At 69.9% G+C, this 57,383-nt stretch carries 47 protein-coding genes and 2 pseudogenes (1 of these 49 running past the window's edge); 23 read left to right on the top strand and 26 right to left on the bottom strand.

Annotation, left to right across the window (positions count from 1 at the left end; genetic code table 11):
* From MKK50_RS00740 to otsB, 4 genes are all read right to left on the bottom strand, one after another.
* A protein-coding gene (locus tag MKK50_RS00740) for a hypothetical protein (protein ID WP_499019711.1) crosses the window boundary here: on the bottom strand, positions 1 to 79 show its beginning. The gene continues 266 nt to the left of window position 1, outside the view; the window shows 79 of its 345 coding nt (coding positions 1-79); it begins with the start codon at positions 77 to 79; its stop codon lies off the left edge, out of view.
* Positions 80 to 227: 148 nt separating this feature from the next.
* Positions 228 to 1,124: a DUF3108 domain-containing protein gene (locus tag MKK50_RS00735; protein ID WP_499019710.1), complete on the bottom strand. Its 897-nt coding sequence runs from the start codon at positions 1,122 to 1,124 to the stop codon at positions 228 to 230.
* 137 nt (positions 1,125 to 1,261) lie between these two features.
* Positions 1,262 to 2,263 carry a glucokinase gene (locus MKK50_RS00730; RefSeq protein ID WP_499019709.1) on the bottom strand — a complete coding sequence of 334 codons (1,002 nt, stop codon included), beginning with the start codon at positions 2,261 to 2,263 and terminating at the stop codon, positions 1,262 to 1,264.
* 100 nt (positions 2,264 to 2,363) lie between these two features.
* Positions 2,364 to 3,131 carry a trehalose-phosphatase gene (gene otsB / locus MKK50_RS00725; RefSeq protein WP_499019706.1) on the bottom strand — a complete coding sequence of 256 codons (768 nt, stop codon included), beginning with the start codon at positions 3,129 to 3,131 and terminating at the stop codon, positions 2,364 to 2,366.
* 86 nt (positions 3,132 to 3,217) lie between these two features.
* Here otsB and MKK50_RS00720 point away from each other — a divergent pair, with 86 nt between their 5' ends.
* The 9 genes from MKK50_RS00720 (at position 3,218) to MKK50_RS00680 (ending at position 15,992) form a co-directional block, all read left to right on the top strand.
* Positions 3,218 to 3,712, top strand: coding sequence for a DUF427 domain-containing protein (locus MKK50_RS00720; protein ID WP_499019703.1), 495 nt, complete (start codon positions 3,218 to 3,220; stop codon positions 3,710 to 3,712).
* Between the two features lie 73 nt (positions 3,713 to 3,785).
* Complete coding sequence (locus MKK50_RS00715) at positions 3,786 to 5,003, top strand: serine hydrolase domain-containing protein (RefSeq protein WP_499019702.1); 1,218 nt, start codon at positions 3,786 to 3,788, stop codon at positions 5,001 to 5,003.
* Positions 5,004 to 5,220: 217 nt separating this feature from the next.
* Entirely contained in the window at positions 5,221 to 7,149 is a 1,929-nt protein-coding gene (locus MKK50_RS00710) for a BCCT family transporter (protein WP_499019725.1), read from the top strand.
* 445 nt (positions 7,150 to 7,594) lie between these two features.
* Entirely contained in the window at positions 7,595 to 8,068 is a 474-nt protein-coding gene (locus MKK50_RS00705) for a formate dehydrogenase subunit gamma (protein ID WP_499019700.1), read from the top strand.
* Complete coding sequence (locus tag MKK50_RS00700; RefSeq protein ID WP_499019698.1) at positions 8,065 to 9,624, top strand: formate dehydrogenase beta subunit; 1,560 nt, start codon at positions 8,065 to 8,067, stop codon at positions 9,622 to 9,624. Before MKK50_RS00705 ends, MKK50_RS00700 begins: the two co-directional genes overlap by 4 nt.
* Positions 9,625 to 9,636: 12 nt before the next feature.
* Positions 9,637 to 12,489: a formate dehydrogenase subunit alpha gene (gene fdhF / locus MKK50_RS00695; RefSeq protein WP_253369150.1), complete on the top strand. Its 2,853-nt coding sequence runs from the start codon at positions 9,637 to 9,639 to the stop codon at positions 12,487 to 12,489.
* Positions 12,490 to 12,693: 204 nt separating this feature from the next.
* Positions 12,694 to 12,984: a formate dehydrogenase subunit delta gene (locus tag MKK50_RS00690; protein ID WP_499019695.1), complete on the top strand. Its 291-nt coding sequence runs from the start codon at positions 12,694 to 12,696 to the stop codon at positions 12,982 to 12,984.
* A 301-nt stretch (positions 12,985 to 13,285) separates the two neighbouring features.
* On the top strand, positions 13,286 to 14,965 hold the full coding sequence (locus MKK50_RS00685; protein ID WP_499019692.1) for an OFA family MFS transporter: 1,680 nt from the start codon (positions 13,286 to 13,288) through the stop codon (positions 14,963 to 14,965).
* Between the two features lie 91 nt (positions 14,966 to 15,056).
* Positions 15,057 to 15,992, top strand: a complete 936-nt coding sequence (locus MKK50_RS00680) for a LysR family transcriptional regulator (RefSeq protein ID WP_499019690.1) — start codon at positions 15,057 to 15,059, stop codon at positions 15,990 to 15,992.
* A gap of 71 nt (positions 15,993 to 16,063) precedes the next feature.
* Here MKK50_RS00680 and MKK50_RS00675 read toward each other — a convergent pair whose 3' ends face one another.
* The 7 genes and pseudogenes from MKK50_RS00675 to MKK50_RS00645 form a co-directional block, all read right to left on the bottom strand.
* Positions 16,064 to 16,498 carry a hypothetical protein gene (locus MKK50_RS00675; protein WP_499019688.1) on the bottom strand — a complete coding sequence of 145 codons (435 nt, stop codon included), beginning with the start codon at positions 16,496 to 16,498 and terminating at the stop codon, positions 16,064 to 16,066.
* Positions 16,499 to 16,589: 91 nt separating this feature from the next.
* Positions 16,590 to 17,624 carry a GTPase ObgE gene (gene obgE / locus MKK50_RS00670; RefSeq protein ID WP_499019686.1) on the bottom strand — a complete coding sequence of 345 codons (1,035 nt, stop codon included), beginning with the start codon at positions 17,622 to 17,624 and terminating at the stop codon, positions 16,590 to 16,592.
* Between the two features lie 36 nt (positions 17,625 to 17,660).
* Positions 17,661 to 18,140, bottom strand: a complete 480-nt coding sequence (locus MKK50_RS00665) for a hypothetical protein (RefSeq protein WP_499019684.1) — start codon at positions 18,138 to 18,140, stop codon at positions 17,661 to 17,663.
* Positions 18,137 to 18,736: a GNAT family N-acetyltransferase gene (locus MKK50_RS00660; RefSeq protein ID WP_499019681.1), complete on the bottom strand. Its 600-nt coding sequence runs from the start codon at positions 18,734 to 18,736 to the stop codon at positions 18,137 to 18,139. The genes MKK50_RS00665 and MKK50_RS00660 overlap by 4 nt, the downstream gene beginning before the upstream one ends.
* A gap of 189 nt (positions 18,737 to 18,925) precedes the next feature.
* The gene (gene rpmA, locus MKK50_RS00655) at positions 18,926 to 19,192 is read right to left on the bottom strand and encodes a 50S ribosomal protein L27 (RefSeq protein WP_003603089.1); all 267 of its coding nucleotides are present in this window, start codon (positions 19,190 to 19,192) and stop codon (positions 18,926 to 18,928) included.
* Positions 19,193 to 19,324: 132 nt separating this feature from the next.
* A pseudogene (rplU, locus tag MKK50_RS00650) lies at positions 19,325 to 19,633 on the bottom strand (50S ribosomal protein L21); the annotation flags it as partial.
* Positions 19,634 to 19,827: 194 nt separating this feature from the next.
* Positions 19,828 to 21,402 (bottom strand): helicase HerA-like domain-containing protein, encoded by a 1,575-nt coding sequence (locus MKK50_RS00645; RefSeq protein WP_499019679.1) that lies wholly within the window; start codon positions 21,400 to 21,402, stop codon positions 19,828 to 19,830.
* A 144-nt stretch (positions 21,403 to 21,546) separates the two neighbouring features.
* Between MKK50_RS00645 and MKK50_RS00640 the strand changes: the two genes are divergently transcribed.
* The 5 genes from MKK50_RS00640 (at position 21,547) to MKK50_RS00620 (ending at position 25,092) form a co-directional block, all read left to right on the top strand.
* Complete coding sequence (locus MKK50_RS00640) at positions 21,547 to 21,933, top strand: DUF2267 domain-containing protein (RefSeq protein WP_499019676.1); 387 nt, start codon at positions 21,547 to 21,549, stop codon at positions 21,931 to 21,933.
* A 212-nt stretch (positions 21,934 to 22,145) separates the two neighbouring features.
* A complete protein-coding gene (olsB, locus tag MKK50_RS00635) occupies positions 22,146 to 23,144 on the top strand; it encodes a l-ornithine N(alpha)-acyltransferase (RefSeq protein WP_499019723.1) in 999 nt (332 codons plus the stop codon).
* Positions 23,145 to 23,219: 75 nt separating this feature from the next.
* Positions 23,220 to 24,389 carry an MFS transporter gene (locus MKK50_RS00630; protein ID WP_499019674.1) on the top strand — a complete coding sequence of 390 codons (1,170 nt, stop codon included), beginning with the start codon at positions 23,220 to 23,222 and terminating at the stop codon, positions 24,387 to 24,389.
* A 102-nt stretch (positions 24,390 to 24,491) separates the two neighbouring features.
* The gene (locus MKK50_RS00625; protein WP_253369126.1) at positions 24,492 to 24,620 is read left to right on the top strand and encodes a TFIIS helical bundle-like domain containing protein; all 129 of its coding nucleotides are present in this window, start codon (positions 24,492 to 24,494) and stop codon (positions 24,618 to 24,620) included.
* Between the two features lie 223 nt (positions 24,621 to 24,843).
* A complete protein-coding gene (locus MKK50_RS00620) occupies positions 24,844 to 25,092 on the top strand; it encodes a hypothetical protein (RefSeq protein ID WP_499019671.1) in 249 nt (82 codons plus the stop codon).
* 16 nt (positions 25,093 to 25,108) lie between these two features.
* Here MKK50_RS00620 and MKK50_RS00615 read toward each other — a convergent pair whose 3' ends face one another.
* On the bottom strand, positions 25,109 to 26,302 hold the full coding sequence (locus MKK50_RS00615; RefSeq protein ID WP_253369122.1) for a patatin-like phospholipase family protein: 1,194 nt from the start codon (positions 26,300 to 26,302) through the stop codon (positions 25,109 to 25,111).
* Between the two features lie 341 nt (positions 26,303 to 26,643).
* On the opposite strand from MKK50_RS00615, the gene MKK50_RS00610 reads away from it, so the two are divergent.
* From MKK50_RS00610 to MKK50_RS00595, 4 genes are all read left to right on the top strand, one after another.
* Entirely contained in the window at positions 26,644 to 27,201 is a 558-nt protein-coding gene (locus MKK50_RS00610) for a ComEA family DNA-binding protein (protein WP_499019668.1), read from the top strand.
* A gap of 214 nt (positions 27,202 to 27,415) precedes the next feature.
* On the top strand, positions 27,416 to 27,631 hold the full coding sequence (locus MKK50_RS00605) for a hypothetical protein (RefSeq protein ID WP_056197498.1): 216 nt from the start codon (positions 27,416 to 27,418) through the stop codon (positions 27,629 to 27,631).
* Positions 27,628 to 28,146 (top strand): DUF3016 domain-containing protein, encoded by a 519-nt coding sequence (locus tag MKK50_RS00600; protein WP_499019667.1) that lies wholly within the window; start codon positions 27,628 to 27,630, stop codon positions 28,144 to 28,146. The genes MKK50_RS00605 and MKK50_RS00600 overlap by 4 nt, the downstream gene beginning before the upstream one ends.
* A 446-nt stretch (positions 28,147 to 28,592) precedes the next feature.
* Positions 28,593 to 29,459: a metallophosphoesterase family protein gene (locus tag MKK50_RS00595; RefSeq protein WP_499019666.1), complete on the top strand. Its 867-nt coding sequence runs from the start codon at positions 28,593 to 28,595 to the stop codon at positions 29,457 to 29,459.
* 21 nt (positions 29,460 to 29,480) lie between these two features.
* On the opposite strand, the gene MKK50_RS00590 is transcribed toward MKK50_RS00595, so the two are convergent.
* The 10 genes from MKK50_RS00590 to MKK50_RS00545 all read right to left on the bottom strand — a co-directional run bounded on the left by MKK50_RS00590 (position 29,481) and on the right by MKK50_RS00545 (position 43,693).
* Complete coding sequence (locus MKK50_RS00590) at positions 29,481 to 30,941, bottom strand: sodium:solute symporter family protein (protein ID WP_499019663.1); 1,461 nt, start codon at positions 30,939 to 30,941, stop codon at positions 29,481 to 29,483.
* Positions 30,938 to 31,141, bottom strand: a complete 204-nt coding sequence (locus MKK50_RS00585; RefSeq protein ID WP_253369112.1) for a DUF3311 domain-containing protein — start codon at positions 31,139 to 31,141, stop codon at positions 30,938 to 30,940. The genes MKK50_RS00590 and MKK50_RS00585 overlap by 4 nt, the downstream gene beginning before the upstream one ends.
* A gap of 153 nt (positions 31,142 to 31,294) precedes the next feature.
* Positions 31,295 to 33,376, bottom strand: a complete 2,082-nt coding sequence (locus MKK50_RS00580; protein ID WP_499019720.1) for an ATP-binding protein — start codon at positions 33,374 to 33,376, stop codon at positions 31,295 to 31,297.
* A gap of 243 nt (positions 33,377 to 33,619) precedes the next feature.
* Positions 33,620 to 34,069, bottom strand: a complete 450-nt coding sequence (locus tag MKK50_RS00575; protein ID WP_003606025.1) for a tellurite resistance TerB family protein — start codon at positions 34,067 to 34,069, stop codon at positions 33,620 to 33,622.
* A gap of 62 nt (positions 34,070 to 34,131) precedes the next feature.
* Positions 34,132 to 34,878 (bottom strand): nucleotidyltransferase family protein, encoded by a 747-nt coding sequence (locus tag MKK50_RS00570; RefSeq protein WP_499019661.1) that lies wholly within the window; start codon positions 34,876 to 34,878, stop codon positions 34,132 to 34,134.
* Between the two features lie 32 nt (positions 34,879 to 34,910).
* A complete protein-coding gene (gene tsaE, locus MKK50_RS00565; protein ID WP_499019660.1) occupies positions 34,911 to 36,539 on the bottom strand; it encodes a tRNA (adenosine(37)-N6)-threonylcarbamoyltransferase complex ATPase subunit type 1 TsaE in 1,629 nt (542 codons plus the stop codon).
* 154 nt (positions 36,540 to 36,693) lie between these two features.
* The gene (locus MKK50_RS00560) at positions 36,694 to 39,237 is read right to left on the bottom strand and encodes a sensor histidine kinase (protein ID WP_499019658.1); all 2,544 of its coding nucleotides are present in this window, start codon (positions 39,235 to 39,237) and stop codon (positions 36,694 to 36,696) included.
* A 489-nt stretch (positions 39,238 to 39,726) separates the two neighbouring features.
* Positions 39,727 to 41,133 (bottom strand): adenosylhomocysteinase, encoded by a 1,407-nt coding sequence (ahcY, locus tag MKK50_RS00555; RefSeq protein ID WP_003606448.1) that lies wholly within the window; start codon positions 41,131 to 41,133, stop codon positions 39,727 to 39,729.
* 182 nt (positions 41,134 to 41,315) lie between these two features.
* A complete protein-coding gene (locus MKK50_RS00550) occupies positions 41,316 to 42,956 on the bottom strand; it encodes an AMP-binding protein (RefSeq protein WP_499019656.1) in 1,641 nt (546 codons plus the stop codon).
* 125 nt (positions 42,957 to 43,081) lie between these two features.
* Positions 43,082 to 43,693 carry a nitroreductase family protein gene (locus MKK50_RS00545; protein ID WP_253369104.1) on the bottom strand — a complete coding sequence of 204 codons (612 nt, stop codon included), beginning with the start codon at positions 43,691 to 43,693 and terminating at the stop codon, positions 43,082 to 43,084.
* 141 nt (positions 43,694 to 43,834) lie between these two features.
* Between MKK50_RS00545 and MKK50_RS00540 the strand changes: the two genes are divergently transcribed.
* Together MKK50_RS00540 and MKK50_RS00535 are read left to right on the top strand one after the other, a co-directional pair.
* Positions 43,835 to 44,662: an enoyl-CoA hydratase gene (locus MKK50_RS00540; RefSeq protein ID WP_499019654.1), complete on the top strand. Its 828-nt coding sequence runs from the start codon at positions 43,835 to 43,837 to the stop codon at positions 44,660 to 44,662.
* Between the two features lie 79 nt (positions 44,663 to 44,741).
* Positions 44,742 to 45,521, top strand: a complete 780-nt coding sequence (locus MKK50_RS00535) for an endonuclease/exonuclease/phosphatase family protein (protein WP_253369099.1) — start codon at positions 44,742 to 44,744, stop codon at positions 45,519 to 45,521.
* On the opposite strand, the gene MKK50_RS00530 is transcribed toward MKK50_RS00535, so the two are convergent.
* Positions 45,412 to 46,848: a phospholipase D-like domain-containing protein gene (locus tag MKK50_RS00530; RefSeq protein ID WP_499019653.1), complete on the bottom strand. Its 1,437-nt coding sequence runs from the start codon at positions 46,846 to 46,848 to the stop codon at positions 45,412 to 45,414. The genes MKK50_RS00535 and MKK50_RS00530 overlap by 110 nt on opposite strands.
* A gap of 225 nt (positions 46,849 to 47,073) precedes the next feature.
* On the opposite strand from MKK50_RS00530, the gene addB reads away from it, so the two are divergent.
* On the top strand, positions 47,074 to 50,217 hold the full coding sequence (gene addB, locus MKK50_RS00525) for a double-strand break repair protein AddB (RefSeq protein WP_499019651.1): 3,144 nt from the start codon (positions 47,074 to 47,076) through the stop codon (positions 50,215 to 50,217).
* The gene (gene addA, locus MKK50_RS00520; RefSeq protein WP_499019649.1) at positions 50,214 to 53,657 is read left to right on the top strand and encodes a double-strand break repair helicase AddA; all 3,444 of its coding nucleotides are present in this window, start codon (positions 50,214 to 50,216) and stop codon (positions 53,655 to 53,657) included. Before addB ends, addA begins: the two co-directional genes overlap by 4 nt.
* Positions 53,658 to 53,743: 86 nt before the next feature.
* Here the strand turns inward: addA and MKK50_RS00515 are convergent, their stop codons facing one another.
* Complete coding sequence (locus tag MKK50_RS00515) at positions 53,744 to 55,030, bottom strand: PQQ-dependent sugar dehydrogenase (protein WP_499019646.1); 1,287 nt, start codon at positions 55,028 to 55,030, stop codon at positions 53,744 to 53,746.
* A 352-nt stretch (positions 55,031 to 55,382) separates the two neighbouring features.
* Between MKK50_RS00515 and trxA the strand changes: the two genes are divergently transcribed.
* Complete coding sequence (gene trxA, locus MKK50_RS00510) at positions 55,383 to 55,703, top strand: thioredoxin (RefSeq protein WP_183437853.1); 321 nt, start codon at positions 55,383 to 55,385, stop codon at positions 55,701 to 55,703.
* 154 nt (positions 55,704 to 55,857) lie between these two features.
* Here the strand turns inward: trxA and MKK50_RS00505 are convergent, their stop codons facing one another.
* On the bottom strand, positions 55,858 to 56,745 hold the full coding sequence (locus MKK50_RS00505; protein WP_253369090.1) for an outer membrane protein: 888 nt from the start codon (positions 56,743 to 56,745) through the stop codon (positions 55,858 to 55,860).
* 528 nt (positions 56,746 to 57,273) lie between these two features.
* A pseudogene (locus tag MKK50_RS00500) lies at positions 57,274 to 57,383 on the bottom strand (IS110 family transposase); the annotation flags it as partial.

Below are 57,383 nucleotides of genomic sequence, written 5' to 3'. Positions count from 1 at the left end.
ATGGGACGAGGAGGGCTAGGATGAGGCAGACGCGCCGCAGAGTGTTCCTGCGGGGCGAAGCGTTTGCGAACCGACGCATGGTTGCACCTCCTAACCGCATCGGCGCTCATTCGATCGTCGCTCGGTCCCGCTCGGCCCCTCATCCCTCGAGGCCCGCTGACGCGGACACTTCAGGATGAGGGCGCGTCGCGGATGACCGGGTCGATCTGGATTGCGATCCGCAAAACCTACTGCTGCGACAGGCTCGCGTCGGCGATGGCGGCCGGCTGGGCTTCGCCGCCGCTGGCGGTCGCGGTGCCGGTCCGCGTCCAGCGGGTCGCCTCGATGATGTTGGTGCCGAGCGTGGTGCGCACGGCGATCCGCAGCGGCACCAGCACCCGCGTTCCCTCGACGGGCGCGAGCCAGACCGACATGTCGCGGTTGTCTTCCATGAACTTCACCCCCGGCCGGTCGGGCCGGTGGCCGGCGATGGCGACGTAGCGGGCGTTGCAGACCAGCACCGGCCCGCTGTAGCCGGGCTTTTCCACCTGCCGGGTCTCGCCGTAGCTCAGGACCACGTTGAAGCGGGTCGCGCCGTCGAAGACGGGAAGCGTGCGGTTGCAGTTCTCGGGATCGGTGAGTTCGGCGCGGGCGCGGGCCGGCATCATCAGCGCGCTCGCGGGATCGATCACGCCGCGCTTGGCCGCCGCCGTGACCGGCACCCGGTCGCCGGTATCGAGCAGCGGCGGGGTCACCTCGGCCTGGGTGACGTTGCCGCCCGCCAGCGCCATGCGCACGGCGATGCCCGAACTGCTGGTGCGGGTGGCGATCGAGAAGGCGCTCGGCAGCGGCGCCGCGGCGATGCTGCCCGAGGACCGGGCCGAGCCCTGGCCGCCGGTGACCGCGCCGACGAGGCCCGTCAGCACCGCCGAGACGTCCATACGGTAGCGCGCGCCCTCGAAGGCGCCGGTGAGCTGGGCATTGCCGATTGGGATACCGGCGAGATTGACGCTGTAATCGACGGCGACGCCCGCGGGGGCCGCCTTGGCCCTGTGGGCCCGCGGCGCCGCCTGTGTCCCGGCCGGAAGGGCGAGCGCCCCGGCGAGAAACAGGAGGTGGGCGCGAAGGATGGGCTTGGCGCGCATGGTCTGGACTCTGGGCGGCTCCACGCTCCCGCGCCGCTCGGGACGAGACGGCGGGGACGACGAAGCTTAGCGCCTGCCATGGTTAACAGACCGTTCGGCCGACGCCAGGGGGCATAGGGGGCGGCGGCCTCCTGGCGTCACGGATCCGGCGTCCAACCCTGCCCGTGATAGACGAAGCGCCCGCTTTGGCTCGCCAAGGCCGCGAGGCCGCTGAAGGCGGGGTCCTTCACGGTGATGACGCTGGTGGGGATCGCGCGCATCTGCTCGGCGAAGGGCGCCTTGCGCTCGAAGGCCTCGCGGAACCCGCCCTCCCGCAGGACGGAGACGATCCGCGGGGCGATGCCGCCGCCGATATAGACCCCGCCGGTGGCGAGGAAGGTGAGCGCCAGATCCCCGCACACCCGCCCGAGCAGCTTGCCGAACAGCGCGAGCGCGGCCTGCGCGTGCGGATCCTCGCCCGACAGGCCGGCGCTGGTGATCTCGGCTGGATCGCCCAGGGAGCCGTCGCCGGCCGCCCGCACCGCGCGGATCGCCGCGCAGAGCCGGGCGAGACCGGAGCCCGAGAGCAGCGTCTCCACCGTGACCCGCCCCTCGACGTGCTCGACCGCCGGCCAGATCTCTGCCTCTTCCGCGTCGGTCGGCCCCAGGTCGGTGTGGCCGGCCTCCGTCGAGACGATGGCGAGGCGCTCCCCGTAGGGAATCACGGCCGCGGCGCCGAAGCCGGTGCCCGGGCCCAGTACGAGCCGGGGCCCGGGCGCGTCCTCCCGCGCCGGTCCGATCGGCGTGAGTTCGTCGGGCTCGATGCTGGCCGCGCCCGCGGCGACCGGAACATAGTCGTTGACCAAGGCGACCCGCGCCAGCCCGAAGTCCCGGCCGATGGCGGCGGCGTCCACCCGCCAAGCCGCGTTGGTGAGCTGGACGGCGGGCGCATCTACCCGGCCCGCGATCGCCAGGATCGCCGAGCGCGGCGCGGGCGCGCCGGCCCGCGCCAGGGACGACCGGATCGCCGCGCTCGGATCGGGATGGCCGTCGGTCGCCTCGCGGGAGAGGAGGCGGGGCGCCCCGCCCCTCGTTTCGATCAGCCCGAAGCGGGCATTCGTCCCGCCGATGTCACCGATCAGCACCGGGAATTCGAACATCCGCCTCTCGCTTCTCGCCGTGCTTTGCCGCGACCTTAACAGAGGGTGCGCCGGCCGTTCGGCAAGCGTTGCGGCGGACGGTTCTGCCCCGCAAGTGCCTTCAGGCAGCGGGCAGCGCGTCGAGGTCGATCGGTGCGCCCTCGGCCCAGGCGGTGATCAGCGCGCGCACGTCGGCGGGGCTGGCGAGGCGGCGGCCGGCCACGGTCTCTCCGTCGCCGATGCGCACGCTGATGCCGCCATCCTCGTTGACGGAGGCGAACGCGATCTCGTCGGTGCGGTCGTCGCCGAGGAAGATCGCGCGCCGGCCGGCATAGGGGGCCGCCTCCGCGAAGGCGCGGATCGCGTGGCCCTTGGTGGCGTCGGCCGGCACGATCTCGCCGACCGCCTTGCCGAGTTGGAGCCGGTAGGCGGAGCCGAGATCGGCCGCTACCGCCTTGACGATGGTCTCGGCCGCCTGCGCATCGCCCGGCGTGGCCAGCCGCCAATGCACGGCGACCGAGGCGCCCTTGTCCTCGATCAGCACGGATTCGTAGCGGGCCGTCTCCGCGTGCAGCCGCTCGACGCCCGCGCGCAGGTCCGGATGATCCTCCGGCCGTCCGCCGCTCAAATGGCCGTCCACCCGGCGCTCGACGCCGTGCAGCCCGGCCACGTCGAACCGGGCGGGGCTCAGGAAGTCGTCGATCACCGTGACCGGCCGTCCGGTGACGATGGCGAGCGCCCCCCCGAGCCGCTCGCGCAGGCGCTCCAGCGCGGGCACCAGGCCGGGATCGACCTGCACCGCGTCGGGGCGCGGGGCGATCTCGACCAGGGTGCCGTCGAAATCGAGGAACAGCGCATAGTCTGCGGTTTGGCGTGCGGCTTCGCTCACGGCGGCGTCCTTCTCTCGGGCTCTCGATGCGCTAGCATGAGGGCCGGTTGCGACAAACCAGTGATGCGACATCAACGGAGGCGCCCGTGCGGCCCATCCCCGTCCGCCCCGGTCCGGGGCAGGAAAGCGTCTGGGACTATCCCCGCCCGCCCCGGCTGGAGCCGGTGCCGGAGCGGCTGACCGTCATCCTCGGCGGCCGGACCATCGCCGCGACCACGGAAGGCTTCCGGGTGCTGGAGACGAGCCACCCGCCGACCTACTACATCCCGCCCCAGCATATCGCCGAGGGCGTACTCGGGCCCCCACGCCGCGCCGGAATTTGTGAATGGAAAGGCAGGGCCGTGCTGTTCGATGTGACGGGCGGCGGAGAACGGGCGTCGGGGGCGGCCTGGGCCTATCCCGATCCGACGCCGGGCTTCCGGCCCATCGCCGGCTACGTCGCCTTCTATGCCGGGCCGATGGACACCTGCCTCATCGGCGACGTGCGGGCCGAGCCCCAGCCCGGCGGCTTCTATGGTGGCTGGATCACGCCGGGGCTCGTCGGGCCGTTCAAGGGCGGGCCCGGCACCATGGGCTGGTGACGGCTTTCGGGCTGGCGCCGCTCGGGCCGAGGCCGCTACACCGGCCTTACGACACGAACACGAGGAGCCGCGCATGCAGGTTGAGACCGATCCCCGAGACGTCGGCCTCTGTCCCGACCGTCTGGAGCGGATCGACGCCTGGATGCGAGGCTACGTCGAATCCGGGCGCCTCGCCGGCCTCTCGGTGAGCGTGCTGCGGGGTGGCAAGACCGCCTTCTTCCGCGCCCACGGCCACGCGGACCTTGCGCGGGAAAAGCCGTTTGCCGCCGACACCATCACTCGCATCTATTCGATGACGAAGCCGCTGACCTCCCTCGCGGTGCTGATGCTCTACGAGGAGGGGCGGTTCCAGCTCGACGATCCGATCGCGCGCTTCCTGCCGGACTTCGCCGAGATGCGGGTGATGACCGGCGGCAACCGGGCCAAGATCGAGACCGAGCCGGCGCTGCGCCCGATCACGATCCGCGACCTCCTCACCCACACCAGCGGCCTGACCTACGGCTTCATGGAGGCGACCCTCGTCGACGCGCTCTACCGCCAGAACGAGATCGACTTCCAGACCTCGACCCTGCCGCTCGGCGAGCTCGTGGCGCGGCTCGCGCAGCAGCCGCTGCTGGCTCAGCCGGGGGCGGAATGGAACTACTCGGTCGCCACCGATGTGCTCGGCCACTTCGTCGCGGTGGTGTCGGGCCAGGATTTTGCGGATTTCATGCGTGCGCGCATCCTCCGGCCGCTCGGCATGAACGACACCGATTTCTTCGTGCCGGAAGAGAAGCAGGCGCGCTTTGCGGCGAACTACGCCTTCGATCGCGCCGGAAAGCTCCGGCTCTACGACGACAGCGTCGGCAGCCGGTTCCTGGCGCCGCCGCCGCTCGCCTCGGGCGGGGGCGGCCTCGTCTCGACGGCGGCAGACTACCTGCGCTTCTGCCGGATGATCCTCAATCTCGGCGAATGCGACGGCGTGCGGCTGCTCGGGCGCAAGACCGTCGAACTGATGCTGATGAACCACCTGCCCGGCGATCTCGCCTCGATGGGCCAGCCGCGCTTCGCCGAATCGTCTTACGCCGGCATCGGCTTCGGGCTCGGGTTTTCGGTGATGCTCGACCCCGCTCGCGCCCAGATCCTCGGCACGCCGGGCGAGGTGTCCTGGGGCGGGGTGGCGAGCACCTCGTTTTGGATCGACCCCGACGAGGACATGGTGGTGGTGCTGATGACCCAGTTGATCCCCTCCTCCGCCCTGCCCCTGCGCCGGGAATTGCGGGTGCTGACCTACGCCGCCCTCGAAATCTGAGGACGCCTCACCGTCCCGGATGCGGCTCGGGAACGGAAGCGCGGCTATTCACATATGTCGATGAGCTTTCTCCCGGCATCGGAGCGGATCGCCGTCTCCGAAGCCGCGAGCCCGCCTGCATCCGACGCGACCGGATCGTTCGAAGACACCAAGGGAAGCCCGAGCGGACATGAGCGATCTCACCGAGCAGAACCCTCTCGGTCGAAGGGGCCCGAGGATGCAGGTCAACCCGCCGGTCTTCTTCACCTCGGCCGGGCTGACGCTCGCCTTCGCCGGCCTCAGCGCGCTGTTCCCCACACAGGCCAAGTCGCTGTTCGACACCCTGCAAGCCGCGATCGTGCATGAATTCGGCTGGTTCTACATCGCCGTCGTCGCCGGCTTTCTCGGCTTCGCGATCTTCCTGATGCTGAGCCGCTACGGCGACGTGAAGCTGGGGCCGGACGACAGCGAGCCCGACTACAGCTACCTGTCGTGGTTCGCGATGCTGTTCAGCGCCGGCATGGGCATCGGCCTGATCTTCTTCGGCGTGGCCGAGCCGCTTCAGCATTACGCCACGCCCCCCACGGGCGAGGGCAAGACCATCGAGGCCGCCCAGCGGGCGATGGTGCTGACCTTCTTCCATTGGGGCGTGCATGCCTGGGCGATCTACATCGTCGTGGGACTGGCCCTGGCCTACTTCTCGTTCCGCCGCGGCTTGCCGCTCACGGTGCGCTCGGCCCTCCACCCGCTCATCGGCGACCGGATCAACGGCCCGATCGGGCACGCGATCGACATCTTCGCGGTGCTCGGCACGATCTTCGGCGTCGCGACCTCGCTGGGGCTCGGCGTGCTGCAGGTGAACGCCGGCTTCACCCACCTGTTCGGCTTGCCGAACAACACGCTCGTGCAGATCGTCCTGATCGCCGTCATCACCGGTTGCGCCACGCTGTCGGTCGCCTCGGGGCTCGACCGAGGCGTGAAGGTCCTGTCCGAACTCAACATCATCCTTGCCGTCGTTCTGCTGCTCTTCGTGCTGGTCACCGGCTCGACGGTGTTCCTGCTCCAGGCCTTCGTCCAGAACGTCGGCGCCTATCTCGGCGCCGTGGTCGAGCGCACGCTCCAGACCTACGCCTACAAGCCCAATGAGTGGCTGGGGAGCTGGACGCTCTTCTACTGGGGCTGGTGGATCGCGTGGTCGCCCTTCGTCGGCATGTTCATCGCCCGGATCTCGCGTGGGCGAACCATCCGCGAATTCGTGACCGGCGTCCTGCTGGTGCCGGTGCTGTTCACCTTCTTCTGGATGACGGTGTTCGGCAATACGGCGATCGAGATGGACCGGTCCGGCGCCGTGGCGCTGACGGACATCGTCAAGGACAACATGCCCGTCACCCTGTTCGAGATGCTCGGGCACCTGCCGTTCGGCACCATCGCTTCGGGGCTGGCGACGCTGCTCGTGATCTTCTTCTTCGTCACCTCGGCGGATTCCGGTGCGCTGGTGATCGACATGATCACCTCCGGCGCGGCCGACAACCCGCCGCTCTGGCAGCGGGTGTTCTGGGCGATCAGCGGGGGCACCGTCGCCGCCGTCCTGCTGGTGGCGGGCGGGTTGGAGGCGCTCCAGACCGCGGCCATCGCCAGCGCCCTTCCCTTCTCCGTCGTGATGATCTTCATCTGCTACGGCCTGCTCCGGGCCCTCCAGATGGAGGGGCGCAGCGGCGGACTCGACCTGTCCTCGGCCACTGCCGCTTCGGGCGGCCTGTCCTGGCAGGAGCGGCTGGCGGCCATTACCCACTCCTACCGGAAGGAAGACCTGAAGACCTTCCTCGACGAGACGGTGGCGCCCGCCCTCGAGGCGGTTGCCGGGCAGATGCGCGAGAGCGGCCTGTCGCCCGAGGTCGTGCGTTCGGGCGAGCGCATCGATCTCATCGTTCCCTACGGAGACCGCGGCGCCTTCCGCTACGGCATCCGGGTGCGTGGATTGCGGACGCCGAGCTTCGCCTGGGCCGAGAATCCGTCGAGATCGTCGGACGAGCGCCATTATCGCGCCGTCGTCCAGACCTCCGAGGGTGACCGCCCGCACGACGTCACCGGCTATGGCCGGGATCGGGTGATCGACGATCTCCTGAAGCGCTACGCGCAGTTCCGGGCGGTTCGGGGCGCGGCCTGAACTGACTCAGGACCGCAGGGCGGCATGGGAGCGGGCCGGGTCGCCTGCGACCTGCTTCACAGCGACGGCGACGCCGCCCATCCCATCACCGGGATCGCCCGCGAGGCGCTCCAGGCGCATAGCGGGCCTGCGGGAGCGTTCACCGCGCTGGGGTCCGTCCGCCCGCCATTCCATCCCGGCACCGCCGAAGCAGCCTCGGATTTCGCCCTCGCAACGACTCAGGATGGCCTATTTCACACCCTGCCGGACACCCCTGCCCGACCCATACGAAGAAAATTTCCTGCCATTTCAAAAAAAATTTGAATACCCATTGAGCGGATGATGCACCGCAAACGAAGCGTTTTGATCGAAAATTTTTGTCGAACCACGAGACTGCTTGATTGAACTTTAGTGCCGACCCTGTTTGGATTGAGCCTTAGAACAAAACCAAGTTGGGCAGGAAAGCATGGCTAGTCCCGAGCCTTGGAACGCCACCCGCGCGGCTGGGATCGTCGCCGGGCTGCAATCTTTGGAGGGCGCGACTCTCCCTATATTGCATGCGCTTCAGGAGACGTTCGGCTACGTTGACGCGGAAGCCGTGCCGATGATCGCCGACGCGCTGAACCTGTCGCGCGCCGAAGTGCATGGCTGCCTGACTTTCTACCACGATTTCCGGCGCGAGCCGCCGGCCGGGCGCCATCACGTCAAGCTGTGCCGGGCCGAGGCCTGCCAGGCGATGGGCTCCGACCGGCTCCATGGCGAGATCCTCTCCCGCATGGGTTGCGACTGGCATGGCACCAGCGCCGACGGCGTCACCGTCGAGCCGGTCTACTGCCTCGGCCTCTGCGCCAACGCGCCTGCCGCCCTGGTGGATGACGAGCCGCTGGCTCGACTGTCCGCCGAATCCCTCGACGCCGCCCTCAAGGAGGTTCGCGCGTGAGCATCACACTCTACGTTCCGCAGGACGCCGTCGCCCTCGGCCTCGGCGCCAACCGCGTCGCCCGCGCGCTCTTCGCCGGTGCCGAGCGGCGCGGCCTCGATGTGCGCATCGTCCGCACCGGCACCCGCGGCATGCTCTGGCTTGAGCCGATGGTCGAGGTCGCGACCCCTGAGGGCCGCATCGCCTACGGCCCGGTGACGCCGGCCGATGTCGAGGGCCTGCTCGATGCGAATTTTGTCGAGGGCGGCGAGCATTCGCTCCGCCTCGGCAAGCCGGAGGAGATCCCTTTTCTCGCCAAGCAGCACCGGCTGACCTTCCATCGCTGCGGCGTGGTCGATCCGATCTCGGTCGAGGATTACCGGGCCCATGGCGGCTATCGCGGCCTGGAGGCCGCGCTGAAGCTCGACGCCGAGGGTGTCGTCGCCCAGGTGCGCGATTCGGGACTACGCGGGCGCGGCGGCGCCGGCTTCCCGGCGGGCATCAAGTGGAACACGGTGATGCTGGCCCAATCGGACCAGAAATACGTGGTCTGCAACGCCGACGAGGGCGATTCCGGCACCTTCGCCGACCGGATCATGATGGAGGGCGACCCCTTCAACCTGATCGAGGGCATGACCATCGCCGCCGTCGCGACCGGTGCCACGCGGGGCTACATCTACTGCCGCTCCGAGTACCCGCAGGCGTTCCGGACGCTGCGCGACGCGATCGCCAACGGCGTGCGGGCCGGCGTGCTGGGCGACAACATTCTCGGTTCCGGCATGAGCTTCCACCTCGAAGTGCGGCTGGGTGCCGGCGCCTATATCTGCGGCGAGGAAACTTCGCTGCTGGAAAGCCTCGAGGGCAAGCGCGGCATCGTCCGGGCCAAGCCGCCGATCCCCGCGCTCAAAGGCTTCCTCGGCCAGCCGACGCTGGTCAACAACGTCATGACCTTCACGGCCGTGCCGTACATTCTCGAGCACGGCGCCAAGGCTTACGCCGAGTACGGCATGGGCCGCTCGCTCGGCACCCTGCCGATCCAGCTCGCCGGTAACATCAAGCAGGGCGGCCTGATCGAGTACGCCTTCGGCATCACCATCCGGCAGGTGATCGAGGATTTCGGCGGCGGCACGGCCTCGGGCCGTCCTGTGCGGGCGGTGCAGGTCGGCGGTCCGCTCGGGGCCTACTTCCCCGACGACCTGCTCGACACGCCGCTGGATTACGAGGCGATGGCGGCCAAGAAGGGCCTCGTCGGCCACGGCGGCATCGTCGTGTTCGACGACACGGTGGACATGGCCAAGCAGGCGCGTTTCGCCTTCGAGTTCTGCGCCACCGAATCCTGCGGCAAGTGCACCCCCTGCCGCATCGGCGCCACCCGCGGCGTCGAGACCATGGACAAGGTCATCTCCGGCATCCGCCCGGAGGCCAATCTCAAGCTCGTCGCCGATCTCTGCGAGATCATGACCGACGGCTCGCTCTGCGCCATGGGCGGCCTGACGCCCATGCCCGTGATGAGCGCGATCACCAACTTCCCCGAGGATTTTCGGCGCGCGGGCGATCTGCCCGTCGCGGCCGAGTGAGGAGGCCGTCGCATGACCCTCATCAAGGAAATCGACTACGGCACGCCGATCCGGCTCAATGAGCAGACGGTGACGCTGACCATCGATGGCGAGAGCGTGACGGTGCCCGCGGGCACCTCGGTCATGGCCGCCGCGATGCATATGGGCACCAAGATCCCGAAGCTCTGCGCCACGGATTCGCTGGAGCCGTTCGGCTCCTGCCGGATGTGTCTTGTCGAGATCGACGGCCGTCGCGGCACGCCCGCCTCCTGCACCACGCCGGCCGAGAACGGCATGGTCGTGCACACGCAGACCGACAAGCTGCATCGGCTGCGCAAGGGCGTGATGGAGCTCTACATCTCCGACCACCCGCTCGACTGCCTGACCTGCGCCGCTAACGGCGATTGCGAGCTGCAAGATACTGCAGGTCAGGTCGGCCTGCGCGACGTGCGCTACGGCTATGACGGCGACAACCACGTCAAGCCGGCCTCCGACCGTTACCTGCCCAAGGACGAGTCGAACCCCTACTTCACCTACGACCCCTCGAAGTGCATCGTCTGCAACCGCTGCGTCCGCGCCTGCGAGGAGACGCAAGGCACCTTCGCGCTGACCATCGAGGGCCGCGGCTTCGACAGCCGCGTGGCGGCGGGCCCGACCAACTTCATGCAGTCCGAATGCGTGTCCTGCGGCGCCTGCGTCCAGGCCTGCCCGACCGCGACGCTGCAGGAGAAGACGATCCACGAGTTCGGCCAGCCCGACCATGCGGCGGTGACGACCTGCGCCTATTGCGGCGTCGGCTGCGCCTTCAAGGCCGAGATGCAGGGCGACAAGGTCGTTCGCATGGTGCCCTACAAGGGCGGCAAGGCCAACGAGGGCCATTCCTGCGTCAAGGGCCGCTTCGCCTACGGCTATGCCACCCACAAGGACCGCATCACCAAGCCGATGATCCGCGCCAAGATCACGGATCCGTGGCGCGAGGTCTCCTGGGAAGAGGCGATCAGCCACGCGGCGTCCGAGTTCAAACGCATCCAGGCGACCTACGGCCGCGACTCGGTCGGCGGCATCACCTCCTCGCGCTGCACCAACGAGGAGGCCTACCTCGTCCAGAAGCTGGTGCGCGCCGCCTTCGGCAACAACAACGTCGACACCTGCGCCCGCGTCTGCCACTCGCCGACCGGCTACGGCCTGATGTCCACGCTCGGCACCTCCGCCGGCACGCAGGACTTCAAGTCGGTCGAGGAATCCGACGTGATCCTCGTCATCGGCGCCAACCCGACCGACGGCCACCCGGTCTTCGGCTCGCGGATGAAGAAGCGGCTGCGCGAGGGCGCCCGCCTCATCGTCGCCGACCCGCGCAAGATCGACCTCGTGAAGTCGCCCCACATCCGGGCCGACCATCACCTGCCGCTCAAGCCCGGCTCCAACGTCGCCTTCATCAACGCCTTCGCCCACGTCATCGTCACGGAGGGTCTGGTCGCCGAGGACTACGTCCGCGAGCGCTGCGATCTGGCCGAGTTCGAGTCCTGGGCCCGCTTCATCGCCGAGGAACGCAACTCGCCCGAGTCCGCCCAGGCGATCACCGGCGTCGATCCGCAGGAGATCCGCGCGGCGGCCCGGCTCTACGCCACGGGGGGCAAGGCGGCGATCTACTACGGCCTCGGCGTGACCGAGCACAGCCAGGGCTCGACCATGGTGATGGGCATGGCCAACATCGCCATGGCCACCGGCAACATCGGCATGGTGGGCGCGGGCGTGAACCCGCTGCGCGGCCAGAACAACGTGCAGGGCTCCTGCGACATGGGCTCGTTCCCACACGAGCTGCCGGGCTACCGCCACGTCGCCGACGACGCCACCCGCGAGAGCTTCGAGGCGATCTGGGGGGCCAAGCTCGACAACGCGCCGGGTCTGCGCATCACCAACATGCTGGACGAGGCCGTCGGCGGCAACTTCAAGGGCATGTACATCCAGGGCGAGGACATCGCGCAGTCCGACCCCGACACCCATCACGTCACCTCCGGCCTCCGGGCCATGGAGTGCATCGTGATCCAGGACCTGTTCCTGAACGAGACCGCCAAGTACGCCCACGTCTTCCTGCCGGGCGCCTCCTTCCTCGAGAAGGACGGTACCTTCACCAACGCCGAGCGCCGCATCTCCCGCGTGCGCAAGGTGATGGCTCCGATGGGCGGCTACGGCGACTGGGAGGGCACGGTGCTGCTCGCCAACGCGCTGGGCTACAAGATGGAGTACACCCACCCGTCCGAGATTATGGACGAGATCGCGGCGCTGACTCCGAGCTTCGCTGGCGTCTCCTACCAGAAGCTGGAGGAACTGGGCTCGATCCAGTGGCCGTGCAACGAGAAGGCGCCGCTCGGCACGCCGATGATGCACGTTGACCGGTTCGTGCGCGGCAAGGGCCGCTTCATGATCACCGAATACGTGCCCACCGACGAGCGGACCACGGGCAAGTTCCCGCTGATCCTGACCACGGGCCGCATCCTCTCGCAGTACAATGTCGGCGCGCAGACGCGGCGGACCGAGAACTCCCGCTGGCATGAGGAAGACGTGCTGGAGATCCACCCCTTCGACGCGGAGGTGCGCGGCATCGTCGATGGCGACCTCGTCGCGCTGGAGAGCCGCTCGGGCGACATCGCTCTGAAGGCCAAGGTGACCGAGCGGATGCAGCCGGGGATCGTCTACACGACCTTCCACCACGCCAAGACCGGCGCCAACGTCATCACCACCGACTATTCGGACTGGGCCACCAACTGCCCCGAATACAAGGTGACGGCGGTGCAGATCCGACGCACGAACCGGCCCTCCGACTGGCAGGCGAAGTTCTACGAGGAGGACTTCTCGCTGACCCGCATCGCCGAAGCGGCGGAATAGTCTCTCGACGGGGCGGGCTTCGGCCCGCCCCCAGACGTCCGATCCTGTCCCTCATTGAGGTGCCGGAGCGAAGCGGAGGCCTCTAAGGAGGGCTCCGGAACGCGCTATGATCCCTGGAGCCCTTCTCCGAGGCCGCTCGCGCGGCCCCTCAGGATGAGGGAGCGGGAGGGAGCGCTCTCCAATCAGACACAGCCGAGTGCGGGCATGAGCGCGACCAATCCCAACGACAAGCTGGTGCGGATGGCCAACCAGATCGCCCTGTTCTTCCGGTCCTATCCGGAAGAGGAGGCCGTCTCGGGCATCCACAAGCACATCGTGGCGTTCTGGACGCCGAAGATGCGCCGCGACCTCGGAGGCTACGCCGACGAGGCCGGCGAGCGGCTCGACGCGCTCGTCCACCGGGCGCTTCACGAGGAGCCGAATGTCGAGAGTCCGGTGCGTCCGGCCACCCGCAACCCGCAGCTCGTGGGCGAAGGCGCCAGCGACGCGGGTTGATGCCTGATCCTGGATGATGCGAGCGGGCCCGGACGATGGCGCCCGTTCACCGTCCGGACGAAACCGGGATGCCCCGTTCCGGGCTGATCTCGAACCCGACGCCTCCCGCGCTCGCCCTCCGTTTCGAGGGGCGGTATCGCGTCGCCCTCCGCCGACGCGGTGACGGGAGAGGCCCTCATCGCCGATTGTTGAGAGCCTGCTAAGCTGACGAATCCGGTTCAATCGGCTATTGCGCTCCACCGTACATGATTTCGGCTGCCGGAATGTCCGGCTGAGCACGGGTCGGCGGAGGGAGAGAGCCATGAGCCGAGGCGGTGTGGGTGACGTGCCGTGGGACGAGCCCGCGCCGGCATTCCTCTCCCGGGAAAGGACCGTCGCCAAGCCCGGCTTCAACCGCTGGCTGGTGCCCCCGGCGGCGCTCGCCATCCATCTCTGCATCGGCATGGCCTATGGCCTGTCGGTGTTCTGGCTCCCGCTGTCGCGGGCTCTAAGCGTCGGGGCCGCAGCCCCGGCCGCCTGCCCGGACATGAGCGTCGCCACGGCCCTGTTCACCACTACCTGTGACTGGCGGGTGAGCGACCTCGTCATCGTGTTTTCGATCGGCATCGTGATGCTCGGCATCTCGGCGGCCGTGTTCGGTGGCTGGCTGGAGCGGGCCGGGCCGCGCAAGGCGGGGCTGGCCGCCGCGCTTTGCTGGAGCGGCGGTTTCCTGATCGGGGCGCTTGGCGTCTACCTGCACCAGCTCTGGTTGATCTGGCTCGGCATGGGCCTGATCGGCGGCATCGGCCTCGGGCTCGGCTACATCTCGCCGGTCTCGACGCTGATCAAATGGTTTCCCGACCGGCGCGGCATGGCCACCGGCATGGCGATCATGGGCTTCGGCGGCGGCGCCATGATCGGCTCGCCGCTGGCCGACACCCTGATCAAGACCTTCCGCAGCGCGGACACGGCCGGGGTGTGGCAGGCGCTCGCAGTGATGGGGCTCGGCTACCTCGTCTTCATGGTCAGCGGCGCGCTCGGCTACCGCGTGCCGCCGGCCGGCTGGCAGCCGGAGGGCTGGACGCCGCCCGCGGCGAAGAACGCGATGATCGCCTCGGGCCATGTCCACCTCGACCAAGCCCACAAGACCCCGCAATTCTGGCTGCTCTGGCTGGTGCTCTGCCTCAACGTCTCCGCCGGAATCGGCGTTCTGGCCCTGGCCTCGCCGATGCTGCAGGAAATCTTCGGCGGCGGGCTCATCGGCCGGCCCGGCATCGCGCTCGGTCAGCTCGATGCGGCGGAGAAGGGGCAGGTCGCGGCGATCGCGGCCGGGTTCGTCGGGTTGCTGTCGCTGTTCAACATCCTCGGCCGCTTCTTCTGGGCCTCGATGTCCGACCGGATCGGGCGCAAGACCACCTACGCCATCTTCTTCGGGGTCGGGCTCGTGCTCTACGCCGCCGCGCCCTGGGCCGCCGGCCTCGGCTCGACGGCCCTGTTCGTCGGGATGTTCTGCATCATCCTGTCGATGTACGGCGGGGGATTCGCCACCATCCCGGCCTATCTCGCCGACGTGTTCGGCACGCAGTTCGTCGGCGCGATCCACGGCCGCCTGCTGACCGCGTGGTCGACGGCGGGCGTCGTCGGCCCCCTCGTCATCACCGCCATCCGCCAGCATCAGGTCGATGCCGGCGTCCAGGGCCTCGATCTCTATGCCCGCACCATGCTGGTGCTGGCCGGTTTCCTCGCGGCGGGCTTCCTCTGCAACCTCCTGGTCCGGCCGCTCGCGCGGCACTGGTTCATGGACGAGGCTCGGGTGAAGTCGCTTCAGGACAAGCCGGGTACGGCGGAAGCGAGGACATCGGCCGCGGCGCGCGGCGGCAGCCAGGGGATCGGCCGGGGCGGCGTGACGCCCGCCGCCCTCCTGGCCTGGGCGGTGGTCGGCCTGCCGATCCTGTGGGGCATCTGGATCACGCTGTCCAAGGCGCTGATCCTGTTTCGGTGAGGCGGGGCACCAGCCCGGATGGTTGCTTGAGCGCGCCGCGCCCGCGGCCTACCGTCCGTCCCTCCCGCACCGCGCGGGCGGGACGGACACCGTGATCGACAAGCTCGAATTCCTCCTGGCGCTCGCCCGCGAGCAGCATTTCGGGCGCGCGGCGGAGACCTGCGGCGTGACCCAGCAGACCCTCTCGGCGGGGGTGAAGAGCCTGGAGGATCGTTTCGGCGTGCGCTTGGTCCAGCGCGGCTCGCGCTTCCAGGGGTTCACGCCGGAGGGAGACCGGGTTCTGGCCTGGGGCCGTCGCATCGTCGGCGATGCCCGCGCCATGCAGGACGACGTGGCCGCCCTCCGCAGGGGCCTGTCGGGCCATCTGCGGATCGCCGCTGTGCCGACGGCGCTGCCGATGGTGGCCGCGCTGACCACGCCGTACCGCGCGCGCTATCCGAACGTGCGCTTCAGCGTACTCTCCACCACCTCGGAAGAGATCTTCTCGCTGATCGACAACCTCGAGGCCGATGCGGGACTGACCTATCTCGACAACGAGCCCCTCGGGCGCGTGACCTCCGTTCCGCTCTACACCGAGCACTACCAACTCCTGACCGCTGCGGGCGGCCCCTACGACGACCGGGCCAGCGTCACCTGGGCGGAGCTGGCGAAGATTCCGCTCTGCCTTCTGACGCCCAACATGCAGAACCGCCGCATCATCGATCAGCAGATGCGCGCCGCGGGCGGCGAGCCGGCGCCGACGCTCGAATCCAATTCCATGGTCGTGCTGATGACCCATGTGCGCACCCTGCAATGGGCGAGCGTGATGCCGGCCATCCTCGCCGATGCGCTGGGGCCGACCGAGGGCCTGCGGGCGATCCCGATCGTCGAGCCGGACCTGCGCCACGCCATCGGCCTCGTCGCCCCGCGCCGCGACCCGGCCACGCCGATGGTCACCGCCCTCGTCAACGTCGCCCGCGCCGTGGCACGGACCCTCGACGGCGAGGATCCGGTCCCGGCCGTGCTGCACGGCTCCGGAACGAGTTGAATATCGAGATCCCAAAGGGATGATCCCTTTGGCGGGGCGCGGGGCAGCGCCCCGCTTCGACGTCCGGTAGGTCAGGCGCCAGGGCGCTGGATCACCGCGCAGAGGGTGAGCGGACCCTGCTCCTTGCGCATGAAGGCACAGGTGACGCGGGCGCCGTCCACCTCGACCGTGCTGTGGCGCTTGTCCTGCGCGCTTGCGCGGGCCTGCCGGGTGGCATCCCGCAGCCGATCCGGTGCGATCCCCGTGACGGCATGGCCCGCCTGGACGAACAGGGTGTCGTAGGCCTCGGGCGGGGTCTCACCCTTGTACTGCGCGCCGACGGAGGAGGCGTCGGCGCCCGCGCACGAGAGCGTCAATGATGTCTGCGGCCCGGCCTCGAACCGGGCGAAGTCGGCGCTCCGCTCGGCCACCGACGCGCTCGTTGCCCGTTGCACCCGGTCGATCAGATCGGTGCAGGAATCCTCCGCCATGGCGGGGGAGGCGGCGAGGACAAGGAGGAGGGCCATGGGACGTGCAAGGGCGCTGCGCATGCCTCCGATGTAGGGCAAACCGGCAAATCCCGCCGCTGGGCCGGGCTGAGGCGTAGCGCCGCTGTGCCTACGGATGCCAGGGCTCGGCGGGCTCCGCCTCCGCTTCCTCTGCGCCCTGTGTATCGAGCTGGGCCTGGATCGCGCGTAGCGCCTCCTGCACCCCCTGCCCCGAGGCCGCCGAGAGCACCAGCGGCTTGCCGCCCGCCGCCCGCTTCAGCCGGGCGAGCTGCTGCTTGAGGGTTTCGGCATCGAGTGCGTCCGCCTTCGAGAGGGCGACGATCTCGGGCTTGTCGGACAAGCCCTCGCCGTAGGCCTCCAGTTCGCGCCGTACCAGTTTGTAGGCCTTGCCGGCATGCTCGCTCGTGCCCTCCACGAGGTGGAGCAGAACCCGGCAGCGCTCGACATGGGCGAGGAACCGGTCGCCGAGGCCGACACCCTCGTGCGCGCCCTCGATCAGGCCGGGGATGTCGGCGAGCACGAACTCGCGCTCGTCCGAGCGCACCACGCCGAGGCCCGGATGAAGCGTGGTGAAGGGATAGTCGGCGATCTTCGGCTTGGCGGCGGTGACGGTCGCCAGGAAGGTCGACTTGCCCGCGTTCGGCAGGCCGACGAGGCCGGCATCGGCGATGAGCTTGAGGCGCAGGATCAGCCACATCTCCTGGCCTTCCAGGCCGGGATTGGCGTGGCGCGGCGCCCGGTTCGTGGAGGTGGTGAAGTAGGCGTTGCCGAAGCCGCCATTGCCGCCCTTGGCCAGCCGCACCCGCTGGCCGACTTCCGTCATGTCGGCGATCAGCGTCTCGCCGTCCTCGGCGAAGACCTGCGTGCCCGCCGGCACCTGGAGCACCGCGTCGTCGCCCTTGGCGCCGTGGCAGTTCGAGCCCATGCCGTGCTCGCCCTTCCGCGCCTTGAAGTGCTGCCGGTAGCGGTAGTCGATCAGGGTGTTGAGGCCCTGCACGCACTCGATCCAGACATCGCCGCCCCGTCCGCCGTCGCCGCCGTTCGGCCCGCCGAACTCGATGAACTTCTCCCGCCGGAACGAGACGCAGCCGGGACCGCCGTCGCCGGAGCGGACGTAGACCTTGGCTTCATCGAGGAATTTCACGGTGCTTCGCCTTGGATTCGGGACCGGGAGGGCCGGTCAGCTTTCTGTGCGACGGCACTGGCCGTCGAGATTGAGATACTGGATGCTGCGCAGGCCCGCCTCGAACCATCCGCCGGCATCCGGCTGGCGGCCGTTGGCGCCGCCATCGCCGTAGAGGTTGATCTGGATCGCGCCGTCGGGCGAGCGCAGGGTCGGCGCCTCGCCGTCCCGAGCATAGGTCCAGGTCGGCCGTTCGTCGAACAGGGTCTGCGACCCGTCCGCCTCGCGCTGGAACAACTGCGCGTAGGCGGTGCCGCCGCTCGGCGGCCCGGCGAAGTAGAACCCGACCTTCGGCGTGCGGCCGGCGAAATTGTAGAACTCGCAGTAGAGGCGCGTTTCTCCCTGCGGTTTCGGCGTGGGTGCCGCCGCGGACTCGATCGGCGGCGGCGGCACCTCGCGGGTGATCGTGACGATGAGGGCACCCAGCGCAACCGCCGTCAGACCCGCGCCGATGCCGGCGACCGTCCGCGTCCTCATGCCGAGCGTCCTCCCGCTGCGATCCCGCGCCGGTCGAGCCATGTCCTCCGGTCGAGCCGGAAATCGTAACTCGGGACGGCGCCGCCCCGTGCCTCGAAGACCGGCGCCGATTCCCCGGTGCGGTGAAATCCGCACTTTTCCAGCACGCGCTGCGAGCCGCGGTTCTCGATCATCGCGGCGGAGACGAGCGCCGGGTGCCCCGCATAGGCGAAGGCGGCGTCCACCAGCGCCAGCGCCGCCTCGGTCATCAGCCCCTCGCCCCAGAACGGCGTTCCGAGCCAATAGCCGAGGCGCGGCTCGGGCTCGTCCGGCCGTCCGGTGACCGAGATCACACCGATCAGCTTCGCGGGCGAGGACCGCCGGCACAGGGCCATGATCAGCCCCTCCCCGGCCGTGTTCGCGGCGCGCGCCCGGATCACGAAGCTCTCCGCCTCGTGCGGCGGAAGCGGGCTCGCAATCCGTGCGGTCTTCTCGGCCACCGCCGGATCGCCGGCGAGCCGCGAGACGGCCTCGGCGTCGCGGGCCATGGGCCAGCGCAACCAGAGCCGTCGCGTCTCGATGCGGAAGACGTCGTCGCGGGTAAGATCGGGGAACATCGTGAGCCGGTCATGCGAGGGCGCGCAGGGGCGCCGTCCGGGACGACGAAGGGGGAGGATGGTGTCCCCATCCTCCCCCGTGTTCCGATCCGCTCTCAGCTTCGCATGAAGCCCTAGCGACTCGTCCGCCGGTTCGGTGTGGGACACCGGCGGGACGCTCGCTTCGTCGTCAGCGACAAGCGTCCGCCGTTACTCCGCGGCCTGGGCCAGCGGCACTACGGTTACGAAATCGCGGCCGCGCCGGGTCTCGAACTGCACCTTGCCCGGGACGAGGGCGAACAGGGTATGGTCCTTGCCCATGCCGACGTTCGTGCCGGGGTGCCACTTCGTGCCGCGCTGGCGCACGATGATGTTGCCCGGAATCACGGCCTCGGAGCCGAACTTCTTGACGCCGAGGCGCCGGCCGGCGGAGTCGCGGCCGTTGCGGGACGAGCCGCCTGCTTTTTTGTGTGCCATGGGATTGCTCCGGAATTCTGCTGGATCTGCGTTCGGACGGGCGGCTGATTACTCAGCGGCGGCCGGGGCGGACTCGGCGGCCGGCTCGGCCTTCCGGGTCTTGCGCGGCTCGGCCTTCGAGGTCTTGCCGCCGGCGCTGATCTCGGTGATGCGCACGACCGTGAAGTCCTGACGGTGGCCGCGGCGGCGGCGCGAGTTCTGGCGGCGGCGCTTCTTGAAGGCGATGACCTTCCGCGTGCGGCCGTGCTGGACGATCTCGCCGGTGACGCCGATGCCCGACAGGAGCGGGGTGCCGATCTGGGTGGCATCGCCATCGGTGAACAGCAGCACGTCGCCGAAGGTGACGGCGGCGCCGGCCTCACCCTCGAGGGTGGCCACGGTGATGACGTCGTTGGCGGCAACGCGATATTGCTTGCCGCCGGTCTTGATGACTGCGAACATCGTTGTCTCTCGTGTTCTGTGCCGACCTCCGGCGCTGGCAGCGCCTGGGCCGTCTTCTTGTTCAGGTCATCCGTGCGGGTCAGGCTGGGCCGTAGGCGCACGAACGCGAAACGCGCGGACTTCGTCGAGGAAGCCGCGCGGTGCCGGCCAGATAGTCGGGAGCAGGGCTTCTGTCAAGGCTGGACGAAGCTCGCCTACCGCTTCGTCAGCCCGCCGAGCACGTTCCGCAGGATCGCGTCGCCCACCTCCGTGCCGACCTTGCGCGCCATGGAGCGGGCGGCGTTGCCGATGACCTGCTCGGCCAGACTCGGCGGCGGGCGGCGGGTGCGGCCGGTTCCCTTGCCGGTCCCTTTGCCGGTCCCTTTGCCCTTGGGCGCCTCCTCGCCGCTGCCGAAGATCCCACCGAGCCAGCCACCCAGCATCCCCGAGAGCCCGCCCTCGCTCTGGCCCGCGGCTTCCGCCGGGGCCGCGTCCAGATGCTTGCGCTGGGCCAGCATCTCGTAGGCGCTCTCGTTGTCGACCGCCTCGTCGTATTTTCCGCGCAACGGGCTCTGCTGAATCAGCGCGGCGCGCTCGGCCGGCGTCAGCGGCCCGACCCGCCCCTGCGGCGGGGCGATCAGCGCCCGCTCCACGATCGAGGGCGTGCCCTTGGCTTCGAGAAAGCTCACCAGCGCCTCGCCGACGGCGAGTTCGGTGATCGCCTTGCCGACATCGAAGCCGGGGTTCTGGCGGAAGGTCTCGGCGGCGGCGCGCACGGCGCGCTGGTCGCGGGGCGTGAAGGCGCGCAGCGCGTGCTGCACCCGGTTGCCGAGCTGGCCGAGCACCGTCTCCGGCACGTCGAGCGGATTCTGCGTCACGAAGTAGACGCCGACGCCCTTCGAGCGGATCAGGCGCACCACCTGCTCCACCGCATCGAGCAGCGCCTTGGGGGCGTCGTTGAACAGCAGGTGCGCTTCGTCGAAGAAGAACACGAGCTTGGGCTTGTCGAGATCGCCGACCTCGGGAAGTTGCTCGAACAGCTCCGAGAGCATCCACAGCAGGAACGAGGCGTAGAGCCGCGGCCGCTGCATCAGCTTGTCGGCGGCCAGGATGTTGACGAAGCCCCGGCCGTCCCGGTCGGTGCGCATGAAGTCTTCGAGGTTGAGCGCCGGCTCGCCGAGGAATTGGTCGGCGCCTTGGTTCTCCAGCACCAGCAGCGCCCGCTGGATCGCGCCGATCGAGGCACCCGAAACGTTGCCGTAGGTGGCCGAAAGTTCCTTCGCGTTCTCCGACAGGAAGGTGAGGAGCGCGCGCAGGTCCTTGAGGTCGATCAGCGGCCACTGGTTCTCGTCGGCGACCCGGAAGGCGATGTTGAGCACGCCCTCCTGGATGTCGTTGAGTTCGAGCAGGCGCGCGAGCAGGAGCGGGCCCATCTCGGTCACGGTGCAGCGGATCGGGTGGCCCTGCTCGCCGAACACGTCCCAGAAGATCGTCGGAAAGCGATCGGGCTCGTACGGGATCCCGAGTTCCTCGGCACGCTTGACGAAGTGGGGCTTGGCCTCGCCCGCGGCGGCGAGCCCCGAGAGGTCGCCCTTGATGTCGGCGGCGAAGACCGGAACGCCCGCGTTGGAAAAGCCCTCCGCCAGCACCTGCAGCGTCACGGTCTTGCCGGTGCCGGTCGCGCCCGCCACGAGGCCGTGGCGGTTGGCCAGCCGCAGGCTCAGCACCTCGGGCTTCGGTCGCGGCCCCGTGCTCCGGCCGACCAGAATCGTCCCCTCGCCCGCCGCCATGCCGTCCTCGCTCGATCCGTCGCCTTTGTGACGGACAGGGTATGGCGCCCCGCGCCCCCGATCCAGGGCCGAGGGCGCCGGCAACCCTTGATTTCGCCGCCGCCGCATCGGACAGACACGCATCTGCTCAGGAGGAAGCGTTTCATGGAAGAGTTGATTGCCCGCGTGACCAACCGCACCGGGCTCGACGCCACGACCGCCAAGACAGCGATCGGACACATCCTCGCCTTCCTGCAGAAGGAGGGGCCGGCGACCGAGGTGAGCCAGCTGATGGCCGCGCTTCCGGGCTCCGAGACGGCGATCGCCGAGGCCAATGCCGGCGAGGGCGGCGGCGGTCTGATGGGCATGCTCGGCGGCATGATGGGCGGCGGCGTGATGGCGCTCGGCCAGAAGCTGATCTCGGCCGGCGTGCCGATGAACCAGATGCAGCCGCTCGGCCAGGAGCTGTTCGCCTACGGCCGCGAGACCGCCGGCGAGGATGTCATGGGCCCGATCGTCGGCTCGATCCCGGGCCTGAACCAGTTCGTCTGAGGCGGCAGGATCTCGCGATAAGTCCCTGCGATCGTTAGCCGGTTTTCATTCGCCGGCTAGTATCGAGACTTCGCGCGGAGCCTCGCAACGGCTCCGCGCAAGCCTCTGTAGAAACGAGAAGATTTCCGTCATAAAAGCGTGCGGCCTTCGTGATGTTGTCGCCGCGCAAGAGGACGCATCGCGCGGCCTCCCGCGACGGGATCGTGTCGATCATGCTGCCGAATTTTTCCCCGCGCGAGGCCACGGCGGCGTGGAAGGCCGGCTGGGAGACCAAGGTTCAGGCGCCCTTCGCCCGCTTCCGCCAGACCTTCGAGGGCGGTGACCTCGCCCTGCCCGGCGGTGCGCCGATCCTGCTGAAGAACCGGGCCAAGCGCCTTCTGCCGGAACCGGGGCTCGATCCCAGCCTCGGCCGGATCGGTGCGCTCGAAGTGCGGCTCGCCACCACGAAGTCAGAAATCCGTCGGGCGCAGCGCCTGCGCTATCGCGTGTTCTACGAGGAAATGTCGGCGGTGCCGACCGGCATCGCCGCGCTCAAGCGCCGGGATGTCGATGCCTACGATGCGATCTGCGACCACCTCCTCGTGATCGACCACGCCGCGACCGAGGCGAAGCCTTTCCGCAAGGCCCGGCCGAAGGTCGTCGGCACCTACCGGCTGCTGCGCCAGGACCGGGCGGAGGCGCATTTCGGCTTCTACTCCTCGGGCGAGTACGACCTCGCGCCCCTGCTGGAGCGTCATCCGGGAAAGCGCTTCCTCGAACTCGGCCGCTCCTGCGTGCTGAAGCCCTACCGCACCAAGCGCACCGTCGAACTGCTGTGGCACGGCATCTGGGCCTATGTGCAGCACCACCGCATCGATGCGATGCTGGGCTGCGCCAGCCTGGAGGGCACCGATCCGGAGCGGTTGGCGCTGCCCTTGAGCTTCCTCCACCACCACGCCCGCGCGCCCGAGGCGTGGCGGGCCCGCGCCCTGCCGGAGCGTTACGTCGCGATGGACCGGCTGGCGAAGGAGGCGGTCGATCCGAAGGCCGCGCTGATGGCGCTGCCGCCGCTGGTGAAGGGCTATCTCCGGGTCGGGGCGACCTTCGGCGACGGCGCGGTGGTGGACCGCCAGTTCGGCACCACCGACGTGCTCGTGGTGCTGCCGGTCTCGGCCATCGCGGCGCGCTATATCGGCCATTTCGGCGCGGGTGCGGATCGGCACGCCGCCTGACCGAGCCGGGTTGCGGGGCGGGGTGAAGCCGGTTCAGGCAAGCGCCCCTCACCCCGCACCCACCGCTCGAAGGTCATGACCGCCGTCTCCGCCCGCCCCTCCGATCGCGACCGCCTCGGCGCGATGACCGCCGCGATCGCCTGCGTGGCGGTGGTGGGCACGGGGCTCGGCCTGTCGATCCCGCTCCTGTCGCTGGAAATGGAGCGGATGGGCGCGTCGAGCGTCGTCATCGGCCTCAACACGGCGATCGCGGGGTTCGCGGCGATCCTCACGGTGCCGTTCGTGCCCCGGCTCGCCGCGCGGGTCGGCGTGGTGCGCCTGCTGATCCTGGCGATCGTGCTCGGGGGCTTATGCCTCTCGGCCTTCAAGCTCTTCCCCCACCTCGTGCTGTGGTTCCCCCTCCGCTTCGTCTTCTCGACGACGATGGGCGTACTGTTCGTCCTCTCCGAGTACTGGATCAACGACGCGGCGCCGCCCGAGCGGCGTGGGCTGGTGATGGGGATCTACGCGACGGTCCTCGCTATCGGCTTCGCCATCGGGCCGACCCTGCTGACGCTGCTCGGCACGGAGGGGTTCGCGCCGTATCTCGCCGGCTCGGCCCTGTTCTTCCTCGGCCTCACCCCGTTGGTGCTGGCCCGCAACCTCTCCCCCGATCTCGGGCACGACGAGGGGGCCGGGATCCTGACCTATCTGCGCCTCGCGCCGCTCGCCGTGCTGGCCGCCGCCCTCTACGGGGCGGTGGAGGCAGGCGCCTTCGCCATCCTGCCGCTCTACGGCCTGCGCATCGGCCTCGACGCGAAGACCTCCGCCGCCCTGGTCAGCGCGGTGGCGCTCGGCAACGTACTGTTCCAGATCCCCGTCGGGCTGCTGGCCGACCGCGTGGACCGGCGCCTCGTCCTGCTCGGCGCGAGCCTCGCAGGCGCGCTCGGGGCGGCCCTGATCCCGGCGGCCTCCACCTCGCTGCCGCTGCTCTCCGCCCTGCTCTTCGTCTGGGGCGGGATCGTCGGCACGCTCTACACGGTGGGTCTTGCCCATCTCGGAGCCACCTTGCGCGGGCCGGATCTGGCCGGCGCCAACGCCGCCTTCGTGATGCTCTACAACGCAGGGCTGATGCTCGGGCCACCGCTCATCGGCGGCGGCATGGACCTCCAGCCGCCGCAGGGCTTTGCCGTCGCCCTGAGCCTGCTCTTCGCGCTCTACGCCTTGCCGGTGATCCGGAGTCTCGCTCGGGGACGCGCGGGCTGACGATCGGGTGCGACGGGGCACGGAACGCCGCCGCTGCGGTGCTCGTTATCCCGTCGAAGCTGCACCGTTGCCCCATCCTCCCGACGTGAAGGAATCCGACCCATGAGCCTGATCGGACGCATCGTCACCAAGCTCCTCGGCACCGACGATCGCGTCGTCGCCCGCGACGACCGCAACGCCGGATCGAGCTCTCCGATCGGCCGTCTCGTGACGAAGATCCTGCGCAAGTAAGTCTCGCCGTCACAGCGTGACCCAAGGGCCGGCGGCTCGGAAGGGCCGCGCGGCCCTTTTTCATGCTGATTTCTCGCCGGTTGCCGGAAACGCCCTCTGGGGTGGCCAATGCGGGATGTGGCCCTTATGCCCCTGGCCCTTCTCCGGTCACCAATCCTCACAGGTAAAGGCTCGGGTTCCTGCCGCGGTTCTCCTCACAGACCGCGCGACCCGAACTGCGATCATGCCCTCATTGTACGAAGCTGCCCCGGCCGTCCCATCCCCGGCGGTCGAAGTCGATGCAAGCCGAGGCTTACCGACCTACGTCGTCGGCCAGGATGGGCACGGCCACTGGGTCGCCCTGGAGAGCCAAGGCCTCGGTGGCGGCTATTTCCGTAGCCGCGAGGCGGCGTTCCAGTACGCGGTCGGCGAAACCGGACGCCGGGCGGGCGCCGTGCGCCTCAGCGCCGAGCCGCTGCGCATCGCCCTGTGACCGCCGACGGCGGGGTTCAGCGCCCCGCCACCGCCTCGCGCACCACGCTCTTGACCAGGGGCGACGCCGGAACGCTCGGCTTCCAGAACTGGCCGGTGCGGCCGGCCTCGTAGCCGAACTGGTAGAGGTTGCGCATGTAGGCGGTGTCGAAGCCCCGCGACGTGGTGGTCTGCGGTGCGCTCTCGTCGATATAGGTCAGGTTGAAACCGATCCCGTTGCGCCGGGAGAACACGTCGGTCGCCACCAGCGTCGCCCGCGAGCGAGCGCGGCTCGCGGTGGTGAAGGACTTCTCGACGATCGACAGGGTGTTGTTCTTGGTCACCTCGAATTCGGGTTCGAGGCGGCCGTTGATGACCACGTAGATGTCGGCCTTGCCCGCGTTGCGGAAGCGCCCGTCGCGCATCAGGAAGGATTGCGGCAGCGTGAAGATAGGCGTCACCACCGAACCGTCCACGTGCATCTCCTGGAAGGCGCGGCCCTCGGCCTGCACGTCGAGGAGCTGGGGCGGGAACACCGCCGGGATGCTCGCCGAGGCGGTGAGCACGTCGGTGAACAGCGAGACGGCGTTGGGCGCGCCGCTGGCGGCGATGGCGCCCATGTTCCAGATCACGGCGCGCTGCGTGTCGAGGTTCGTCGTCACTACGAGCAGGCGGCGGCCCTTGGCATGCTCTTCGGCGATCGCCTGGAGCAGATCGGGCGTGACGTAGCGGGCGATCAGGTTGCGCAGCCGCCCGTCACCGAACAGGCCCGAGCCGAACAGCACGTTGGCGATGCTCGGGCTCTGCACCAGCGAGTCGGCGATGCCGCTGGTGTAGATGTCGGTCAGATAGGGATCGTAGGCGGGCCCGAGGAAGGCGAAGGGCGCGATCAGCGCACCGGTCGAGACGCCGGAGACGATGGTGAATTCCGGCCGCTTGCCCGAGGCGGTCCAGCCGTTGAGCACGCCCGCGCCGTAGGCACCGTCACCCCCGCCGCCCGAGAGCGCGAGATAGGCGAAGGCTTGGCGCTTCTTCTGCGGGCCGGCGGCCATCGCCACGAAGTCGGCGGCCCCGGCATCGGCATAGGCCCGCACACCGACCATGCCGGGCACGGTCGCGGCTTCCGCCTCGCTCTCGGTGTAGTTCGTCCGCGGCAGGGAGGAGCAGGCCGCAGCCTGCCCGGCAACCGCCGCGGCGAGAAGCAGGCGCGACCAGCGGAAACCTTTTGGCATCGACATGACCCGAACAAGCCCGATGGAAGGGGGCCAGCTTACACGAAACGAGCTTGGCCGTATTGCGTTCCCGCACGGGACCGTCGCGCTCCGACGCCGGCTGATGCCGTGCTGCCACAACGTGAGCGAGGGTCACCGTAAGGGCTCGTATTTCGAGCCCCCCTCCTGCAGCGTTTCGCTTGCGCGGGACTGTCGCGGTACCCCGGTACGTGCGCGTGCCCAATCTCTCGGATTTGTCATATGTTCGCGCCGTGCCAGCACGTTAGGATCCCAACGATGTCCGGAGCCGAGCACGAGACCCCGACTGCCTCCTGCGCCCGCGTCGCGGGCGGGCGGTGCCCATGCTGAGCGGATCGGCGATCCTCAGGGTCGGCCTCCTGATCATGGCGGCGGCGGGTCTCGCCTGGATCATCCAATCGGTTTGGCTGCACGGCCCTGAGCCGGAGGCCGCTGCGCCGGCCGCCGCCACCGTGACGCCCGTCCGGCCGTCGGGCGCTGCATCCGCACCGCCTCCGCTCGCGCCGGTGCGCGTGGTGAAGCCGGCCGAGCCCGTACCGGAGCCGTCCCGACCGGTCGCCGAGGCGCCGCCTCCGGCCCTGCCCGCGTCGCCGCCCGCCGATTCCGCACCATCACCGGCCCCCGCCCCGGTCGCGCGGATGGCGCCGCCCGAGTCCGACCCGGTGGCCGAGGCGGAAGAGAACGCTCCCCCCGCGGCGGTCTCCTTGATCGACCTCAACACCGCCTCTCTCGCCGAGCTGAACGGTCTGAAGGGTGGCGGCGCCATCGGCCGGACGATCGTCCAGCACCGTCCCTACGCCTCCGTCGATCAGCTTCTCAGCAAGCGCGTCCTCAACCGCGCCACCTACCAGCGCATCAAGGATCAGGTGTCGGTGCGGTGATGGCCCGGCTGATCGGGGTACGGTGAGGCCGTCGCCGGAGGGCGCGCGCGGTTCGTGGAAAACCGCCGCCCGAGAGGCAACCGAGCGACAAGCGTGGCTCGGAGAAACCGGCGGATCGCTTTTCCGTCCACCGCACCCTGCATCCAACCCTGGCACAGCGCGCGTCGAGGCCCTAAACAGGGAAGACGATCCCGAAAAAGGCCGAGGCCGCTCCATGCAAACGACATCCGGCGCACCGATCCTCCGCCGGGATCTGGGCGTCGAGGAGACGACGGAATCCGACAACATCGTCCGTTGGGACGGCGAGCGGCTCTACGTCGAGCAGGATATCTTCCACAACGGCCAGCTCGTGCACCGCAAATACCGGCGCACCATCACCGAGCCGGTCGCCCGCGTCCTGCAATCGATCCTCAAGCGCTCGCAGCAATGAGGGCGACGGCGCTCGGCCTGCTCGCGGTGCTGGCCGCCACGCTCTCCTTGCCCCTCGCCGCCTCGCCCGTGGCGGCGCAGGTGCGGGTGACCTTCGTCGCACCCGAGCGCTACACCGATGCCCAGAACCGCTTCGGTTCGGGCCTGTCGCCGCGGGTCGTCTTGGCCGAGATGCGCCGCCTGTTCGAGACGCTCGGCAACCCGGTTCTGGCGCCGGGCCAGACGCTGGACATCGCGGTGCTCGACATCGACCTCGCCGGGCTCGATCAGCCGAGCTTCAGCGCGGCCCAGGGCGTGCGGGTGGTGACCGACATCACCCCGCCCCGCTTCCGCCTGCGCTACGCCCTGAAGGAGCGTGGCCGCACGGTGCTGGCGGCGGAGGAAGCCGTCAGCGACATCAACTTCCTGCTTCGCGCCAACCGCCTCTCGTCCGGGCAGACCTTCTTCTACGAGCGCGAGGTGCTGCGGGACTGGTTCCAGGCGCGCTTCGTGCAGCGCCGCCCGCCGCCGGGCTGATCCCGGTTTCGTCACACGCCCAACCTCCGCGCACCCGTCATCCCCGCGCCGTCGATGTCGGCCGTGGCGATCATGAGCCCTATCTGCGTCGATCGGCGGTGCCCTCGCCCGCGGGCTGCGGATACGGCTGCATCTGCTCTCTGTGGTCGACAACGATGACGCGCAGAGGCCGGGAAGGATACCGGAACGGAGCCAGGTCGATGGCAGTGAGTTGACGCTCTACATCACCCGCCGGCTTTCGCCGTGGCGTCCTCGCCCGGCCGGCGCTCGGGTTCGGTCGCTGGCGCGATGAGCCGGGCCTGGAGCGCCGCGGCTCGCTTCGTCGTCTCCGCCCGGAGACGCGCGTCACGGGTGATGAACGATGGAGAGGTTTGCTTGATCGCCCCGCCCCTGCGCTATCGCCTGATGCCCCGTGCCCTCACCGTGATCGTGCCGGAGCCGATCCGGTGAGACGGGTTGCTCACATTTCCGACCTGCACTTCGGACGCACCGATCCGGCGGTGGTCGAGGCGCTCGTGGCCGAGCTGAACCGCGATCCGCCGGACCTGATCGTGGCATCCGGCGACTTCACCATGCGGGCGCGGCGCAAGGAATACGCCCAGGCGCGCGCCTTTCTCGACCGGCTGACCGCGCCCTGGATCGCGGTGCCGGGCAACCACGACATCGCCTATTTCAAGCTCTTCACTCGCTTCTTCCATCCGTTCGGCCGCTACCGGCGCTTCATCGCGCGGGAGACCGAACCGACCTTTCTCGACGACGAGATCGCGGTGGTCTGCCTCAATACCGTGCGCACCTGGGCGCCGGAAACGGATTGGTCTCAAGGGAAGATCACCCGGGCGCAGATCGCCCGCACCGAGGAGCGGCTGGCGGCGCTGCCGAGTCACGTCTTCCGGATCGTGGTCGGCCACCATCCGTTCATGCCGCCGCCCTGGGACGCGGAGGCCCGCCTCGTCGGGCGCGCCGACGAGGCGCTCGACGCCTTCCGCCGCCACGGCGTCGGGCTCACACTCGCCGGTCATCTCCACCGTCACTATTCCCGCTTCGCCGAGGCACCGGAGACCGGCATCGAGCCGGGCTTGGTGAGCGTGGATCGTGGGACGGTGCGGGCGGGCGGCGGGCGGCTGCTCGCTGTGCAGGCGGGCTCGGCCACCTCGACGCGGCTGCGCGGCAACGAGCCCAACGCCTATAACCGCATCGTCATCGAGGACGGTCGGGCCACCGTCTCCGTGCGGGTCTGGACCGGCTCGGCCTTCGAGGATGCGCGGGAGGACGATTTGATGCCTGCCCCGGCGGAGGCGCAGGCCGGGCGCTGACCGCCCGGCCAGCCCACGGGATCAAGGCAGCGCCGTCTGCCGCGTGCGCTTGCCCGCAAGGCTGACGGCGAAGGCCACGGCAAGGTTGAGGGCGAGTGCCACCACGCCGATGTTGAGATCCTGCACCGGCCCCGGCAGGCCAGGGAAGAGCTTGGCCAGTGTGTACCCGCCGACCACCGTCACCGCCACCGCGGCCACCCCCGCCAGGATGCCGGCCATCGCCCCCGCCCGCGTGAGCGGGTTGTGGGTCCACAGGCTGAAGAAGAAGGCCGGGAAGAGCTGCGTGACGACCGCGTAGCCGATCAGCAGGAGCTGCACGATGGTCTCGCCGCCGTAGAGGGTAAAGCCGACGCAGGCGATCGCCAACAGCGGCGCGATCCCCTTGGCGAGCTTGCCCGTGGTTGCGTCGGTCGCGTTGCGCGCCAGCGGCCGGTAGAGGTTCTGCGCGATCAGCGTCGAGCCCGCGATCAGGATCATCGAGCCCGGCACCAGCGCGGTCAGTACGCCGGTGGCGCCGATGACACCGACGAACCATGGCGGGAAGGTCTGGAGCGCGATTCTGAACAGCGAGAGATCGACGTCCGGCCCCGTCAGCCCCGGCACCTGCAGCACCGCCGCGAAGCCGGCGAAGAATACGAACAGCAGCATGAGCTGGTAGAGCGGCAGGAACACCGCATTGCGCCGGAAGGTGCGCGCATCGCTCGCGGTGTAGATCGAGGCGAAGATGTGGGGGAACATCCAACCGCCCAGCGCCGTGAGCAGCGTGGTCGAGGCGAACCACGTCGCGCTCTGACCGCGATCGGGCAGCGCCAGGAAGCCGGGCTTGGCCGTATCGATCGCGGTGAACATCTCTCCGATGCCGCCGTAGTAGTGATAGGGCAGGTAGACGCCTAAAAAGATCACCACGAACAGGATCATGAAATCCTTGAGCACGGCCGTCCAGGCCGAGCCGCGCACGCCCGACACCATCACGTAGACTGTGAGCACCGCCGCGCCGATCCAGATCGCGAGCGTCTGTGAGATCGCGCCGTAGGAGGCTGTGGCGACGATGATGCCGAGCCCCTTCAGTTGCAGCACCATGTAGGGGACGAGCGCCACGATCCCGACCAGCGCGACGAGGATGCCGAGGCTCCGGCTGTCGTAGCGCGCCGCGAAGTAGTCGGGCTGCGAGAACAGGTTGCGCGCCTTGGCGAAGCGCCAGGCCGGCGGCAGGATCCAGTAGGAGATGACGTAGATCAGCGTCAGGTAGCAGAGGATGTAGTAGGTCGGCCCGCCCTTGCCGTAGGCCCAGCCCGAACCGCCGAGGAAGGTGAAGGTGGTGTAGATCTCACCCGCCATCAGCAGGAAGACGAGCAGCGTGCCGAAGCCGCGCTTGCCCACGCTCCACTGCTCCATGTCCATGTCGTGGCCCGAGCGCGCCCTGAGCCCTAAGCCGAGCGCCACCACGACGGCGAGCGCGATGATCGCAAGTGCGGCGTTCATGCCCCCTCCTCCGGTCCCCGGTTGGCGGGATCGGTGAGGTAGATCAGCCCCATGATCGCCGAGGTCGCGACCGTGCAGCCGACGAGCCATGCCAGCAGTAGCGGCATGCCGAGTACCAGCGGCTCGACCCGGTTGAGGAAGAACGGCCCGGCCAGCATCCCGAGGGCGGGCAAGGCCGCGAGCCATCGAAGCTGCTTCACCGCCGGGCCCTCCCCGGCGATGGTGTGCGGAAGTCTTTTCTGGTTTCGGTCATGCGCTTCCCGTCGACTTGCCTCGGGAGCATGAGGCAGAATTCGCACCAGCGCGAGAGCTGCCGCGAGGGTCGGCGCCGTCTTTCCCCCTCGAGCCGCCTTTCAAGCAGCCTCCTGGCGGCGGTCCAGCAGGGCCGGCAGGGCGCGCAGGTTGAGCGGCTTGGGCAAGAAGCCGTCGAAGCCGGCCGCGTAAGCCGCGGCGACGTCCTCACGCCCGCTGTTGGCGGTGAGCGCCACGAGGTGGAGCGGCGTCGCGCCGGTCTCGGCCGCGCGGGCGCGGATGCGGCGGGCGACCTCCAGGCCGTCGAGGCCGGGCATGCGGATGTCGATCAGCGCGAGGTCGAACGGCCCCTGCCCTTCGGCCGCCGCCAGCGCCTCGAGCCCATCGCGGGCGTGGGTCACCTCTGCGCCGAGCCGCTCCAGTGCCTTGGTGGCGAGCAGCGCGTTGATCGGGTTGTCCTCCGCCAGCAGCACGCGGCGGCCCGGCGCGGCGGTCTTGGCTCGTGGAGTCTCGGCCGGTGAGATCTTGGCCGGTGCGGGCCGACTCGGGCCGGGCTGGACCGGCGCGTCGGCGTCGCGCGCCGGGGTGGGCCGCGGCTCCAGCAGGCGGTCGAACAGCGAACGGGTGCGCACCGGCTTGATCAGGTAGCTGTCGAAGCCCGCCGCGTTCGGGGCTCCGAATTCCCGCCGGTCGAAGGGCGAGAGCAGGATCAGGCTGCAGCGCACGCCGCTTCGGGCGGCCTCGGCCGCGAGCCGCCGCACGGCGGCGTCGCCGAGGCTGCGGTCGGCGATGAGCGCGTCGAAGGCGACACCGGCGAGCGCGTCGAGGCCGGCTTCCGCGCTGTCCACGACCACCGCCGCCGCGCCCGAGCGGCTGAGCCGCCGGGCCAGGAACGGCGCCTGATACGGCGAGGCCGCCACGATCAGCACCTTGCGCGGTGCGAGGCTCGGAGTCTCGGGGAGCGTCGCGTCGTCCGCCGCCGGCAGCGGCAGCACGACCCGGAAGGTCGAGCCGCGTCCCACCGTCGAGCGCGCCTCGATCGTGCCGTTCATGCGCTCGACGAGGCGGCGGGTGATGGCGAGGCCGAGGCCCGTGCCCTCGTGGCTCGCGCTGTCGTCGCCCTGCTCGAATTCCTCGAACAGGATCGGGATGCGCTCTTCCGGGATGCCCGGCCCGGTATCCTCGACCGTGAGGACGAACCCTTCCCCCGGACCCTGCCCCTGTCGGGCGAGGCTGACGCCCAAACCGCCGGTTTGAGTGAACTTGATGGCGTTGCCGGCCAGATTCACGAGGATCTGCCGCACCCGGTCGGCATCGCCCACGCGTAAAGCCGCGAGGTCGTCGGCGATGTCGAGGGCGATCTCCAGGCCCTTGTCCTGCGCCCGCGGGGCCAGCAACTCGACCACGCCCTCGACCAGGGCGGCGACGTCGAAAGGTTCGGCGGCCAGATCGAGGCGGCCGGCCTCGATGCGGGAGAAATCGAGGATGCCGTCGACGAGGCCGAGCAGCGCCTTGCCGCTGGTGCGGAACGCCTCGACATAGGTGCGCTGCTCGGGGTCGAGCGGCGTGTCGAGCAGCAGGTCGGCCATGCCGAGGATGCCGTTCAACGGCGTGCGCAGCTCGTGGCTGACGGTGGCGAGGAAGCGGGATTTGGCGACGTTGGCGGCCTCCGCCCGGCTCTTCGCCTCGTCGAGGGAGCGCGCCGCCTCGACGCGCGCGGTGACGTCCTGGCCCGCTCTCAGCCAGTTCGGACCGTCGGCGCTGCCGGCCGCCGGCATATCGACGAAGGAGAACCAGCGCGGCACCCCGTCCACTGGCACCAGACGCTCCTCGACCACCCGCACACCGTCGGCGCGCTGCTCGCTCGCGCCGCGCTCGATCACCTGCGGGCTCAGCGTCGAGCCGATCAGTTCCAGCGGCTTCATACCGAGCAGCGCGGCAAACCCCTCGCTGGCGAAAGTGATCCGCCCCTGCGCGTCCCGCTGCACCACGGCCTCGGTCGTGGCCTCGACCAGCACCCGGTAGCGCTCCTCGCTTTCGGCGATCTGCCACAGCCGGTCCTGGAGCGCCTCCGTCGTGTCGGATTCCGGCACGACGAACTCGCGGCGGCGGAGCGACACCAGGATCAGCGCCAGCATCGCGGCCGCGATGCTCAAGCCCATCACGCTCACCGCAAGGGTCATCGGTTCCACGTCAGTCTCCCCAAGTCCGGCCGTTGCCGGACGCCGGCTCGTCAGGGGAGCGACAGTGCCAGCCGCGCGTGAAGCGCCGCTTGAGAAAGAGGCTTAAGGGGGGATGAGCGGGACCGCTCGATTGTTGCCGATGCGGTGCCGCCTTGCTTCAGCGACGACAAGGTCGCCGAAGCCCCCTCCCTGCAAGCGGGGCGAGGGGATGCACGCAACCGGTCCGATCCGTTCGGACCCGGCTCACACCTCCGGAAAACGCCTCAGCAGTGCGTCTCCATTGAGCCGGAGCGCGGCGCCGACCTCGGCCAGAGCCGCGTGCTCCTCGCGGCCGATGCCCTCGTGGTCGGCGACATCGGCAGCGATGAGGAAGACGTTGCGGCGCTGCTCCTCCGGCCGCTCGGCGATCGCGCCGATCCGCACGAGGTTCTCCGCGCGGCCGGCACGGGTGCGGGCGCGGCCGAGCCCCTCGTAGAGCGCGTGTTCCAGCATCAGGCTGTCGTAGCCCTTCTCGATGATCGGGTTCGCCCGGATGCCGGCGAGCGCCGTCTCGAATTCCTCGGTCATCAGCTCGCCGTCGGCGACCGCGACGTTGGCGCAGGCCGAGACCGCCGCCTGCATCAGCGTCTCGTCGCCGGCATAGGCCTTGAGGGTGGTGCGGAAGCGCTCGACCGCGTCGTGAAGAAGGCCCATGACCTGAACGAAACCCTGCCCGACAAAACCTGATCTCAGAGCCCGGACAACGGGGATGCCGGTCAAACGATCCGCGCGCTGTCCCGCACCCGCGCCTCGGCCGCCTCGATCGCCTCCGGCGTGCCGACATGCAGCCACTGCCCGTCGAGGCGCAGGCCCTGGAGCCGGTTGCGTTGGATCGCCCGGTCGAACAGCAGGGTGAGCGAGAACGACCCCTCCGGCGTGTCGGCGAACAGTTCCGGCTTCACGATCGCCACGCCGGCATAGATGAAGGGCGCGACCTCGCGCTCGCCGCGCCAGGTCAGCCGGCCGTCGGCGTCCATATAGAAGTCGCCCGCCCCGTCGTAGCCGAGGCTCGTCGCAGTCGGGGCGACGAGGAGCAGGATGTCCGTCGTGTCGGGGTTCCAGGCCTCGATCAGCCGGCCGAGATTGGGCCGCGGCCCCTCCAGCCAGAACGAATCCGAGTTGAACACCACGAAGGGTTCGCCGTCGAACCGGTCGAGCGCCTTCTTCACCCCGCCGCCGGTCTCCAGCAGCGCGTCCCGCTCGTCCGAGACGACGATGGCCGGGGCTCCCGTGCGGTGGGAGAGATGGCCCTCCATCAGGTCGGCGAGCCAGTGCACGTTGACCACCGCGGTCTCGATGCCGCCCGCTGCCGCCCGGTCGAGGGCGTGGTCGATCAGCGCCTTGCCGGCCACCTCGACGAGGGGCTTGGGCAAAGTCGCAGTGATCGGGCGCATGCGCTTGCCCAGGCCCGCCGCGAGCACGAAGGCGCGGGTGACGTTTTTTTGATTTTGCTCGTCGCTCATCACGCGCTCACGGGCCGGTTCGAGAGGTGCGCTCAGGGCGCGGCGAGGTCGATGTCCGGCCGCGGGGCGACGAGGCTCGGCAGGTGGGTCTCGTGCCACGCCCGCACCGAGGCCAGCGCCGGATGGGCGAGGTTCCGCGCAAGGTAGCCCTCGATCCGTGGCAGGTGGGCAAGGTAGCCTGGCTTGCCGTCGCGCTTATCGAGCCGGGCGAAGATGCCGAGGATCTTGGTGGCGCGCTGCGCCGCCAGCACCGCATAGGCGCGGGCGAAGGCCTGCATGTCGAAGCCGATATCCCGCCCGCGGCGCTCGCGGATGTAGAGGCCGAGCAGGCGCAGCTCGAAATCGGCGCTGGCATCGACCCGCGCGTCCTGGAGCAGCGAGGCGACGTCGTAGGCCGGATGACCCATCACCGCATCCTGGAAGTCGATGACCCCGACCCGCTCGAGACCGGTCCGCTCGGGGAGCCAGATCAGGTTGGGCGAGTGGTAGTCGCGCAGGGTCCAGGTGGCGGGCTCGGCGATTAGGTCCTTCAGCGCCTCGGCCCACAGGTCGCGGAAGGTGCTCCGCGCCGCCGGTGACAGGCTCGTGCCGCGGATCGCGGGCGCGTACCATTCGGGCAGCAGTTCCGCCTCGAACAGCAGGGCCTCGAGGTCGTAGGGCGGGATGACGTGGTCGATCCCCTCGCTCACCGGCACGGCCGTCGGCAGATCGGTGGCATGGAGCTTGGCCAGCAGCCGGACGGCCTCGGCGTAGCGCTCGGGGCGCGGCGCGCCGCTCTCGATCACCGGCTCGGCGCCGAGATCCTCCAGGATCAGCAGCCCGGCATCGAGGTTCTCGCCCAGGATCTTCGGCGCGGAGAAGCCGATCGCGCGCAGCGCCCGGTCCATGCCGACGAAGGCGTGGACGCTCTCGGCGAGCTTGACCACGGCGCTGTAGGGCTTTCCGTCCTTCACCGGCGGCCCGTCGGGCCGGGGCGGCGAGATCATCAGCACGGCGGTCTCGCCGCCCGGCTTCACCAGCCGCTCGTAGGCGCGCGACGAGGCATCGCCCTGCATCAGCACCCGGTCGGCCTCGTCCCAGCCGCTGCGGGCGAGCAGGGCCCGGATGGCGCGGGCGCGTGTCAGCCGCTCGCGCATCTCGTCCGTGCCGTCGATCCGCACGAGGCGGGCCTCCTCGCCGAACTCCGCCCGCAGGGACAGTTCGACCATCAAGGTGGGGTTGTCGCGGGTGCCCAAGCGCTCGGGCCACTCGACCAGGGTGATCGCGGTCTCGGAGAGTTCGTCGAAGCCGAGTTCCACCAGTTCGTCGGGCCCGCGCAGGCGGTAGAGGTCGGCGTGGATCACGCTGCGGCCGGTGCGGGTCTCGTAGGGCTGGATCAGGGTGAAGGTCGGGCTCGGCACTTCGAGCCGCGGATCTCCGGCCAATTCGCGGATCATCGCGCGGGCGAGCGTGGTCTTGCCCGCGCCGAGCCCGCCGGACAGGGCCACGAGATCGCCGGGCATGAGGATGCCGGCGAGGAACGCGGCCATGTCCTCGGTCGCACCCTCCTCGGGCAGCAGCACCTCCCAGGCGGCGCGCCGCGGCGTCGCTGCCGGCTGCGCCTCGCCTTGCGACGGGCCGGGCCGCGGGCTTCCCGCCATGCCGTCCGGATCCTCGCTCAACGCCCCAATCCTCCGCAACGCCGCGAACGGCCACCCCGATCAGGGTTAAGCCTCAACCCTTCTAGCGGGGGATGTTTAACCATTTTCAGCAGCCGCGGTGAGCCCCGCCCCTCGGCGTCGGCCAATCTCATCCCGATTCCGTGAACGCCCGGTCCTACTCGGCGGCCTCGGCGAGATCGCCATTGCCCGGCGGCGGCTCTACGGGAAAGAGGCAGGTGACGCGCGTGCCCGTCCCCGGTGCCGAGTGGATCTCGACCCGGCCGCCGTGCAGCTCGACGAAGGAGCGCACGATCGAGAGGCCGAGGCCGACGCCGCGATGCTTGGTGCCCAGTGTGTTGCTCTCGAACCGGTCGAACACCCGGTCGATGACCTCGGGCGCGATGCCGCGTCCGCGATCGGTCACCGTCAGGCGCAGCGCCGTCCCCTCACGCCGCGCCTCGACGCGGACCTGCTGTCCGGGCGCGGAGAAGCCGACCGCGTTGGAGAGCAGGTTGAACAGGATCTGGCGTACCCGCTTGCCGTCGGCGAACACGCTGCCGACCCCCTCCGGCACGTCGAGGTCGAGGCCGATATCGGATTCCGCCAGCCGATCCTCGATGCCGCGGATGGCGGCCTCCACGGTCGCGCGCACGTCGATGGTCTCGCGCTGGAGTTCGAGCGAGCCGGCATCGATCGAGGCGAGGTCGAGGATGTCGTTGATGATGACGAGCAGCGCGGCCGACGAGCGCATGATGTGCTCGGAATATTCGCGCTGACGCTCGTTCAGCGCCCCGACCGTCTCGTCGCCGAGGAGCTGGGTGAAGCCGATGATGTTGGTGAGCGGCGAGCGCAGTTCGTAGGAGACGTGGTGGACGAAGGTGTCGCGCAGTTGCGAGGCGCGCTCCAGGGCGTCGTTCTTCTCGGTCAGCGCCCGCTCCACGTTGGCGCTCGCTGTGACGTCGATGAAGGTCAGCAGCGTCGCGCCGAGCGGCAGCGGCTGCGAGGAGCAGTCGAGCACCGTGCCGTCGTTGATGTCGAGGCGGCAGCTATGGCCGCTGCGGGTCTCGGACAGGCCGGTGACCGATTGGCGGATGCCGGCCCAGGGGCTCTGGTCCGGGGTCAGCGCCCGGCAGGCGGCGATCACCGCATCGACATGCGGCTTGCCCGCGAGCGTCGCCGGGTCGAGGCGCCAGGTCGCGGCGAAGGCGCGGTTGGCCACCGTCAGGCGCCCGTCGGCGCCGAACACCGCCACCGGCTCCTTGAGGGCTTCCAGGGTCTCGGCCTGCTCCTTCATCAGCGCGTCGTAGCGCGAGGCGAGCTTCATGCTCTCCGAGACGTCGTGGTAGAGATAGGTCAGGCCGCCCTGCGGGTTGGGGTCGGCGACGACGCGCAGCGTCCGCCCGTCGGGCAGGTACCAGGGCGTGTCGGTGGGCTCGACCGCGCGGTAGGCGGCGAGCACATCGGTCTTCCACGAACGGAAATCGGCCTGCTCGGGCAGCTTGCGCGCGGCGCGCAGGCGGTCGAGGATCTCGCCGTCGAGCGGGCGGCCTTCGAGGAAGGCCGGGTCGAGGTCCCACAGCCGCTGATAGGCGGCGTTGTGGAAGATCAGGCGCTGGCGCGCGTCGAACATCGCCACCGCGGTCGGCAATTGGTCGAGGGTGCGGACATTGGCGTCCATCTGCCGCTGCAGGTCGGCCCGTACGCTCTCCAGCTCCGAGACATCGACGGCGATACCGACCCGGCCGGTTTCCAGCGTGCTCTCGCTGACATCGAGGGTGCGGCGCGCGCCCGCCACCACCGCCGAGAGGCGCAGGGCCTGGGCGGGCAGGCCCGGCCGGCGTGCCTGCCGGACGATCTGTTCGCGGGCGCCCCGGTCGAGCAGTTCGAGGCCGTGGCTCAGGGCGGCCTCGCGGTTCGGGGCCTCCACGGCGGCGGCGTAGGCGGCGTTGACGAAGGCGAGCGCCCCGTCCGGACTCCGGTGCCAGATCGGCTGCGGCAACGCGTCGAGCAGGCCCGCCAGCGCGGACAGGCCGCGTTTGGCCTCCTCCAGCGTGTGGCGCAGCTCGATCAGCTCGCGGCGCTCGTCGGTGGTCTCGCGCAGGCGCAGCAATGCCCGCCCGCCGACCGCCTGACCCTGCGCCTCGATGTAGCGCCCGGCCAGGCTGCGTAGGTTCATCCGGAAGCCGGTGCCGCGCTCGCGCAGCGTCGCGACGGCGGAGTCGAGCAGTTGCGCGTCCTGCGGCGCGAGCCACGTGCCGAAGGCAAGCAGGTGCCGGGAGCCGCCCTGAAGCCCGCGCGGATCCTGATGTCGGGGATCCTGATGTCGGGGATCTTGATTTCGCAGATCCTGGGCAAAGCCCGCATCGCCCACGATCGCCGGCTCGCCGCGCCCGGCCCAGGCGACGAGGACCTGACGCTCGGAATGGAGCAGCATCTCGGCGCGGTCATGTGCGCCGCGAAGGTGGGCGAGTTCGTCTTGAAGCGCGCGCTCCTTGCGCGTCCAGCCGACGCGCTCGCGCAGATAGACCAGCGACAGGATGGTCGCGAACAGGATCAGGCCGAGGACGACGGCGAGGCCGGCCACGTTGTGCGTCTGCATCGCTCCCAGCATCGGCCTCGCTTCAATGGACGGAGCGCCCTCGGCGAGTGCCGCGACCGGTGCCGCGACGACGAGGACGCCGACGCGCGACAGGGCGCGCGCCGCCCGTTCCAGACCCATGTCCCGCCCCCACCCCAAACCCGGCACGCTCCGCAGGCCCTCGGGCCCACGCCTGGAAAGCTCCCGGACGGCACCGGGCAAATACCCACCGCCGCGACCGGCTTGCCGCCGCCGCGCGGGCACCTGCTTCCGAAGATTCGCGCCACTGTAACGCGGGGTCGATTCCGCCTGGAAGCGCCTTTATGGCCCGGAACCCGTCGGCTCTGCATTCCGGCGCCACACAGCACCCAAAAGCCACACCGCCAAAATCGGCACTTGACGAATTTTTAAGACTTTCGGGGCGTCGGGCTAGGGCCGGCATCTGACTTCGCGCCGCCGCGGCGACCGCCAAAACAGATTCGCGGCCACATCCGTCACCTGCCGCACCTGCGGCGGATGTCGCCGAAACGCAAAGAAGCCCGGCCATGGGCCGGGCTTCCTCGCGAATCTTACGCTGAGCGGCACCAGGCCTCCGATTTCCTGCGCGGAAGCCGAAGGCCCGACGGCCGATCAGTAGCGGTAGTGCTCGGGCTTGAACGGGCCGGTCTGCGACACGCCGATATAGGCGGCCTGATCGGGGCGGAGCTTGGAAAGCTTCACGCCGATCTTCTCGAGGTGCAGCGCCGCGACCTTCTCGTCGAGGGCCTTGGGCAGGGTGTAGACCTGACGCTCGTACTTGCCGGGGTTCGTCCAGAGCTCGATCTGGGCGAGCGTCTGGTTGGTGAAGGAGGCCGACATCACGAAGGACGGGTGGCCCGTCGCGTTGCCGAGGTTCACTAGGCGGCCCTCCGAGAGGAGGATGATGCGGTGGCCGTCGGCGAACTCGATCTCGTCGACCTGCGGCTTGATGTTCTGCCACTTGAGGTTCTTCAGGCCGGCGACCTGAATCTCGTTGTCGAAGTGGCCGATGTTGCACACGATCGCACGGTCCTTCATGGCCCGCATGTGCTCGATCGTGATGATGTCCTTGTTGCCCGTGGCGGTCACGAAGATGTCGGCGCGGGGCGCCGCGTCTTCCATCGTGACGACCTCGTAGCCTTCCATCGCCGCCTGCAGGGCGCAGATCGGATCGATCTCGGAGACGAGCACGCGGCAGCCGGCGTTGCGGAGCGAAGCGGCCGAGCCCTTGCCCACGTCGCCGAAGCCCGCGACCATCGCGACCTTGCCGGCCATCATCACGTCGGTGCCGCGGCGGATGCCGTCGACCAGCGACTCCTTGCAGCCGTAGAGGTTGTCGAACTTCGACTTGGTGACCGAGTCGTTCACGTTGATCGCCGGGAAGAGCAGCTTGCCCTCCTTGGCGAGGTTATAGAGGCGGTGCACGCCCGTGGTGGTCTCCTCGGAGACGCCCTTGATCGAGTCGGCCAGACCCGCGAACCAGCCCTTCGGCTTCTCGGCGAGCTTCTTCTTCAGGAGCGCGAAGAAGACCTCCTCCTCCTCGGATTCCGGCTTGTCGAGGAAGGCGGTGTCGCCGTTCTCGGCGCGCAGGCCCAGATGGACGAACATGGTGGCGTCGCCGCCGTCGTCGAGGATCATGTTCGGCATTCCGCCGTCATGCCAGTCGAACAGCTTCGAGGTGTAGTCCCAGTACTCGGTCAGGGTCTCGCCCTTCACGGCGAAGACTGGGATGCCGGCAGCGGCGATGGCGGCGGCGGCGTGGTCCTGGGTCGAGTAGATGTTGCACGACACCCAGCGGATGTCGGCGCCGAGCGCCTTCAGGGTCTCGATCAGCACCGCGGTCTGGATCGTCATGTGCAGCGAGCCGGCGATCTTGGCGCCCTTCAGCGGCTGCGACGCGCCGTACTCGGCGCGGGTCGACATCAGGCCGGGCATCTCGGTCTCGGCGATCGAGATTTCCTTGCGGCCGTAATCGGCCAGCCCGATGTCCTTGACGATGTAATCGTTGGCAACTGCCATCTCGGTATCCCTTTTCAGTCGTGGCCGGCGCGAAACGACCAATCGTTTCGGCACTTCAGCCCGGCGCATCGGCCGGTTCACCCGGCCGGGTCGGCCATCCCTGTAGCAGGGCTCGCTCTAGGGAGCAATCAAGACATAAAGATGTCTTTATGCGTTTAATTCCAGGGTGAACGGCTGGGGGCTCAGGCCGGCTCGTCGCGCAATTGCCGCCGGATGATCTTGCCGCTCGTCGTCATCGGCAGGGTGTCGCGAAAGCTGAGCGCGCGCGGCATCTCGTGGGCGGAGAGCCGGGCCTTGGCGAAGGCGAGGATCTCGGCGGCCAGCGCCTCGGAGGGCGAAAAGCCCGCGCGCAGGGTGATGAAGGCCTTCACGGTCTCGGTGCGCAGCGGGTCGGGTACGCCCACCGCGGCGGCAAGCGCCACGGCCGGATGGGCGCAGAGGCAGGCCTCGATCTCGGCCGGGCCGATCCGGTAGGCGGCGGAGGTGATGAGATCGTCCTCGCGGCCGACGAAGCGGATGTAGCCCTCCGTGTCGCGCCGCGCCTGGTCGCCGGTCATCCACCAGCCGTCGCGGATTTTCCGGGCGGTCGCCTCGGGCTGGCGCCAGTAGCCGAGGAACAGCACCGGATCGGGGGCGCGAACGGCGATCTCGCCGGTCTCGCCCGCGTCGGCCTCGGTCCCGTCCTCGCGCAAGACCGCGACGCGGTGGCCGGGCACCGGCCGGCCCGTCGCGCCGGCCCGCGCCACGCCGATCCGCGCGCTGGAAGCCAGAACGAGGTTGCACTCGGTCTGGCCGTAGGCCTCGCCGATGGTGAGGCCGAGGGCATCGCGCGCCCAATCGAAGGTCTCCGCCCCGAGCGCCTCGCCGGCCGAGGCGATGTTGCGCAAGGCGGAGAGGTCGAATGTCTCACGCGGGTTCGCGACGCTGCGCAGCATGCGCAGCGCGGTCGGCGGCAGGAAGGCGTGGGTGACATGCAGATCCGCCATCAGCCGGAAAGCCGTCTCCGGCTCGAACCGGCCGAGCGGTCGGGCGACCACCGGCATGCCGAGGCGCAGCGACGGCATCAACACGTTGAGAAGGCCGCCGGCCCAGGCCCAGTCGGAGGGGGTCCACATCAGCCCGGCTCCCTCGGGCGGGAAGCCGTGCATCACGCTCCAGCCCGGCAGGTGGCCGAGCAGGACCCGGTGACCATGCAGCGCCCCCTTGGCGAGGCCGGTCGTGCCGGAGGTGTAGATCATCAGCGCCGGATCGTCGGGCCCGGTGGCCCGCGTCTCGAACCGGTCCGGGGCGCTCTCCAGGGCCGCGAAGAAATCCTCCGCGGCCTCCCCTGCCCCATCGACCGAGAGGATCGTGACGAGATCCGGCAGGTCGGCGCGCAGCCGTTCCAGCTTGGCCAGCCCGGGTGCATCGGTGACGATCGCAAGTGCGCCGGAATCGGTGAGGCGGTGGCGCAGGGCCGCCTCCCCGAACAGGCCGGCGAGCGGCAGCGCGATCGCCCCGAGCCGGTAGGCGGCCAAGTGCGTCACCACCACCGCCGCCGATTGCGGCAGCAGCACCGCCACCCGGTCGCCCGGTTCGACGCCGCGCGCGGCCAGCGCCGCCGCGAGCCGCAGGGAATCGGCGCGCAGGCGGCCGTAGCTCACCGGCTCGGGGCGGTCGTCGGGGCCGAGCACGAGAAGCGCGGTGCGGTTGGGCTCGCTCAGCGCCCAGCGGTCGCAGACATCGGCCGCGATGTTGTAGCGCTCGGGGATCTCCCAGCGGAAATCCGCGACGAGTTTTTCATAGGTGTTGGCCGGCTCCGGCACGGCAATGTCCTCAAACATGCGGCAGCGCTGGGCCGGTCCCGCCTCTTCCGCCCGGCCGCGCCGCATCCGAGCGCGTCCGGGTGTCTCTCATCCATCCCCGTGCAGGCCGCGCCGATCCGCGTGCTGCGCTCGGCCGTCTGCGTTCAGTCCTGTTGCTGCGGGAAGCCGCCGCGGAAGGCGAAGTCGGTGATCGGGCGGCGGCCGTTCGGGCGCTCCTTGGCCCTCTGCTCCTCGCTCAATTCCGCCCAGGGTGTCGCGCGTCCGACCCCGTAGGCCGCCTCGACCCGGTGATGCTCGGGGACGTTCAACACCGTGAGCGCCCGCTCCCGGTCGAAGCCGCCCATGCCGTGGACGTGCCAGCCCTGACGGTTGGCCTGGAGCGCGAAGGCGAGCGAGGCGGCGCCGGCATCGAGCGAGTGGCTGGCCGATGGTTTCAATTCCTCGCCGACCTTCATCCGCTCGCTGGAGACGAGGAAGACGAGGGCACCGGTGCCCTCGGCCCATTTCTGGTTGCCGGGCACAAGGAGTTCGAAGAACGTCTGCCATTCGGGCGTGCCGCGCAGCGCGTAGAGGAAGCGCCAGGGCTGCGAGTTGTAGGATGAGGGCGACCAGCGCGCCGCCTCGAACATCCGCAGCAATTCGGCTTCCGGCACCGTCTCCCCGGTGAAGACGCGTGGCGACCAGCGCTCGGCGAAGATCGGCTCGATGGCGTGGTCGGGCGTGCGGGTGGTGGGGCGGGTGGTCTCGTCGGTCAACGGAGGCGATCTCCAGGCTGGCAGGGCTTTGGTGCGGCGCACGGTATGGCACCGCACAACAGCGGGCTAGGGGGCGGCATTGCCGCGCTTGTCATGGCGAGCGAGAACACGCCTCATGACATCGGCGCGACGAGGATGCTCATGGGCGAAACCGGCACGAACCCTCTTCTGCTGCGTGAGGACCGCGACGGCGTCGCGACCCTGACGCTCAACCGGCCGAGTGCCCGCAATGCCCTCTCCCTTGCCCTGCTCGAAGCGCTGCGCGCGACCTTTGCCGACCTCGCCGGGGACGACGCGGTGCGCGCCGTAGTGCTGGCAGGGGCGGGTCCCGCTTTCTGCGCCGGCCACGACCTCAAGGAGATGACGGGCTACCGCAGCGACCCCGACCGCGGCGCGAAACGGTTCGAGGCGCTGTTCGCGCTGTGCTCAGACGTGATGATGGCGATCCCCGCCTTGCCCCAGCCGGTGATCGCCGCGGTGGAGGGCGTCGCGACGGCGGCCGGTTGCCAGCTCGTGGCGTCCTGCGATCTGGCCGTGGCGGGGGCGCAGGCGCGCTTCGCCACGCCGGGCGTGCAGATCGGCCTGTTCTGCTCGACGCCGATGGTAGCGCTCTCGCGCAACCTCTCGCGCAAGGCGGCGATGCGGATGCTGCTCACCGCCGACATGGCGGATGCGGCGGAGGCCCGGCACCTCGGCCTCGTCAACGACGTGGTGGAAGCGGGCGGCGCTCTGGCCGCCGCGAAGGCGCTCGCCGCTGGGATCGCCGCGCGTAGCCCATACACCGTGCGGGTCGGCAAGCGGGCCTTCTACGAGCAACTGGAGATGCCGTTGGCTGACGCCTACGCCCATGCCGGCCGCGTGATGACGCAGAACATGCTGGCGCGGGCGGCGGAAGACGGCATCGGGGCTTTCCTCGACCGCAAGAATCACGGGCAGAATCAGGGGAAGTACCCTGGCGCGGCGCAGTGATGCGCGAACCGATCCGCCCTCCGCGCATTGCCTCCCCGTCGCCCTGAAGCCGTCACGTGATCCGGGCAAACGGACTGCCATGCTCCTCAGACGTCCCCCTCCGATCACCGCCGAGCCGGGTCCGAACACGAAGAAGATCGTGAGTTGGAACCTGCTGCGCCGCACCGGCGCGGCGGTGGATTGCCTCGTGACGCTGATCGAGCAGGAGCGGCCGGATTTCCTGCTGATGCAGGAGGCGACGAAGGAGATCGCGGCGCTGACCAAGCGGGTCGGCGGGGTCTATGCCTGGGCGCAATTGCCCGGCCGCATCCACGGTCCGGCGATGTGGAGCCCGACGCCGTGGCCCAACCCGCCCGAGATCGTCACCCTGCCGCCGGGGGTACTGATCGACCGGGTCTGCCAAGTGCTCGACACCGGCGAGTTCGGCGTCGCCAACGTGCACCTCTCGCACGGGCAGGTGCTGAATCGGCGCCAGTTGCGGCGGATCGAGAGCCACCTTCCGCCGCGCGCTGCGGTGCTCGGCGATTACAACATCGTCGGCCCGGCGCTGCTGCCGGGCTTCCGCGATGTCGGCCCCCGGCGGCCGACCCACGCCATGGTCGATGTGCTACCGCTGCGGCTCGACCGCTGCCTCGTGCGCGGGCTCGTCTGCCACGAGCGCATGGTCCTGCCCCGCGGGCTCTCCGACCATCACCCGATCGTGGTGCACCTCTCCCCCGCGCCGGAGGGGACCGCCTCGGTCGGCCGGCTCAGAGGTATGGCAGAAGCAGTCGGACGGCTGCGTCGCGCAGGCGTACGGGGAGCGAGCGGGCGTCGAGGTCGGCCTGGCGCAGGGGGGTCTGAAACTTCGTCGCAATGAACGCTTCGAGCGCCCGGGCCAGCGCCACGTCGTAGACCTCCACGTTGAGCTCGAAGTTCAGGCGGAAGCTGCGCGAATCCCAGTTCGCGCTGCCGATGAAGCACCATTGCCCATCGACGGTCATCGCCTTCGAGTGATCGAAGGGCGGCTCGTCGATCCAGACCCGCACGCCGCTCTTCAGGAGCGGATCGATATGGCCGCGGGTCGCCCAATCGACGAAGCGGTGGTCGCTCTCGCGCGGGATGACGACATCGACCGCGATCCCCCGGGCCGCCGCGAGGCTGAGTGCGTTCAGCACGAGTTCGTTGGGCAGGAAATAGGGCGTCGTCAGCCGGATCGACTCCTTCGCGCAGGCGATCGCCTGGAGCACCACGGTCGCGATCTTCTCGATATCGGCGTCCGGGCCGGAGGTGACGACGCGGGCGGTGACCGCGCCGGCCGGCGCCAGTGGCGGCAGCCACGCTTCGCCTTCCAACTCCTCGTCGCTGACGAACAGCCAATCGGCGATGAAGGCCTGGGTCAGGTGCTCGACCACCGGGCCCTCGATCCGGAAATGCGTGTCGCGGATCGGAAAGTCCGGCTTCTCCGAGACCCGGTTACCGTCGGAGATGTTGACGCCGCCGGTGAAGGCGACCCTCCCGTCGAGGATCAGCAGCTTCTTGTGCGTGCGCAGGTTCAGGAACGGCATCCGCCAGGGCAGGACGGAGTGCATGAACAGGCCGGCCGGCACCCCGAGCCGGCGCAGATGCCGCCACGCGGCCGGGAAGAAATAGCCGCTGCCGATGCCGTCGAGGATCACGCGCACCTCGGCGCCGCGATCCTGCGCCGCCTTCAACGCGTCGCAGAACGCGCGGCCGGTGGCGTCGTCGCGAAAGATGTAGCTCGACAGGGCGACGCTGCGGCGCGCCTCCCCGATCGCCGCCAACATCGCCGGATAGGCCTCGTCGCCGTTGCGGAACATCTCGAACCGATTGCCCGCCACCGTCGGCAGGCCGGTGACCGCTTGCACCGCCAAGTCGAGGGCGTGGTAGCGCTCGGGCACGTGAGCGGAGGGCTGCGGCGTGTCGTCGATGGTCTGTGAGGGGCGCCGCTTCAGCCGGCGGGCGCGCCGCTCCACTCGGTTGATGCCGAAGGTGAGGTAGAGCAACGTCCCGAACACAGGTGCCAGCCAAGCCAGCCCGATCCAGCCGATCGCCGCGCCGACCACGCGCTTGCGCAGCAGCACATGGACGCTGACGCCGAACGTGAGCACGAGGCCGATGGCCGTGACGATCTCGCTGCGGAGCGAGGCCGTCGAGCCGAGCCATCGGATGAAAACTTCTTCCACCGGTCCGCCTACTGCGCTGCCCTGTCGGGGAACGGCGGAGGAGATAAGCCAAGCCTGGTGCGGCGAACAGGCGGCCCTCCACAAATCGCCGCCCCATGCTAGAACAAAGCTCGAACGGTGGGCGGAGCGGCCGAGGCCGGCGCCTGCCTCTTTTCGAAAGCCTTCACCATCTTGCCCTCAGGTGGTCGGTCCCGACCGCAGAGCGTCAGGTTCAAACCGTCGAGCATGTCCGCGAGCGCCGCCCCCCGCGTCTTCACGATTCCCCCCGGCGCGCCGTTCCTGCCGACGCTGGCGGACGCCCTCGTCTCGGGCCGCCTCGTCGGCGCGGTCGGCGGCGATCCCTTCGCGCTGGCCTCGGTGACGCTCTACCTGCCGACGCAGCGGGCGGTGCGCGCACTCTCGACCGTGCTGGCGCAACGCCTCGGCGGCGCGGCCCTGCTGCCGCGGATGATCCCGCTGGGTGAAGCCGATGAGGCGGAACTCGACCTCTCGTCCAACACGCTTCTGGAGACGCCGGAGGACCTGCTCTACCCCTCGATCCCCGCGCTGGAGCGCCGGCTGATCCTGGCCCGCCTCGTCCAGAAATGGGCGGAGACGGTCGACCGCGAACTCTTGCCCATCGACGACGAGGTGCCCTTCCTCGTCCCCTCCTCCCCCGCCGACGCGGTGGCGCTCGCCGCCGACCTCGAAGGGCTGATGGACGCGCTGACCGTCGAGGGACTGCCCTGGAGCGAGATCGCGGCCGCAGTGGAGGCCGAACATTCGCGCTATTTCCGCCTCACCCTCGACTTCCTGAAGATCGCCGCCGAGCACTGGCCCGACATCCTCGCCGCCCGTTCGCTGGCCGACCCCACCGCCCGCGCCCGCCGCCTCGTGCTCGCCGAGGCCGACCGGCTCTTCCGCGAGCGGCCGGGCGATCCGGTGGTCGTGGCCGGCTCCACCGGCTCGGTGCCCGCCACTGCCCGGCTGATCGCGGCGGTGGCCCGCCTGCCCCGCGGCGCGGTGGTGCTGCCGGGGCTCGACCTGCACCTCGATGCGGAGGGCTGGGAGGCCATCGACGGCGCCGGCGGCAAGCGCGGGGAGGTCGCCCACGGCCATCCGCAGGCGATCCTGCGGGCGTTGACCGGGCCGAGGGGCTTTGCCGTCGAGCGTCAGGATATCGAGACGCTGGGGGCTCTCCCGCCCGAGGCGGTGGCACGCGAAAAGCTGCTGTCGCAGGCCCTGCGCCCCGCCGAGACCACCGACGCCTGGGCCGGGCTCGATGCGGCCGAGCGGATGACCCTCGCGCAGGAGGGTATGGCGGGCCTCGCCGTGGTCGAGGCGGCGGACGAGCGCGAGGAGGCGCTGGTCGCCGCGCTGGCGCTCCGCGAAACGCTGGAGACACCCGGCGCCACCGCGGCCCTCGTCACGCCCGACCGCGGATTGGCGCTGCGCGTCTCGGCCGAACTCGCGCGCTGGGGCATCACGGCGGAGGATTCGGCGGGCCTGAGTCTGGCGCGCTCGCAGGCGGGGCGCTTCGCCCGGCTCGTTGCCGAACTCGCCGCCGAGATGGCGCCGGCCCGCGTCATCGCGCTTCTCGCCCACCCCTTCGTCCGGCTCGGGCTCACCCGCAGCGAGGTCGTGCGCGCGGCCGCGGCCCTGGAAATCGGGGGGCTACGCGGCCCCGCCCCGATTCCGAAGAACAGTCTCGATGGGATGCGCGCGGCGGTGGCGTTGCAACGGAACGCCACCGAGCGGGTGCCGCGCGCCAAGAAGCGCCTGAAGCCGGTCGATTGGGATCTGGCCGAGCAAATCCTCGACCGGCTGGAGATCGCCCTCGATGCGTTCCGCACCGATCGGCAGCCCGAGATCGGCAACCTCGTAGCGCTCGCCGCCGGGCACCGCGAGGCCTGCGAGCGGATGATGGGCGGGGCGGAGGATGGCGACGCAAACGAGACCGACGATCCCTCCCTCGATACCCTCGACGGCCTGTTCGACGCTCTCGAATCCGCCGAGCAGGAAGAGCTGCCGGGCCGGTTCTCCGACTACGCCGCCTTCTTCACCGCGCTCGCTCGCGACCGCACCGTGGCCTGCGCGCAGCGGGACGCGCATCCGCGCCTGCGCATCCTCGGGCCGCTCGAAGCGCGCCTGCTCTCCGTCGATCGCATCGTGCTGGGCGGGCTCGATGAGGCGGTCTGGCCGGTGCGCCAGACCACCGACGCCTTCCTCAACCGGCCGATGCGCGGGGATGTGGGCCTGAGCCCGCCGGAGCGGCGGATCGGCCAGGCTGCCCACGATTTCGTGCAGGGGCTCGGCACCCACGATGCCGTCGTGACCCGCGCGGCCAAGCGGGAGGGCTCGCCGACCGTGCCATCGCGCTTCCTCCAGCGCCTGCGTGCCTTCGGCGGGGATGCGGTCTGGGCCGGGGCCATCGCCCGCGGCGGGCGCCTGCGCGGGCTCGCCGCGCGGCTCGACCGCGGCCAGGAGGCAGCGCCGCCGCGCCTCAAGCGCCCGGCGCCGAAGCCCGACCCTGCCCTGTTCCCGGAGCGCCTCAGCGTCACCGAGATCGAGACGCTGGTGCGCGACCCCTACTCGATCTACGCCCGGCATATCCTGGGGCTGGAAGCGCTGGAGCCGATCGCCGTGGTGCCGGGCGCGGCCGAGCGCGGCAGCCTGATCCACAAGGTCCTCGGCGATTTTTCCGCAGCCCATCCCGGCGCGCTGCCGGCAGACGCTGAAGCCCTACTCCTGACCATCGCCCTTGATGCGTTCGGCCCGCTCGAGGATCAGTACCCGGAACTCTACGCCGAGTGGTTTCCCCGCTACGAGCGCATGGCCGTCGCCTTCCTCGAATGGGAGGCGAGCCAGCGTCAGGGCTTGCGCACGATCCACGCCGAGCGCTCGGGCAAGGTGACGATCCCCCTGGGCGAGCGAACCTTCACCCTCTCGGCCCGCGCCGACCGGATCGAGGCCCGCGCCGACGGCAGCTACTGCATCGTCGATTTCAAGACCGGCACGCCGCCGAGCAACCGCACGGTCTTCGCCGGTTTCTCGCCCCAGCTCACCCTGGAGGCGGCAATGCTGATGCACGGCGCCTTCGAGGGGCTGAAGGCCGCCTCCCCGCCGGATCTGCTCTACGTCCACGCCTCGGGCGGGCGCGAGCCGTTCCGGCCGATCCCGATCAAGCCGCCGCCGGGTGATGCGCGGGCGGTCGAGGCCATCGTCGAGGAGCACTGGCAGCGCCTGCGCGGGTTGATCGCCCGCTACATGACCGGCGAAGCCGCCTACCTGTCGCGCCCCTATCCGCAATACGAGCGCGCCTACAACGAGTACGATCACCTCGCCCGCGTGCTCGAATGGTCGCTGGGCGGCGAAGGAGAGGCCGCGTGAACGCCCCGCTGACCGGCTTCACCGTCGATGACCTGACCAAGGGGGCCCAGCGCCGGGCCGCCGACCCGCGCCTCTCGGCCTGGGTCTCGGCCAATGCGGGGGCGGGCAAGACCAAGGTGCTCACCGACCGGGTGCTGCGCCTGCTCCTCGACGGGGCACCACCCGGCCGCATCCTCTGCCTCACCTTCACCAAGGCGGCGGCCGCCAACATGTCGATCCGCGTGTTCCAGCGCCTCGGCCGCTGGGTGACGCTGGAGGAGGCGGTGCTGACCGCGGAGCTCACCGAACTCACCGGCGAGCGGCCCACCCGCGACACCCTGCGGCTCGCCCGCCGTCTGTTCGCCCGCGCCGTCGAGACGCCGGGCGGCCTCAAGATCGAGACCCTGCACGCGCTCTGCGAGCGGCTGCTGCACATGTTCCCGTTCGAGGCCAACGTGCCGGCCCGCTTCGTTGTGCTCGACGACAACCAGTCGCGCGAGGCGTTCGAGATCGAGACCGACAACGTGCTCGCCGACGCGATCCTTGGCGGCAACCAAGCGCTCTCCGACGCGCTCGCCGTGGTCGGGGCCGAAGCCTCCGGCGATACGCTACGCGACGCGATCCGCTCGGCGATGCGGACCCGCGCCCTGTTCTCCGACCACCGCGCCCTGGAGCCGGCGCTGGCCCGCCTGCCGCGTGCCCTGGCGCTCCCGGACGGTGCCAGCGTCGAGACCATCGAGACGGAAATTTTGAAGGGCAGCAGCCTCGGCGATTGGCGCGAGATCGCGGGCCGGCTGCGCACCGGCAAGGCGACCGACGAAAAACTCGCCGACGGGCTCGTGGCGGCGCAGGCCGCCCTCGATACGGGCAAGGCGCTCGCCCCCTACCGCTCGGTCTTCTTCACCGACAAGGACGAGCCGCGCGCGGCCAAATCCTTCGGCACCAAGGCGGTGCCGGAGGACGTGAAGCAGGCGCTGCTGGACGAGCAGGCCCGCCTCATCCCGCTCTTCGACAGCCTGCGCGCCGCCCGCGCGCTCGCCCGGACGCTGGGCCTGTTTCGGCTGGCTGCCGAGATCCACCGCCGGGTCGAGGCGCAGAAGACGCGTCTCGGCGCCCTCGATTTCGACGACCTGATCCACAAGACCCTCGATCTGCTCTCGCGGGTCGGCGCGTCCTGGGTGCTGTACAAGCTCGACCGCGGCGTCGATCACGTCCTCGTCGACGAGGCGCAGGACACCAACCCGCAGCAATGGGAGATCCTGCGCACGCTCACCGCCGAGTTCGCGGCCGGCGAAGGCGCCCGCGGCCTCACCCGCACGCGCTTCGCCGTGGGTGACCCCAAGCAGTCGATCTACAGCTTCCAGGGCGCCGACCCGCGGGAGTTCGAGCTGACCCGCCGCGCTTGGGAGCAGGCGGCGGAAGGCGCCGGGCTCGATTTCGCCGATGTCAGCCTGCGGCTATCGTTCCGCACCGCGAACCACGTGCTCGCGGCGGTCGATGCCGTGTTCGGCGTACCGGAGCACTTTGCCGGCCTCTCCTTCGACGCGGGCGCGCCGGGCACGGTCCACGCCTCGGCCCGTGCCGGGGTGCACGGCGCGGTCGAACTCTGGGGCATCGAGGAGCCGGCGGACGCCGAGGAGCCCGACGCCTGGGCCGCTCCCGTCGATGCGCCGGAGCCCAACGCCCCGGCCATCGTCACCGCCCGCCGCATCGCCCGCGCGGTCAAGATTTGGACGACGAAGGGCGATGCCTGCGGCCGGGTCTGGCGGCCGGGCGACGTGCTGATCCTCGTGCGTAAGCGCTCGGCCGCCTTCGAGGAGGTGATCCGGGCGATGAAGGGACTCGGCGTGCCGGTGGCGGGCCAGGACCGGCTCGAGGTCGCGGGGCACATCGCCGTGCTCGACCTCGTCGCAGCCGGCCGCGCCGGGCTGCTGCCGGCCGACGACCTGACGCTCGCCACCGCCCTCAAGACGCCCTTGGTCGGCCTCAGCGACGACGACCTCACCCGCATCTGCGCCCGCCGCCCCTTCGCCGAAACGCTGGAAGACGCCCTGACCCGCCACGCGGAGGCTGGCGACGGGGCGGCGATCCGCGGCCTCGCGGCCCTGCGGCTCTGGATCCAGCTCGCGGCGGAAAACGGCCCGTTCGGTTTTTATGCCGCCCTGCTCGGCCCCCATGGCGGGCGCAGCCGACTGGTGGCGCGGCTCGGCGGCGAGGCGGGCGATGCCATCGACGTGTTCCTGGCCCAGGCCGCCGACGCCGAGAATGGCGGCGATGCACCTTGCCTCGACGCGTTCCTCGCCGACTACATCGTGCGGCCCGGCCGGAATAAGAGCGGCCTCTCGGTCAAGCGCGATCTCGAATCGGGCCGCGACGAGGTGCGGGTGATGACGGTCCACGGTGCCAAGGGCCTGGAGGCTCCGGTCGTCGTCGTCATCGACGGCTGCGAGCCGCTCGGCCGCAACGACCCGCCGCTGCTCGGCCTCGACCACTCCGCCGACGGCCCATTGCCGCCGGTTTGGACCGGCGGGCGCACGCAGGATTGCGCGGCGACGCTCAGGGCCCGCTCCGCGCTCCAGGCGCGGGCGCGGGAGGAGCACAACCGCCTGCTCTACGTTGCCATGACGCGGGCCGCCGACCACCTCGTCATCGCGCCCTATCGCGGGGCGACGCAGGAGACGCCGGCCTCGTGGTGCGAGATGGTCCGCATCGGCCTGGAGCGGGGGCTGGGGGCTGGCGAAGCGCTCGAGACCGAGCACGGGCCGATCACGATCTGGCGCGACGGCGCGGCCGCCGCGCCCGCCGCCGCCGTTGAAGCCACCGCTCCGCCGGAACCCGAGGTGGTGCCGGACTGGCTGTTCTCGGCCGCGGCGCCGGAGGCCGAGGCCGCGCCGCCGCTGAGTCCCTCGGGTGCCCTTGGCGCGGCGGACGGGCAGCGCCAGCCCCGGCGGCGCCTGGGGGATGCCGAAGCGCGCCGTCGCGGCGCCCTGGTCCACTCGCTCCTCGAACACCTGCCGCGGATCGAGCCGGCCCGGCGGGCGGAGGCCGCCGACCGCTTCGCCCGTGCCCGCGCGCCAACCCTGGAGGAGTCCAAGCGCAAGGATCTCGTCCGCTCGGTTCTACGGCTGATCGAGGCGCCGGACCTCGCGCCGCTGTTCTCGGCCCAAGCCCGTGCCGAGGTGGCACTCTCGGGCCGGATCATCGTCGAGGGGATCGAGCGCGACGTCACCGGCCGGATCGACCGCCTCGTCGTCGAGGACGGCCGGGTGATCCTCTGTGACTTCAAGACCGGCCGCCCGCCCGCGGACGACGCGCCTCTGCCGGAGCGCGAGGCGGCCCAGGTCAGTCTCTACGCGCGGCTCGCTGCCGCGATCTGGCCCGAGCACGCGATCGTGGCGCTGCTGGTCTGGACCTCGGGGCCGGTGGTGCGGCGGGTGGAGGGATCGCAGCTCGGGCTTTGACGGCATCGTCGATGACGACACGTTGGCCGTGCATCCCCCTCTCCCCGCATGCGGGGAGAGGGGGCGTCGCTGCGGGTTGGTAAGCCTCAGCCGCCCTTCTTCGGGGTCAGCTTGACGATCTGGCCGTCATCCTCGGTCACCGCGTAGACGGCGCCGTCGGGGCCGACCCGCACGTCGCGGACGCGGTGTTCCAGCGGGATGCGCTCCTCGGTGACGACCTTGTCGCCGTCGAGCTTGAGCGCGACGATCCCGGTGCTGACGAGACCGCCGACGAGGAACTGGTTCTTCCAGGCCGGGAACAGGTCCTTGTCGTAGAGCGCCATGCCCGAGGGGCCGATCACCGGATCCCAGTAGTAGACCGGCTGCACCGTGCCGCCGGCCTGGGTCTGGCCGTCGCCGATCTTCTCGCCGGAGTACTCGATGCCGTAGGTGACCACCGGCCAGCCGTAGTTCAGGCCGGGGCGCGGGCGGTTCAGCTCGTCGCCGCCGCGGGGGCCGTGCTCCACGGTCCAGAGCCGGCCCTGGCTGTCCAGGGCGGCGGACTGGACGTTGCGGTGGCCGTAGGACCAGATCTCGGGCTTGGCCTTCTCGCCGCCGGTGAAGGGGTTGTCCTTCGGCGCGGAGCCATCGGTGTCGATGCGGAACACCTTGCCGAGCCCGCTCGTCAGATCCTGTGCCTGCCCGCGGGTCTGCTTGTCGGAGCGCTCGCCCACCGTGACGAACAGCTTGCCGTCGGGCGCGAAGACGAGGCGCGAGCCGAAATGCTTGTCGCCGTCATAGGTCGGCATCTGGCGGAAGATGACCTTGACGTCGTCGAGCTTGGCCTTGCCGTCGCTCTCGACCAGCTTGGCCTTGGCCACCGTGGTGCCGTTGCCCTTGTCGCGCGGCTCGCTGTAGCTGAAGTACACCGTGCGATCCGCGGCGAAGCTCGGGCTGAGTGTGATGTCGAGCAGGCCGCCCTGCCCCTTCGGATCGACCTTCGGCACGCCGGCCACCGGCTGACCGACCGTGCCGTCCTTGGCGACGATGCGGATCTTGCCGGCCTTCTCGGTCACGATCATGCGCCCGTCGGGCAGGAACTCCATCGCCCAGGGGCTTTCCAGGCCCTTGGCCACGACGGCGGTCTCGAACTCGGTCTTCTGCGCGGGCTCCGGCGCCCGGGTCTGGTTGGGCAGGAGCGGCTTGTATTCGGTGTTCGGCGGCTCCTTCTCGGCGACCGACGTACCGGCGCTCGGCGCGGCCGGCGCCTGAAAGGATTCACCCTCGATGCGGGGCGAGCGCGTCTCCTGTCCGGAGGGCTGCTGAGCGAAGGCAGGGGCATCGAGGCCGAGGGCCGCAACGGTGGCGAGCAAGAGGGAAAGGGTGCGCGTCACGTCGATTGATCCTTGTGCGGGTCGCCGATCTTGCCCGCCAAATGGGGCGCAGGCGGCCCACGGCGAGGGTTGGGCTGTGCAAGGGGCCGGACTCGCAACGGGGTTCGTCACGAAGCGCGGCCGTCGGCAGGGATGCCGGCAGGGCGATGGCAGGGGGATTGCGGGGACGAACGCAGGCTTATCCATGTGGGTTCGGCCTGCCAGACCTGCGGCCGGGGCGGGATGCCTTGACCGAGCGGTCAGGCGTCGCCAATTCTCGCCTCACCGTGAGGCGCCGAACCCGCTCTCGGTGCCCTCTGCGCAGGGGCCCTCCATGCACCCGCGTGGGACCCGCGTGTCGAAAGGACTTACGATGGCGACCGTGAAAGTGACCGATGCGAGCTTCGAGCAGGACGTTCTGCAGTCCGCCGAGCCCGTCGTGGTGGATTTTTGGGCGGAGTGGTGCGGCCCCTGTCGGCAGATCGGCCCGGCGCTGGAAGAGATCTCCGTCGATCTCCAGGGCAAGGTGAAGATCGTCAAGGTCAATGTCGATGAGAACCCCGGCATCGCCTCGACCTACGGCATCCGCTCGATTCCGACGCTGATGATCTTCAAGGACGGCAAGCTCGCCAGCCAGAAGGTCGGCGCTGCCCCCAAGGGCGACCTCTCGCGCTGGATTCAGGCGAGCGCCTGACCCGATCCGATTCGGGTTGAACGACCCGAGGAAGCCCGGCCGCGAGGCCGGGCTTTTTTCGTGTCTTTGCGCACGTGATGGCGCGCGAAACGCAAGAAGCCCGGCCTTGCGGCCGGGCTCCCTGGTTTCGAGACCCTTTTATCGAAGGTTCGGCTTAGTAGCTGCCGAACTTGTAGTTCAGGCCGGCGCGGACGACGGCGAACTCGGTGTCGTTGCGGCGCGAGGGGCCGGAGACGACGACCACGCCCGGGGAGGCCGTGGTGATGACCGTGCCGGCGTTGTTCACCGCGAAGGCGCCGTTGAGGGCACCGCCGCCGCGATCGAGGTTCACGTACAGACCTTCGACCTTCAGCGTCACCGCCGAGGAGCGGAAGAAGTTCAGGAACGAGTCGGTCGGGAGAGCGTACTCGACACCACCGCCAGCGGTGTAGCCGGTGCGGAAGTCGTCGGTCGAGGAGTTCGGCAGGCCGAACTGACGGCCGCCGCCGGCGCCGTAGGCGAAGCCGCCGGTGCCGTAGAACAGGACGCGGTCGAAGGCGTAGCCGAGGCGACCGCGGACGGTGCCGAAGAAGTCGAGGCTGGACACGCCGTTCGGGCTGAACGCCTGCTGCGCGGCAATGCCCGGGAAGGCCGGGTTGCTGTTCACGACCGAGAACTGGTTCCGGTTGCGGCCGAAGTCGACGTACTGAGCGTCAGCCTCGATACCGACGACGACGCCGGAGCCCGGGGTGAACTGGTAGTTGTAGCCGATCTGACCACCGCCGACGAAGCCGTCGTTGCGGTTGTTGCCGCCGAAGGCGATGACGGCCGTCTGGCCGGGACGCACGAGGCCGGTCAGGCTGTTCACGCCGACGACCGGAGCCGCACCGTTGTCCTCGACGCCGAAGCCGTAGCCGGCGTTGAAACCGGCGTAGAAACCGGTCCAGGTGAACACCGGGATGGGCGTGAAGACCGGCGGAGCGGCGCGGCGCGGCAGGTCGGCGGCGGAGGCCGCGGCGGTCAGCGCCGTGAAGGCGGCGAGAGAGGTGAGAAGTTTTTTCACTTGTTGATCCCCAGCAGAAACCCGATCGCCCACAAGCTAGACCATTTCCTTGACCTGAGATGTAGCGAACAGGCCACACCCACGGCGCGACAAACGACCCGGCGAGCGGTTGCATCCGGTGCGCTGGGAGGCCGAAACCAGATTTACGTCGTCCCGGCGATCAGGATGCACAGATCGCCGAGACGATGCGCAGAGACCGTCGCGTCCGTTGCAGGATTCGACAGGTCACGGGCTGGACGACGGAAGGTCGGCGAAGACTCTTTCGTCGGGCGGCGGCAGAGCCGGCACCCGGCACCCGGCGCGAGGCGCTCCCGCCCCGTGTGGTTTGCCGACCGATGGCCCTGCGGCGCGGATCTCCGGCCCTTGTACTGTCTCGTCGAATGTCCGGTTCGATCAGGCGGACGCCGTGTCATGCCAAATCCGGTTGATCCCTTCGGGATGGCGGATTTGGGCTTCGCTCAGTCGCCGCGCGGGCTTGGCGATCCGGTCCCCGCTTGGATCAAGCGGCGACTGTATTGCGGGTCAAGCCATGAGGTTGCTTTCAGCGAAGGTTTTGTCGTCCTTGAGGAGGGCGTTGGCGAGGACGACGAGGCGTCGGCCGGTGGCGACGATGGCGACCTTGGCGGGTTTGCCTGCGT

It is taken from the genome of Methylobacterium sp. J-043 (assembly GCF_022829505.1).
Taxonomy (GTDB): domain Bacteria; phylum Pseudomonadota; class Alphaproteobacteria; order Rhizobiales; family Beijerinckiaceae; genus Methylobacterium; species Methylobacterium extorquens_A.
The sequence above is the reverse complement of the archived record's forward strand: the minus strand, read 5'-3'. Positions and strand labels throughout refer to the sequence as shown.

Bases quoted from the DNA above. Each gene is read 5' to 3' on its own strand.
- MKK50_RS00610 (WP_499019668.1), top strand. From the start codon at position 26,644: ATGCTGAGCGGATCGGCGATCCTCAGGGTCGGCCTCCTGATCATGGCG.
- MKK50_RS00625 (WP_253369126.1), top strand. From the start codon at position 24,492: ATGAGCCTGATCGGACGCATCGTCACCAAGCTCCTCGGCACCGACGAT.
- MKK50_RS00620 (WP_499019671.1), top strand. From the start codon at position 24,844: ATGCCCTCATTGTACGAAGCTGCCCCGGCCGTCCCATCCCCGGCGGTC.
- MKK50_RS00640 (WP_499019676.1), top strand. From the start codon at position 21,547: ATGGAAGAGTTGATTGCCCGCGTGACCAACCGCACCGGGCTCGACGCC.
- MKK50_RS00570 (WP_499019661.1), bottom strand. From the start codon at position 34,878: ATGAGCGACGAGCAAAATCAAAAAAACGTCACCCGCGCCTTCGTGCTC.
- MKK50_RS00615 (WP_253369122.1), bottom strand. From the start codon at position 26,302: ATGCCAAAAGGTTTCCGCTGGTCGCGCCTGCTTCTCGCCGCGGCGGTT.
- rpmA (WP_003603089.1), bottom strand. From the start codon at position 19,192: ATGGCACACAAAAAAGCAGGCGGCTCGTCCCGCAACGGCCGCGACTCC.
- MKK50_RS00705 (WP_499019700.1), top strand. From the start codon at position 7,595: ATGGCTAGTCCCGAGCCTTGGAACGCCACCCGCGCGGCTGGGATCGTC.
- MKK50_RS00590 (WP_499019663.1), bottom strand. From the start codon at position 30,941: ATGAACGCCGCACTTGCGATCATCGCGCTCGCCGTCGTGGTGGCGCTC.
- trxA (WP_183437853.1), top strand. From the start codon at position 55,383: ATGGCGACCGTGAAAGTGACCGATGCGAGCTTCGAGCAGGACGTTCTG.
- MKK50_RS00535 (WP_253369099.1), top strand. From the start codon at position 44,742: ATGCTCCTCAGACGTCCCCCTCCGATCACCGCCGAGCCGGGTCCGAAC.
- MKK50_RS00660 (WP_499019681.1), bottom strand. From the start codon at position 18,736: ATGTTCCCCGATCTTACCCGCGACGACGTCTTCCGCATCGAGACGCGA.
- MKK50_RS00580 (WP_499019720.1), bottom strand. From the start codon at position 33,376: ATGACCCTTGCGGTGAGCGTGATGGGCTTGAGCATCGCGGCCGCGATG.
- ahcY (WP_003606448.1), bottom strand. From the start codon at position 41,133: ATGGCAGTTGCCAACGATTACATCGTCAAGGACATCGGGCTGGCCGAT.
- fdhF (WP_253369150.1), top strand. From the start codon at position 9,637: ATGACCCTCATCAAGGAAATCGACTACGGCACGCCGATCCGGCTCAAT.
- MKK50_RS00685 (WP_499019692.1), top strand. From the start codon at position 13,286: ATGAGCCGAGGCGGTGTGGGTGACGTGCCGTGGGACGAGCCCGCGCCG.
- MKK50_RS00730 (WP_499019709.1), bottom strand. From the start codon at position 2,263: ATGTTCGAATTCCCGGTGCTGATCGGTGACATCGGCGGGACGAATGCC.
- MKK50_RS00600 (WP_499019667.1), top strand. From the start codon at position 27,628: ATGAGGGCGACGGCGCTCGGCCTGCTCGCGGTGCTGGCCGCCACGCTC.
- MKK50_RS00675 (WP_499019688.1), bottom strand. From the start codon at position 16,498: ATGGCCCTCCTCCTTGTCCTCGCCGCCTCCCCCGCCATGGCGGAGGAT.
- MKK50_RS00550 (WP_499019656.1), bottom strand. From the start codon at position 42,956: ATGTTTGAGGACATTGCCGTGCCGGAGCCGGCCAACACCTATGAAAAA.
- MKK50_RS00665 (WP_499019684.1), bottom strand. From the start codon at position 18,140: ATGAGGACGCGGACGGTCGCCGGCATCGGCGCGGGTCTGACGGCGGTT.
- MKK50_RS00645 (WP_499019679.1), bottom strand. From the start codon at position 21,402: ATGGCGGCGGGCGAGGGGACGATTCTGGTCGGCCGGAGCACGGGGCCG.
- MKK50_RS00710 (WP_499019725.1), top strand. From the start codon at position 5,221: ATGCAGGTCAACCCGCCGGTCTTCTTCACCTCGGCCGGGCTGACGCTC.
- olsB (WP_499019723.1), top strand. From the start codon at position 22,146: ATGCTGCCGAATTTTTCCCCGCGCGAGGCCACGGCGGCGTGGAAGGCC.
- MKK50_RS00605 (WP_056197498.1), top strand. From the start codon at position 27,416: ATGCAAACGACATCCGGCGCACCGATCCTCCGCCGGGATCTGGGCGTC.
- MKK50_RS00560 (WP_499019658.1), bottom strand. From the start codon at position 39,237: ATGGGTCTGGAACGGGCGGCGCGCGCCCTGTCGCGCGTCGGCGTCCTC.
- MKK50_RS00540 (WP_499019654.1), top strand. From the start codon at position 43,835: ATGGGCGAAACCGGCACGAACCCTCTTCTGCTGCGTGAGGACCGCGAC.
- MKK50_RS00575 (WP_003606025.1), bottom strand. From the start codon at position 34,069: ATGGGCCTTCTTCACGACGCGGTCGAGCGCTTCCGCACCACCCTCAAG.
- addB (WP_499019651.1), top strand. From the start codon at position 47,074: ATGTCCGCGAGCGCCGCCCCCCGCGTCTTCACGATTCCCCCCGGCGCG.
- MKK50_RS00715 (WP_499019702.1), top strand. From the start codon at position 3,786: ATGCAGGTTGAGACCGATCCCCGAGACGTCGGCCTCTGTCCCGACCGT.
- MKK50_RS00690 (WP_499019695.1), top strand. From the start codon at position 12,694: ATGAGCGCGACCAATCCCAACGACAAGCTGGTGCGGATGGCCAACCAG.
- MKK50_RS00735 (WP_499019710.1), bottom strand. From the start codon at position 1,124: ATGCGCGCCAAGCCCATCCTTCGCGCCCACCTCCTGTTTCTCGCCGGG.
- MKK50_RS00630 (WP_499019674.1), top strand. From the start codon at position 23,220: ATGACCGCCGTCTCCGCCCGCCCCTCCGATCGCGACCGCCTCGGCGCG.